Source organism: Lederbergia sp. NSJ-179 (assembly GCF_022867885.1).
Classification (GTDB): domain Bacteria; phylum Bacillota; class Bacilli; order Bacillales; family Bacillaceae_C; genus Lederbergia.
Window position 1 is genome coordinate 1 of the sequence record NZ_JALIFP010000032.1, and the last position, 47,117, is coordinate 47,117.

45 protein-coding genes and 1 riboswitch are annotated in these 47,117 nt (G+C 39.9%); of the genes, 35 read left to right on the forward strand and 10 right to left on the reverse strand.

Going from position 1 to position 47,117, the window contains the following annotated elements:
* The first annotated feature begins 136 nt into the window (after window positions 1-136).
* The 7 genes from MUB24_RS17875 to MUB24_RS17905 all read left to right on the forward strand — a co-directional run bounded on the left by MUB24_RS17875 (window position 137) and on the right by MUB24_RS17905 (window position 4,462).
* On the forward strand, window positions 137-1,300 hold the full coding sequence (locus MUB24_RS17875) for a pyridoxal phosphate-dependent aminotransferase (RefSeq protein WP_244706463.1): 1,164 nt from the start codon (window positions 137-139) through the stop codon (window positions 1,298-1,300).
* A 232-nt stretch (window positions 1,301-1,532) separates the two neighbouring features.
* On the forward strand, window positions 1,533-2,063 hold the full coding sequence (gene sigY, locus MUB24_RS17880; protein WP_244706465.1) for an RNA polymerase sigma factor SigY: 531 nt from the start codon (window positions 1,533-1,535) through the stop codon (window positions 2,061-2,063).
* Window positions 2,064-2,399 (forward strand): DUF5345 family protein, encoded by a 336-nt coding sequence (locus MUB24_RS17885; protein ID WP_244706467.1) that lies wholly within the window; start codon window positions 2,064-2,066, stop codon window positions 2,397-2,399.
* Window positions 2,389-2,595, forward strand: coding sequence for a transcriptional regulator (locus MUB24_RS17890; protein WP_158323499.1), 207 nt, complete (start codon window positions 2,389-2,391; stop codon window positions 2,593-2,595). Before MUB24_RS17885 ends, MUB24_RS17890 begins: the two co-directional genes overlap by 11 nt.
* 1 nt (window position 2,596) lies before the next feature.
* Window positions 2,597-2,785, forward strand: coding sequence for a PLD nuclease N-terminal domain-containing protein (locus MUB24_RS17895; protein ID WP_244706469.1), 189 nt, complete (start codon window positions 2,597-2,599; stop codon window positions 2,783-2,785).
* A gap of 16 nt (window positions 2,786-2,801) precedes the next feature.
* A complete protein-coding gene (locus MUB24_RS17900) occupies window positions 2,802-3,689 on the forward strand; it encodes an ABC transporter ATP-binding protein (RefSeq protein ID WP_244706540.1) in 888 nt (295 codons plus the stop codon).
* Window positions 3,686-4,462, forward strand: coding sequence for an ABC transporter permease (locus tag MUB24_RS17905; RefSeq protein ID WP_244706471.1), 777 nt, complete (start codon window positions 3,686-3,688; stop codon window positions 4,460-4,462). Before MUB24_RS17900 ends, MUB24_RS17905 begins: the two co-directional genes overlap by 4 nt.
* Window positions 4,463-4,538: 76 nt before the next feature.
* Here the strand turns inward: MUB24_RS17905 and MUB24_RS17910 are convergent, their stop codons facing one another.
* Window positions 4,539-5,708, reverse strand: a complete 1,170-nt coding sequence (locus MUB24_RS17910; RefSeq protein ID WP_244706473.1) for an MFS transporter — start codon at window positions 5,706-5,708, stop codon at window positions 4,539-4,541.
* 250 nt (window positions 5,709-5,958) lie between these two features.
* Window positions 5,959-6,061: riboswitch (purine riboswitch) on the forward strand.
* A gap of 130 nt (window positions 6,062-6,191) precedes the next feature.
* Here MUB24_RS17910 and MUB24_RS17915 point away from each other — a divergent pair.
* Window positions 6,192-7,493, forward strand: a complete 1,302-nt coding sequence (locus MUB24_RS17915) for an NCS2 family permease (RefSeq protein ID WP_244706475.1) — start codon at window positions 6,192-6,194, stop codon at window positions 7,491-7,493.
* Window positions 7,494-7,636: 143 nt separating this feature from the next.
* Complete coding sequence (ade, locus tag MUB24_RS17920; protein WP_244706477.1) at window positions 7,637-9,439, forward strand: adenine deaminase; 1,803 nt, start codon at window positions 7,637-7,639, stop codon at window positions 9,437-9,439.
* A gap of 262 nt (window positions 9,440-9,701) precedes the next feature.
* On the opposite strand, the gene MUB24_RS17925 is transcribed toward ade, so the two are convergent.
* Complete coding sequence (locus MUB24_RS17925; RefSeq protein ID WP_244706479.1) at window positions 9,702-10,553, reverse strand: alpha/beta fold hydrolase; 852 nt, start codon at window positions 10,551-10,553, stop codon at window positions 9,702-9,704.
* A gap of 157 nt (window positions 10,554-10,710) precedes the next feature.
* Between MUB24_RS17925 and MUB24_RS17930 the strand changes: the two genes are divergently transcribed.
* A complete protein-coding gene (locus MUB24_RS17930; protein ID WP_244706481.1) occupies window positions 10,711-11,346 on the forward strand; it encodes a restriction endonuclease in 636 nt (211 codons plus the stop codon).
* A 215-nt stretch (window positions 11,347-11,561) separates the two neighbouring features.
* Here MUB24_RS17930 and MUB24_RS17935 read toward each other — a convergent pair whose 3' ends face one another.
* The 5 genes from MUB24_RS17935 to MUB24_RS17955 all read right to left on the reverse strand — a co-directional run bounded on the left by MUB24_RS17935 (window position 11,562) and on the right by MUB24_RS17955 (window position 15,963).
* The gene (locus MUB24_RS17935; protein ID WP_244706482.1) at window positions 11,562-13,214 is read right to left on the reverse strand and encodes a b(o/a)3-type cytochrome-c oxidase subunit 1; all 1,653 of its coding nucleotides are present in this window, start codon (window positions 13,212-13,214) and stop codon (window positions 11,562-11,564) included.
* Window positions 13,211-13,684: a cytochrome c oxidase subunit II gene (locus MUB24_RS17940; RefSeq protein WP_244706483.1), complete on the reverse strand. Its 474-nt coding sequence runs from the start codon at window positions 13,682-13,684 to the stop codon at window positions 13,211-13,213. The genes MUB24_RS17935 and MUB24_RS17940 overlap by 4 nt, the downstream gene beginning before the upstream one ends.
* Before the next feature lie 23 nt (window positions 13,685-13,707).
* Entirely contained in the window at window positions 13,708-13,830 is a 123-nt protein-coding gene (locus tag MUB24_RS17945) for a cytochrome C oxidase subunit II (protein ID WP_244706484.1), read from the reverse strand.
* A gap of 393 nt (window positions 13,831-14,223) precedes the next feature.
* Window positions 14,224-14,922, reverse strand: coding sequence for a Crp/Fnr family transcriptional regulator (locus MUB24_RS17950; protein WP_244706486.1), 699 nt, complete (start codon window positions 14,920-14,922; stop codon window positions 14,224-14,226).
* A gap of 114 nt (window positions 14,923-15,036) precedes the next feature.
* Window positions 15,037-15,963 carry an aldo/keto reductase gene (locus tag MUB24_RS17955; RefSeq protein WP_244706488.1) on the reverse strand — a complete coding sequence of 309 codons (927 nt, stop codon included), beginning with the start codon at window positions 15,961-15,963 and terminating at the stop codon, window positions 15,037-15,039.
* Between the two features lie 614 nt (window positions 15,964-16,577).
* Between MUB24_RS17955 and MUB24_RS17960 the strand changes: the two genes are divergently transcribed.
* From MUB24_RS17960 to MUB24_RS18025, 14 genes are all read left to right on the forward strand, one after another.
* Window positions 16,578-17,486, forward strand: coding sequence for a glycine betaine ABC transporter substrate-binding protein (locus MUB24_RS17960; protein WP_244706490.1), 909 nt, complete (start codon window positions 16,578-16,580; stop codon window positions 17,484-17,486).
* Window positions 17,487-17,567: 81 nt separating this feature from the next.
* On the forward strand, window positions 17,568-18,710 hold the full coding sequence (locus MUB24_RS17965) for an ABC transporter ATP-binding protein (RefSeq protein WP_244706492.1): 1,143 nt from the start codon (window positions 17,568-17,570) through the stop codon (window positions 18,708-18,710).
* The gene (locus MUB24_RS17970) at window positions 18,711-19,346 is read left to right on the forward strand and encodes an ABC transporter permease (protein WP_244706494.1); all 636 of its coding nucleotides are present in this window, start codon (window positions 18,711-18,713) and stop codon (window positions 19,344-19,346) included.
* A gap of 519 nt (window positions 19,347-19,865) precedes the next feature.
* Window positions 19,866-20,576 carry an N-acetylmannosamine-6-phosphate 2-epimerase gene (locus MUB24_RS17975; protein WP_244706496.1) on the forward strand — a complete coding sequence of 237 codons (711 nt, stop codon included), beginning with the start codon at window positions 19,866-19,868 and terminating at the stop codon, window positions 20,574-20,576.
* A gap of 42 nt (window positions 20,577-20,618) precedes the next feature.
* Window positions 20,619-21,476 (forward strand): MurR/RpiR family transcriptional regulator, encoded by an 858-nt coding sequence (locus MUB24_RS17980; protein WP_244706498.1) that lies wholly within the window; start codon window positions 20,619-20,621, stop codon window positions 21,474-21,476.
* A 52-nt stretch (window positions 21,477-21,528) separates the two neighbouring features.
* The gene (locus MUB24_RS17985; protein ID WP_244706499.1) at window positions 21,529-23,082 is read left to right on the forward strand and encodes a DUF4127 family protein; all 1,554 of its coding nucleotides are present in this window, start codon (window positions 21,529-21,531) and stop codon (window positions 23,080-23,082) included.
* Between the two features lie 127 nt (window positions 23,083-23,209).
* Complete coding sequence (locus MUB24_RS17990; protein ID WP_244706501.1) at window positions 23,210-24,022, forward strand: MBL fold metallo-hydrolase; 813 nt, start codon at window positions 23,210-23,212, stop codon at window positions 24,020-24,022.
* A gap of 249 nt (window positions 24,023-24,271) precedes the next feature.
* Complete coding sequence (locus MUB24_RS17995) at window positions 24,272-25,849, forward strand: FAD-dependent oxidoreductase (RefSeq protein ID WP_244706503.1); 1,578 nt, start codon at window positions 24,272-24,274, stop codon at window positions 25,847-25,849.
* A gap of 121 nt (window positions 25,850-25,970) precedes the next feature.
* Window positions 25,971-26,897 (forward strand): AraC family transcriptional regulator, encoded by a 927-nt coding sequence (locus MUB24_RS18000; protein WP_244706542.1) that lies wholly within the window; start codon window positions 25,971-25,973, stop codon window positions 26,895-26,897.
* Window positions 26,898-27,080: 183 nt separating this feature from the next.
* Entirely contained in the window at window positions 27,081-28,454 is a 1,374-nt protein-coding gene (locus MUB24_RS18005) for an extracellular solute-binding protein (RefSeq protein ID WP_244706544.1), read from the forward strand.
* A 180-nt stretch (window positions 28,455-28,634) separates the two neighbouring features.
* A complete protein-coding gene (locus tag MUB24_RS18010) occupies window positions 28,635-29,690 on the forward strand; it encodes a Gfo/Idh/MocA family protein (protein ID WP_244706505.1) in 1,056 nt (351 codons plus the stop codon).
* Window positions 29,690-30,544: a Gfo/Idh/MocA family oxidoreductase gene (locus MUB24_RS18015; RefSeq protein ID WP_244706508.1), complete on the forward strand. Its 855-nt coding sequence runs from the start codon at window positions 29,690-29,692 to the stop codon at window positions 30,542-30,544. The genes MUB24_RS18010 and MUB24_RS18015 overlap by 1 nt, the downstream gene beginning before the upstream one ends.
* A 255-nt stretch (window positions 30,545-30,799) precedes the next feature.
* The gene (locus MUB24_RS18020) at window positions 30,800-32,149 is read left to right on the forward strand and encodes an ABC transporter substrate-binding protein (protein WP_244706510.1); all 1,350 of its coding nucleotides are present in this window, start codon (window positions 30,800-30,802) and stop codon (window positions 32,147-32,149) included.
* A 167-nt stretch (window positions 32,150-32,316) separates the two neighbouring features.
* Window positions 32,317-33,255 carry an ROK family protein gene (locus MUB24_RS18025; RefSeq protein ID WP_244706513.1) on the forward strand — a complete coding sequence of 313 codons (939 nt, stop codon included), beginning with the start codon at window positions 32,317-32,319 and terminating at the stop codon, window positions 33,253-33,255.
* A gap of 60 nt (window positions 33,256-33,315) precedes the next feature.
* On the opposite strand, the gene MUB24_RS18030 is transcribed toward MUB24_RS18025, so the two are convergent.
* The gene (locus MUB24_RS18030; RefSeq protein ID WP_244706515.1) at window positions 33,316-33,438 is read right to left on the reverse strand and encodes a small acid-soluble spore protein P; all 123 of its coding nucleotides are present in this window, start codon (window positions 33,436-33,438) and stop codon (window positions 33,316-33,318) included.
* 177 nt (window positions 33,439-33,615) lie between these two features.
* Here MUB24_RS18030 and MUB24_RS18035 point away from each other — a divergent pair, with 177 nt between their 5' ends.
* The 10 genes from MUB24_RS18035 to MUB24_RS18080 all read left to right on the forward strand — a co-directional run bounded on the left by MUB24_RS18035 (window position 33,616) and on the right by MUB24_RS18080 (window position 44,014).
* A complete protein-coding gene (locus tag MUB24_RS18035) occupies window positions 33,616-34,614 on the forward strand; it encodes an asparaginase (RefSeq protein WP_396426779.1) in 999 nt (332 codons plus the stop codon).
* Between the two features lie 23 nt (window positions 34,615-34,637).
* Window positions 34,638-35,336 (forward strand): copper homeostasis protein CutC, encoded by a 699-nt coding sequence (locus tag MUB24_RS18040; protein ID WP_244706519.1) that lies wholly within the window; start codon window positions 34,638-34,640, stop codon window positions 35,334-35,336.
* Window positions 35,337-35,847: 511 nt separating this feature from the next.
* Complete coding sequence (locus MUB24_RS18045; RefSeq protein ID WP_244706521.1) at window positions 35,848-37,011, forward strand: ROK family transcriptional regulator; 1,164 nt, start codon at window positions 35,848-35,850, stop codon at window positions 37,009-37,011.
* Window positions 37,012-37,320: 309 nt separating this feature from the next.
* A complete protein-coding gene (locus MUB24_RS18050) occupies window positions 37,321-38,517 on the forward strand; it encodes an IS200/IS605 family accessory protein TnpB-related protein (RefSeq protein WP_244706523.1) in 1,197 nt (398 codons plus the stop codon).
* Between the two features lie 924 nt (window positions 38,518-39,441).
* The gene (locus tag MUB24_RS18055; protein WP_396426778.1) at window positions 39,442-39,945 is read left to right on the forward strand and encodes an MgtC/SapB family protein; all 504 of its coding nucleotides are present in this window, start codon (window positions 39,442-39,444) and stop codon (window positions 39,943-39,945) included.
* A gap of 284 nt (window positions 39,946-40,229) precedes the next feature.
* Window positions 40,230-40,967 (forward strand): glycerophosphodiester phosphodiesterase, encoded by a 738-nt coding sequence (locus MUB24_RS18060; RefSeq protein WP_244706525.1) that lies wholly within the window; start codon window positions 40,230-40,232, stop codon window positions 40,965-40,967.
* A gap of 303 nt (window positions 40,968-41,270) precedes the next feature.
* Complete coding sequence (locus tag MUB24_RS18065) at window positions 41,271-42,026, forward strand: Cof-type HAD-IIB family hydrolase (RefSeq protein ID WP_244706527.1); 756 nt, start codon at window positions 41,271-41,273, stop codon at window positions 42,024-42,026.
* Between the two features lie 40 nt (window positions 42,027-42,066).
* Window positions 42,067-42,216, forward strand: coding sequence for a hypothetical protein (locus tag MUB24_RS18070; RefSeq protein WP_244706528.1), 150 nt, complete (start codon window positions 42,067-42,069; stop codon window positions 42,214-42,216).
* Between the two features lie 201 nt (window positions 42,217-42,417).
* Entirely contained in the window at window positions 42,418-43,194 is a 777-nt protein-coding gene (locus MUB24_RS18075; RefSeq protein WP_244706530.1) for an endonuclease/exonuclease/phosphatase family protein, read from the forward strand.
* Between the two features lie 37 nt (window positions 43,195-43,231).
* Complete coding sequence (locus MUB24_RS18080; protein WP_244706532.1) at window positions 43,232-44,014, forward strand: HAD family hydrolase; 783 nt, start codon at window positions 43,232-43,234, stop codon at window positions 44,012-44,014.
* Between the two features lie 28 nt (window positions 44,015-44,042).
* Here MUB24_RS18080 and MUB24_RS18085 read toward each other — a convergent pair whose 3' ends face one another.
* Window positions 44,043-44,459, reverse strand: coding sequence for a phosphatase PAP2 family protein (locus tag MUB24_RS18085; protein WP_244706534.1), 417 nt, complete (start codon window positions 44,457-44,459; stop codon window positions 44,043-44,045).
* Window positions 44,460-44,683: 224 nt separating this feature from the next.
* Complete coding sequence (locus MUB24_RS18090) at window positions 44,684-45,694, reverse strand: LLM class flavin-dependent oxidoreductase (RefSeq protein WP_244706536.1); 1,011 nt, start codon at window positions 45,692-45,694, stop codon at window positions 44,684-44,686.
* Window positions 45,695-46,010: 316 nt separating this feature from the next.
* Between MUB24_RS18090 and MUB24_RS18095 the strand changes: the two genes are divergently transcribed.
* The gene (locus tag MUB24_RS18095) at window positions 46,011-46,931 is read left to right on the forward strand and encodes an RpnC/YadD family protein (RefSeq protein WP_244706538.1); all 921 of its coding nucleotides are present in this window, start codon (window positions 46,011-46,013) and stop codon (window positions 46,929-46,931) included.
* The last annotated feature ends 186 nt before the right edge of the window (window positions 46,932-47,117 follow it).

Genomic DNA, 47,117 nt, shown 5'->3' on the forward strand with positions numbered 1-47,117 from the left:
TCTACGCCTGTGGAGACTGTGTAAGACATATTTGGGACACCCCCATTATGCAATGGTTCATGAAACAGGAAGCCCCTTCTTCAAACAACCCGACAGGGTGTTAAGGAGGGGTCATTCACGTAAAAGAGGTTAGGTCATGAAACTTTCACAGAAAATGCAAAATCTCCCTACACAGTTTTTTGCGACTCTCGTTCGAAAAGTAGGAAAGGCTGTAGCAGAAGGGAGAGATGTGATTAATTTAGGACAAGGGAACCCTGATCAGCCAACACCCAATCATATTGTCAAAGCCCTGCAAAAATCCGTAGAAGATCCAGTTACGCATAAATATTCTCCTTTTAGAGGCTTGGCGGAATTGAAGGAGGCTATGGCTGATTTTTATAAACGGGAATATCAAGTGGAAATTGACCCAGAGAAAGAGATAGCTATTCTGTTCGGAACTAAAATTGGTTTAGTTGAATTACCGATGGCGATCTTAAATCCGGGGGATATGATGTTATTACCTGATCCAGGCTATCCGGATTACTTATCAGGGGTGACACTGGCAGATGCTCACTATGAAACAATCCCTTTATTGGCGGAAGATGGCTTTCTTCCGAATTATGATAAACTGCCAACGCCAATAAAAGAAAAAGCGAAACTGTTATATCTGAATTATCCGAATAACCCTACTGGCGCTGTTGCAGACTTAGCGTTTTTTGAAAAGACCGTAGCTTTGGCAAAAGAATATGACATCGCCGTTTCTCATGATTTTGCTTATGGGGCGATTGGGTTTGATGGTCAAAAGCCGATTAGCTTCTTGCAAGCAGAAGGAGCCAAAGATGTTGGTATTGAAATGTATACCTTGTCGAAAACGTATAATATGGCAGGCTGGCGTGTCGGCTTTGCGGTTGGGAATTCCACTATGATCGAAGCGATCAATTTGATCCAAGATCATCTTTTCGTTAGCCTCTTTCCGGCAGTACAGCATGCAGCGATAGCGGCGCTTTCCGAATCACAAGACTGTGTTTCGGAATTAGTCGCTTTGTATGAAGGGCGCCGCAACGCGCTTATGGAAGAGTGTCATCGGATTGGCTGGGATGTAGCAGCCCCGCAAGGTTCCTTTTTTGCATGGCTGCCCGTAGCGGCCGGTTTCACAAGTGAGGCATTCGCTGATCTTTTACTAGAAAAGGCTGACGTAGCGGTCGCTCCAGGCAATGGCTTTGGTAAATTTGGAGAAGGATATGTACGTGTTGGATTATTAGTAGAGGAAGAACGGCTAAGAGAGGCTGTTCGGAGGATTGAAAAATTAAATTTATTCTAATGAAAAAACTCTTTGCAACCGCAAAGGGTTTTTTTATAAGACAAAAATTGTTTCGCTTGAAAAGGGACAACGGCTCATAAATTGCTTGCTAATAGACAGCATATAACGGCTAATGGACCTCATTCAGGGTCTGTTCTTTTAGATGTTTAAAATTTTTATATAAAAAATGAACGGTTTAATACTTTAGAGCGTCTAATCTTATAGAACTGATCGAAAGGGGGATGGGCTTGCATTGAACGAAAAGGAAGAAGGTCAACTGATTAAAGCGGCAGTGAAAGGCAATGATGAGGCCTTCACTCGGCTTTTTCAAGAGCATTATCGTTTTGTTTATCAATATTTAGTTAAAGTGAGTCTTGACCCCGATTTGGCAGAGGATTTGATGCAAGAAACGATGCTCAAAAGCTATGTCCATCTCTCAAGCTATAAAGGGGAATCCAAATTTTCAACATGGTTGATTTCGATTGCTTCCCGATTATTTATCGATCATCAGCGTAAAACGAAGAGGGAGAGAAAAAAACAGGAAAAATTGAGGGAAGAGATTATAAGGAAAGTAAAGTGGAATGTGACCGTCAATGGCTATGAATGGACAGAATATATGGCCCAATTTGCGTTATTAGATGCAGCGATACGGACACCAATTCTCTTACGACATTTTTACGGATACACTTATAAGGAAATTGCTCTTATGCTCGGTTTAAAGGAAGGTACTGTGAAAACACGTGTCCATCATGGCATGAAGAAAATTCGAAAGGAGTGGTCGTGAATGAAAGATTCTCAAGAACAAGAGTGGCTTACACAGTTTAAAAAGGATTTGGAAAAGCTAGAAAAAACCTTTGAAGCAAAGGTTCCGGAACAGACTCAATTGATGAATGTGCTGCAGGAATTCAAACGAAAGCGTAAGCGTGCTTTTAAAAGGGAGTTGACTAGTTTTCTAATCACGGCCTTACTTATCCTCATTTCTTATAGCCTGCTAGCATTAAAGATAACGTCTGTTTTTATCTGGGTGCAGGGTTTAGCGATTGGCGCCATACCGGTCATCTTGATAGCCGAAAGAAAGCGAAGTAAGAAACAGGTCGGGGTGACAGAACATGGACACTGAAAAGTTAATCACCCTCTTGCTTGTTTCGCCAATCTTACTTATCCAGAGCATTCTTTTATTTATCGATGCGAAGAAAAAAGGGGCCTATGCTTGGGTCTGGGGAATCTTGGGGTTGCTGCAATTCCCATTCCCTACGATATTTTATTATTTCTTTGTGGTACGTCCGTTTCGAAAAAAACAAATGGAGGAAGAGTAATATGAGTATTTCTTGGGAAATGATTGCCCCAATAATTGGATTGCAACTTATTTTGATGATCGTTGCGCTCATTAGCTGTGTGAAAGAAGAGGAAACGAATGGTCCGAAGTGGTTATGGGCGCTTATCATTATTTTCGTGAATCTCGTTGGACCTGTGCTTTATTTTATGATTGGAAGAAAGAGATACTAGGGGGAAAAAAACGATGCTGCTTACCGTAAATTCATTGACAAAGAAATATAGGCAACAACTTGCCGTAGCTGAATTATCTTTCACGCTCGAAAACAATCAATGTGTGGCTCTGTTGGGACCGAATGGTTCAGGAAAAACAACGACTTTGAATATGTTGGCCGGGCTTTTGACGCCTACATCAGGAACGATTTATTTTTCGGGGAAGCCTACTATGAATCGTTATGAAATGGGCTATTTGCCGCAATATCCAGCCTTTTATCCTTGGATGACAGCAAGAGAGTATCTACATTTTGTAGGAAAACTCTCCGGACTTTCAAAGGAAATGCGCAAACGAAATAGTGAGGAAATGCTCACCTTTGTTGGATTAGAAGAAGCAAAAAACAAACGGATTGGCGGGTTTTCTGGTGGGATGAAGCAACGTCTTGGTTTGGCGCAGGCCATGTTGCATGAACCAAAGCTATTGATTTTGGATGAACCTGTTTCAGCTCTAGATCCACAAGGCCGCAGAGCTGTATTAACGATTATGCAGGAGCTAAAAAAGAGAATGGCGATTTTATTTTCAACCCATGTGTTGCATGACGCAGAACAAGTCTGTGATGAGATTGTCATGTTGAAAGACGGGCGAATGAAGTGGTCTGGATCTCTAGAGGATTTAAAGGCAACACAGCAAACAGAAACCTTTGTTTTGGAAGTGGAAGAGGAGATAACGAAATGGCTCTCTTCAAAAGGCTATCTTCGTGCTGTCCATTTTTTATCACCTTATGCAGCGGAAATCACTTTCGAGTATAAAAGTGGACGCAACCAGCTTTTATTAGAATGTCTACGGGATCAGTTGACAATCATTCGCTTTGAACAGAAAAAATCCTCATTAGAAGAGGCGTATATGGAGGTGGTCAATCAATGAGTGTCTTTCTAACTTTAGTACAAAAGGAATGGATAGAAGCTTGGCGTGATAAAAAATGGGTGTGGCTTCCGATTGTGATTAGTATTTTGGCCATTTCTCAACCACTCAGCCAATATTATATGCCGCAAATTTTAGATATGGCCGGTAATCTCCCAGAAGGAACGGTGATTGAAATCCCTGTTCCAACTGGGGGAGAGGTGTTAGCTGGAACGCTTGGACAGTTAGGGATCATGGGAACAGCAATTTTTGTCCTTAGTGTAATGGGTAGTATCGCTTATGAAAGAAATAGTGGTGCCTTGTCTTTAGTAATGGCCCGTCCTGTTCAAGCCCTTCAGTATATTGCCAGCAAATGGGTAGCGAATGCGGTCATTCTTTTATTTTCCTTCGCTTTAGGTTACGGTCTTTGTTATTATTATACAAATATATTATTTGATCGTGTGGAGCTAAAAACGTTTGTAGGAAGTCTAGCGGTTTATAGTATATGGATTTTATTCATTTTGTCTGTGACACTGCTTGGGGGGACCCTTTTTAAAAAGGCAGGGGGAATTGCGGGAGGAAGTCTTGTTGTGATTGCTGCCTTATCGTTAGGTAGCTCGCTATTTCCAAAATATATGGAATGGAGTCCTGCTAATGCTCAAAGTCAGGCGAGTCATTATTTATTAACAGGCACATGGGAGGATTCACTCACGATAATGTTAATCGCTAGCGTCTTCCTGCTGGCAGGACTATTTTCATTAACTGTTTATTCATTCAAACGTTATGAAAGCTATTAAGTGCAGCCACAAAACGCCCAACCTGTTTCAAGGTGGGCGTTCCACAAAATTCGGGGCGTGCCAGGCACCCTAGAGTTTACAATCGCAAAGCTTTTTTTGAAGTGGCAACCTTATAGGCTTGATACAAAATCAAGGCGACCACAGATAAGATCATCCCCGATATATACGGTAGTCCAGTCGCTGTTTTAAAGAGCCAGCCACCTAATGGCGGTCCGACTATGCGACCAACGGAATCAAAGGAGGATAATAATCCGGTTGTATTTCCATGGCCTGTTGTCGATGTTTTCGTCAAGAGGGCAGATACACTTGGACGAATGACACCATTGCCAATTCCGAAAATGGTTAAATAAATAGCGGCTGTTGTAAAGCTGTCCACAAGTAAAATTAAACCAAACCCAATGGCAGATATCATAATGCCGAGTTGGATGACAGCTCCTTCTCCATATTTCTTTGTTAGTCTTCCTACTAACCCACCTTGGACAATCGCTCCAGCGAGTCCCATAATCATAAAGAGATAGCCAAGCTGAACGGTTCCTAATCCAGCCTTTTTAGCGGCAAAATAGGCAAAAGTGGCTTCAAGACCTGCCATGGATAAGGAAACGAATAATTGTAAAATAAACAAAATCGAAATTGGACCATTCATTGCATGAAACATCGATTCTCTTTTTCCTGTCTCTTCTCCTCGTTTCTCAGCCGGAAGGGATTCCCTGAGGATAAACAGAACAAGAAAGAACGTGATGATAGAAGAAATACCGGAAAGTAAAAACGGTGTACTTAAGTTTGATTCTGAAAAAATTCCGCCAATAGCCGGACCAAGAATAAATCCTAGCCCAACAGACGCTCCAACCACGCCCATTCCTTTTCCCCGATCTTCAGGGGAAGTAATATCGGCGACATAAGCTGTGACAGTCGGCATATTGGCCGAAGAGAGTAATCCGCCAATGATTCTTGCCGCAAATAACATCCATAATTGGGAAGCGAACGCCATTAAAAAGAAAGAAAGGGCTAGTCCTAAAATACCAATCATCATCACCGGCTTGCGGCCGATACGATCGGAAATTCTTCCCCATATGGGCGAAAATAATAATTGCATTAAAGAATAAACAGCCATTAAAAAACCTAATTGTGTAGGGGTTGCCCCTAATTCTTCCGCATAAAAGGGTAAGACCGGAATAATGATACCAAATCCTACCATAACAAAAAACATAACAGCAAAAAGGACAGGTAAAGCCTTTTTGGTTTCCATCTGGTCCTCACCCCAGGTTTCTGTTGATTTCGCCTCCTTGGTTAAGAGGAGACGGGAGAGTATGATAAAAAGTTTACCACTTCACTAGAAAATATCCTATTAATTAGTAAAAGTGAATAGGCAAATTTGTGTATATCTGATGAACTCGGGTAATTGGCGAACAATAGAGAGAAGAAAAATAACAATATTCGTGTTTTATATTGACGTTTATAGGGCTTTTATGCTATAAATAGAGCTGTACTTATTGCAGTTTTATAAAAAGTTCATTGAATGTATATGCTTGGGAATATGGCTCAAGCGTTTCTACCAGGTAACCGTTAAATTACCCGACTACAGAATGACAACAGAAAAAAGCCATAAAGATATTGACCCGTTCATTAGAATGGACATAGGCCATTTTCTCTAATCATTTTACGTCGAAATCTGGGTAGAAATACTATTCAGGTTTTTTTGCGTTCATATGAAACGATAGGAGGAAAAAGGGTGGACCGATATTTTAATTTTAAAGAATTAAATACGAGTTACCGTCAAGAATCTGTTGCTGGTTTAACGACATTCTTAGCGATGGCCTATATTTTATTTGTCAATCCATCTGTGTTAGGTGATGCTGGGATGGATCAAGGCGCCGTTTATGTAGCAACGGCTTTAGCATCAGCGATTGCCTGTTTAATCATGGGGCTATGGGCCAAATACCCTGTAGCACTTGCTCCTGGAATGGGAATTAATGCATTCTTTGCGTATACCGTTGTATTAGGAATGGGCATCCCATGGCAAACGGCTTTAGCGGGAACCTTCATCTCTGGACTTATCTTTTTTATTCTTACTTTAACGAAAATTCGAGAGACGATTATTAACGCCATTCCAGAGCAGCTAAAATTAGCGGTATCAGCTGGAATTGGTTTATTTATCACTTTTATTGGTTTTCAAAATGCTGGCATAGTGGTTGATGCGGATCCAGGAACAACGGTCGTAGCTTTAGGAGATATTACGGCTCCAGGTACATTATTAACCATTTTTGGCATTGTGATTACAGCCTTTTTCATGATACGCGGCTTTAAAGGGGCGATCTTTTATGGAATGATTGTCACAGCGATCGCAGGGATTATTTTTAAACAAATTCCGCTTCCCTCTGACATAGTGTCAACGATTCCATCTTTGACACCGACTTTCGGTGTGATGTTTAGTCATTTAGGGGATTTATTTACTTCCCATATGCTTGTTGTTATTTTTACTTTTTTATTTGTTGATTTCTTTGATACGGCAGGTACTTTAATGGGGGTTGCTAGACAGGCCGGCTTATTACAAGATGGGAAACTACCGCGGGCCGGAAAAGCATTATCAGCAGATTCCATTGGCACAATGGTCGGAGCTGTTTTAGGTACATCGACAACCACTTCCTTTGTGGAATCCACTTCAGGGGTAGCAGCTGGTGGCCGAACTGGATTTACGGCTGTAGTGACCGCAGGTTTCTTTGTCTTAGCTTTGTTCTTCTCTCCATTGCTAAGTGTTGTCACATCAGAGGTGACAGCACCTGCCTTAATTATTGTCGGAATCCTAATGGCTTCCTCGTTAGCAGAAATTCGTTGGAAGGATTTTGAGTTTGCCATTCCTGCTTTTATGACGGTTGTCACAATGCCTTTAACCTACAGTATTTCTACTGGGATTGCGTTAGGCTTTATCTTTTATCCCCTAACAATGGTATTTAAAGGTAAATTTAAAGAGGTCCATCCCATTATGTATGTTTTATTTGTCGTGTTTGTTGTTTATCTAGGATGGGCGGCTTAATAAGGTTTGGATAGATCATTAGCGGGAATGCACATGAAAGAATGAGCATTCTTCGCTTTTTCTTTTTTTAAAAAATGATTGTGCAGAAATGGAGACAATGTTGATTTTAAACAATGTTGATTTTCGAAAGGGGATTCGTCCAAATGCGGAAAAAAATATATGAAGTGAGTCAATATTTATCAAAAGTGGCAAGAGGAGAAGAGAAGGCAGAGCTTGTCCTAACAAATGGGACTGTGGTGAATGTTTTTACAGGAGAGTTCCTCGAAAATACCGATGTTGCTGTTGTTGAGGGAAGAATTGCTTATGTCGGAAATGCTCAACATACAATCGGAGAAAAAACGAAGGTTATGGAGGCAAACGGAAGATATGTAGTACCAGGGTTTATTGATGGTCATATGCATGTGGAAAGTACGATGCTTTCTGTAACAGAGTTTGCAAAGGCTGGACTTGCGAAAGGAACGACATCGATCTTTATGGATCCCCATGAAATCGCCAATGTCTTTGGCGCAGAAGGTGTACGATTAATGCATGAAGAGGGACAGCAGCTTCCTTTAAAAGTATTCACGACCTTCCCTTCCTGTGTTCCCGCTACGACTGACTTTGAAGATGCAGGGGCTTCTTTAAGTGTTGAGGATATTAAAGCAGGAATGCAATGGGAAAATGTTGCCGGATTAGGAGAAGTGATGAATTTTCCAGGTGTTGTTTATGGGGATCCGCTGATGAGTGGTGAGATTGCCGAGACGGTCAAAGCGAATAAAACGGTAACAGGACACTTCCCAGCAGATGATCCGAAGATGTTACAAGCCTATATTGCATCAGGCGTTGACTCTTGCCATGAAACGGTGACAAAAGAGCATGGACTAGAAAAACTTCGTCTTGGCATGCATTTGATGATCCGGGAAGGTTCTGCTTGGCAAGATGTCAAAGAAGTGATCAAAGTCATCACCGAAGATCATGTTCGCACAGATAATATCAGTTTAGTGACAGATGATGTATATCCACAAACACTTGTGGATAAAGGGCATCTCAATCATGTTGTGCGTCGGGCGATCGAAGAAGGCGTTGACCCAGTTACAGCGATTCAAATGGGAACCATTAATGTCGCTCGCTATTATAAAATGGATCAAGATATAGGATCAATCACACCTGGGAAAATGGCGGATATTTTATTGATTGAAAATCTTGAACAGGTAGAACCGACTACTGTGATTGCGGATGGAGAGGTCATTTATGAGAATGGTCAGTTGGTCAAAGAATTTCCGACCTTCGTTTATCCAGAACATATTCGACATTCGATTCACTTGAAATCCGCTTTAACAGCCGCTGATTTTCAGTTAAAAAGTAAAGGAAGTAAAACGGAAACAACGGTCAATGCGATTAAAGTGATTGAGAATAGTGCGCGGACGGAAAAAATAACCACTACGTTAAATGTGGAAAATGGCATCATTCAACCTGATCAGGAGAAGGATATTCTTCAACTAGCCTGTATTGAACGCCATCATCAAACAGGGCAAATCTCTCTTGGCTTTGCCCATGGATTTCAATTAAAAAAAGGAGCCGTAGCCTCAACAGTGGCGCACGATAGCCATAATTTACTCGTTATGGGAACAAATCCAGAGGACATGGCATTCGCTGCAAATGAGTTGGCCAAAATCGGTGGCGGCATGATTGTCGTCGAAAACCAAAAAGTGTTGGCGCAAGTACGGATGCCGATTGCAGGCCTGATGTCTGATCAACCATTAGAAACCGTTGTGGAAGAAGTCAAGCAGCTTGAAGCGGCTTGGACAACATTGGGTTGCCCGATTCATGCACCGTTTATGACCTTTTCTTTAATTGCTTTACCGGTGATTCCAGAAGTGCGGATTTCCAATCGTGGGTTAGTGAATGTGGAGGCGTTTGAAATGATTGAGACGGAAATAATATCTGAAGGATCAGCTAAAATATAGCTTTACGAAAACATCCACCGCTTAATAGACTTAGGCGGTGGATGGCTATTTAGATTAAGATCCCGGATTGCCTGAGGCTTTCCCGAACCGTTAGGATGAAATCATCTTTTATCCCGAATTAACTGGCAGTAAGACCCCCACTTCGAGAATTCGAGGGAAAACAAGAATTGCAAGTGGGGGATCAACTGCCAGTAAATCCCCGATTCGTTCAACTAACATTCAGTGGGGGATGAAAAAAACCCCCACTGAACGAAGTTTCACTTTATTTTGCTCCAAGATCTTCCCATAAAAATTCAGCAATTAGCTCATCGACCTCACCCATTTCATGCAGACCAGAGTGCGTCGCAGCAGAATTCGTGATTACTTTTTCCGTAAGCTGCTCGCTGTTAAAAACATTTTGATTTCCTAGTGCGCTTGCCAATGAGACAAGACCATCTCCTGCTAATGGATGATTGACTACACCAGCAATCGAGAGAACAGCTATATCGCGTGGAAAGGAGCTTTTATTTTCAATTAGCCTGCGCAGGGCAGCAGAATTTGGACGTAAATCGGTAAGGGCATCTCCGTAATTTTCTTCAAAGTAATTTTCCCGATCAATGCCCATAAAAGGGCTGCCGATTGTGACAAATTTAACGGCCTTTGGAAAGAGCTGATCATCTGCAACAGTTTGCAAATAATTTGTCAAGGCAAGACCGCCCATCGAGTGACCGACAAGATTGACTTCTTGAATATGATAACGTTTCTTAAGCTGCTTCATTACCTTTTGTACCCATTTCGTTTGATCACTTAGATTCGCACGGTTATGTTCAAAAATCACTTGAATAAAAGGATTTTCGACATTTTCAGGGATGGAGCCTTTAAAAGAGACACTGCCTCTTTTGTTAACGAAACAGACTAGGGTTTTCGAACCCCATTGCTGTTCGTCCATCCGTTCTAGCATGGTGGAAAAGGATCGCGCACTGCCTTTATAGCCATGGAGAAAAAGGGTCGGTACAACGGCAGGTGAGGCGGCAACATGACCACTATCATCTATGAGTTTTGGACGGGAAATAAACAGTCCAATGATTAGAATAACGATAAAAAATAAACCAAGCCCGCTATATTTATTTTTCATCTCACACCCCCCAAAGTTATACTTATTTTACCATGTTTTGGCGTCTTTGTTGCATATTGGTTAAAATATTTTCATACATATTTTATTTTCTTTACAAGACCTCTAAGAATAAGGATGCCCAAAAAAGGTGATAACTGTTCTAAGGGAGGTGTGACAAATGGTCTACCTAGAAGTTGCGATTGCGGTGCTTCTACTGGCGGCTTATATTCATTTTCAACGGGCGAAGCGCCGAAATAATTACGAATTGGATTTAATTAACAACCAATTGCATTCAAGCGAAGAATTAAAATGGACACTGGCGATGGGCTTATACTTAAGGTTTTGTGAAGAGGAAGCTCCGGAAGATGAAGAAGAGGACTTATCTTCATATTCCGATCAATTTATAAAAGAAACTCCTTTAGTTTTCGAAGATTTTGTTGCAGATATTTTTGAAAAAGCAAGGGGAGGACAGACTGATGTCTTGCCTTCTAAGCAAGATTTTGGTGTTGACTTTACACATAAGACAGAGGATGGCTTATTTTTGGGACAAGTAAAGTGTTGGAAAGAAGATGTTGACTTTGAGCCGATTGCCCTTATTCATTCAAACATGGTGAAGAAGAAGGCAATAGGTGGATATGTCATCACCACTTCATCCTTTACAGATGCAGCAAAGGAATATGCGGAAGGTTTAGACATTGAATTAATCAATGGGAAGAAATTGGTGGAATTTTGGATCGAGGCTTTGCAAAGTCATGAGGAGGAAATTAAAAAAGTTCTTCCAAATCTGTATCCAACAGAACCAAAGGAAGGATAATAAAAGAAGAGTGTGAGGAGGAAGGAGCCGGAGTTAACTCTTAATTGCCAAAAGGCTTGAAGAGAGTGTCTTACTCTATAAAAAAAGAGTCCCAAATGAGACTCTTCCTGAGTTTCTTATTCATCCTCCAACGAATTTAATTCAACGGTTATAATGATGATGACCGTGGTGACAAGTAGTAACCCCAAGGTGGTTAAAAACATTTTCCTCATCTCCTACCAAGTAATCTGGCCTTTTGATCCTGGAGGTGCATGCTGGATCATATCGCTTAATGGTAAAGCGTAGGCCATCACAATTAGCAGCACGGCAATCCCGATCCAGATCCACCAGTTTTCTAAAAATTTCGGTGTATTGGAAGTATCACTTTCTGCTAGCGGGAACTCGACTTTTTCGGCTAGTTGCGTAGCCGTCGGTGCAAGAAATAACAGATTGCAGACAATATAAATAAGCAGCATGGCAGATAAGAATAGAATCGTTCCACCTACAGCCATCGTGACATGGTTGGAAAGAATCCCGTGAAACCATTCCATTGCCGTTGGATGTCCATTATAACCCGCATAGGCTGTTCTTCTTGGTGCCCCGAGAAGTCCGAGAATATGTTGGGCCGTTGACATCAGCAGCATTCCGACTGACCAAGTCAGGATTTGAATAAGTGCTAATTTTTGTACTGATTTTGTCAATTGCCGTCCGGTTAAGTAGGGAATCAGCCAAAATGTCAACCCCATAAAAGTCATGGCAACGGGCGCACCGACCGTAATATGAAAATGGCCCACAATCCAAAGCGTATTATGGACAAGCTCATTTAATTGAAAGCTTGCATTGATAATTCCGCCGGCGCCACCAGGAATAAAGAACAGCATCGCAATAAAAATAGAGGTGAAACGAATATCCTTCCATGGCAATTTAGTGAACCAACCCAATAAACCTAAGCCACCTTTTTTCCTTCCAGATACCTCAAAAGTAGCAAACACAGTGAAAGCGGTCATAAGTGACGGAATAATGACCATAAAGGTTAAGACCACTTGAAGGAATTTCCAGAAGCTTTCAATCCCTGGTTCAGTCAATTGGTGATGAAATCCAACCGGAAACGAAAAAAGTATAAAGAGAATGAACGCCAAACGAGCCAAGGAATCACTGAATACTTTGGTTCCTAATAGTTTTGGCACAATCAGATACCAAGCCATATAGGCAGGTAACAGCCAAAAATAAACAAGTGGATGACCAAAATACCAAAATAAGGAACGACTTAATTCCACATTTATCGAATCCACCCATCCAAATGCCCAAGGAATATATTGGAAGACAACAGTGGCGACAACTCCCAAACAAGCGATAATCCAAAGAATGATCGTGGTGATCGTCATAAAGGCAAAAAGCGGGCTTAATTGTCCTTTATGTTGTTTTTTCCAAACGATATAGTGTCCAACAAGCGCAAAACAACTAATCCAAGTTCCCACAACCCAAAGAGCGAGACCGATATAAAACCAGCCACTTGCTTTTAATGGGGCATAAAAGGTATAGAGCACTGAAGCTTTTCCTGAAATAATCATCACCGTTGCAAGGATGGTGCCGATGGTCGTTACGGCGAATCCTAGCCATAAAAATTGGCGTACTTTTGGTCCGAAAGTTCCTAATGCCTTGCTCATGCCGGAGATAAAAAAGGCAAAGATGAAAAAGGTTGTATAGATAAGGGCAAGTAACACGCCATGAGCAGTCAAAATTTGATAATAATCCAGCCATTTTGGCAGATCTAATGCATCACTCCGAACAAAAACTTGGAGCAACCCGCAAAAAGTCCCAATTAAAAACGCACTATAGGCCACGATGATATTCGCTATTGCTGGTTTTCGATCCTGAATCCCCATCATGGTTGATACACCTCAATCTCTGTTTGCATAAAATGGTGTCCGGTTCCGCAATATTCATTACAGATGACTAAGTAATTTCCTGGTTTATCGAAGGTATAGCTTTTATGTGTAATCCTTCCAGGAACCACCATCATATTGACTTTTGTTCCCTCAATCGTAAAGCTGTGGACAACATCTACACTTGTTAATGTAAAAATAATTTCTTTTCCCGCTGGAACCTTTACCTTCGCAGGATTGTAACCAAAAGTTTGAGCAACAATCGCCACCTCATAAGTATCCTTGTCAATTTGTTTGACGCCTGGATCATTAAATGGAGCGGTTTCATTGACCTTTTCCGGGTCAATAATATCCATGCCGCCTGCAGGGGTATGCCCGTGCGCAAAAGCCGTAATACCGACAATACTTAAAAAGACGATTAATGACAGAACCCCAAATAGAAGCCAAATCTTCTCATATCTGTGCAAATGCATCGCATTTCACCTACTTTTCCATGTTATCTTGATACATACAATCCATATACCGTGAACCACATAATACAAATCATAAGGCCAACCACAAACACACTAATCAGCGTTCCTTTTAAATAAGGCTCCGAACCACGGTTCTTTTTCTTCATTTGCCATCCCCTCCATCGTGTTCGTTATATTTTAAATGTAGGCTGATTGGGATTGCTTCTCTGTGACAAAAATCACAAATAGCAGTTTGAAAAACAGAATTCAAAAAATGGACAAAAAAGGACCCGCTAAAGAGCAAGTCCTGTAAAGATGTGTGAAAGCCCCATTCAGATACGGAAATCAATCAAATTCCGATTTTCCGTTATTTGGGTCGTTATGAAACGTTTATGACGCCCGATTCTAGTGAATATCCGTTATTTTGGTAGTCAAGAAGTGTTCGTGGCGTCCGTTTTTGGGAAATCCCCTCTATTTCGGTAGCCGTGAAGTGACCAAAACACTCATTTGTTCTATGCAGCGAAAGAGCCCTTTCTTATCAAGGAAAGGGCTCTTTCAGTCTAGTAGATGTTGCAAATTTCAATCGGGCAATTTTCGCAATGGATTTCTCGTTTTAAATAGGCTAGATCATGGATAACGATTCGTCCATTGATCATGGTCAATTTGCCTTCCTTTTTCAACTCACGTAGTAATCGATTGACAACTTCGCGGGTCATGCCACAAAAGTTCGCCAACTCTTGATTGGTTAACGGTAAGTTGATTAGAACACCATCTTCATGCTCTACACCATAGCTATTTGTTAGACGAATAAGAGTGGAATATAAAGCTCCTTTTTTCCCATGTAACACTAAGTCTCTAAATTTTGATTGGGATTGTTGATGTTGAATATTCATCATTTTAATCATTTCGATGCTTAAATCGGGTTGGAGCACCAGTTTTTCTTCAAGCGCTTTTTTAGGAATGATGCAAAAAACGCCGGCTTCCAATACCTTTGCATAAACCGTAAAAGAGGAGGGTTCGTCAAAAAGAGAAACTTCACAAATAAAATCCCCTGGTTTACAAATTCGAAAAGTGATTTCACGGCCTTCAGATGTCACTTTTCCAATTTGCACTTTCCCTGAACGGACAATAAAAAGAAAATCGGCTCGGTCTCCTTCTTGAAAGACATATTCGCCTTTCCCCATTGCCTTCTCATGCTGAACAATGGATTCAAGCATGCTCATCAATGAGGGAGAACAGAGTTGCACGGAATTTAGCATGGACTCACCACCTTTGAAATAGAAAACGGTTGATTACTTTCTATTATACACTTAGATGTTGTTCATTTCCCCAAAATAAAAACCCCCTTCCTAAGAAGAGGGATGATGGCTCATTTAAGGAACAATATTTCCGGCTGCTTTATAAAGATCATACCATTCTTTTCTTGTCAGTACGATTTCAGACCCCGCACAAGCATCCTTAATTCGTTGAGGGGTCGTGGTTCCAAGGACTACTTGGATATTGGCTGGATGACGTGTAATCCATGCGGACGCAATGGCAGTGTTCGTAACACGATATTTCTCAGCAAGTTCATCGATCACTTGATTCAATTTCGGATATTTTTCCAAGTCACCTAGAAAAGGACCTTCAAAAAAGCCACTTTGGTAAGGCGACCAAGCTTGAATCGTAATATCCTTCAAACGGCAATATTCCAGAATACTACTGTCACGATTCACCGATTGATCAATATTCATGTTTAAGGCGATCCCGGAATCAATTAATGCGGTGTGAGCAATACTTAGCTGCAATTGATTGACTACTAGTTTATGGGATACATATTTTTGCAGCATTTCAATTTGCATCGGATTATGATTGGATACCCCAAAATAACGAACCTTGCCACTATTATGCAATTCATCGAATGCTTCTGCCACCTCTTCAGGTTCCATTAAAGGGTCAGGGCGATGAAGAAGTAAAAGATCCAAATAATCGGTTTTCAATCTTTTTAAAATACCATCCACAGATTCAAGGATATGCTCTTTGGAGAAGTCAAAATAATTATCTTTGGAGTTAATCCCACATTTGCTTTGCAAAATTATTTTCTCCCGAATGCTCGGGCTCATTTGAATCGCATCTGCAAATAATGCTTCACACTCTCCTCCACCATAAATATCCGCATGGTCGAAAAAGTTAATTCCTTCGTCCATTGCCGTCCGAATAAGATGTTCAATCTCATGATGAGACAGATGATTGATGCGCATATTTCCCATCACGATATTGGAGACGTTTAAATTCGTGTTTTTAATTGGAAAGTATTTCATACCCTTCTCCTCCTTCACTTTTCCATATTACATACAATACCGATTGGATGGAATGTGGTCAATGTTTAAGTATTCGTTTTATGGGTAAATCTAAGAAATGACAGATTTTTCTGGTCAACTGCTCGTATTTGTCCGCATCATTGAGTATTTGTAAGAACTTATAAGAACGTCACCTTTGATGTCGGCTCAACCGGAATAATGGAGGGTATTCAAGTGTAAAGGAGGAATAGGCCAATTGTAGGCATGACAGTCCATCGGTATAATAATAACATCGTTGGATTTGCCCGGTTGACTCCCTGCAGCTGGGGATGGTTCTTAATTTCTATTCTCCTTTCACTTTTACTAGCCTCCAACTTCGTCAAGGGAAATTTTCTAAAGGATTGAGAGACATTAGATTTTTTCACTGAAAATAACTCCCTACTTTTTAAATGATTTCATTTTCATAAGTGACACTTACATGGCTTTTTATCATGATGAGGCTCTTGCTATAATGTGAATTATTTCACATTTAAAAATAATCTGAGAGCTTCCCCCATTTTAGAACCAAAAAGAGTAATCCATACGTATGGTTTTAGGATTAATCGCAAAAATTAAACATAACGGAGGTTTTATAGATGAAAAAAATTCTGTCCATTGCAGTAATTGGACTAGTCGCTTTTGCTCTTACGGCTTGTGGGAAGGGTGGAGGCGATAAGGCTGAAGCGGGAAAGATTATTGTAACGGGGAAAGAATTTACAGAGCAGATCATTATGACCCATATGTTGGCTGAATATCTTAAGGCCAATACAGATTTAGATGTGGAAGTAAAGGATTCACTCGGAGGGGTCTTTGTCATCCAAGAAGCGATGAAAAAGGGTGATGTAGACCTCTATGTAGAATATACAGGAACTGGTTATTTAAATGTCTTGGATAAAGAATACAAACCAGGCTTGAGTCCAGATCAAATCTATGATGAGACAAAAAAAGAGTATAAGGAAAAATTTAATATGGCCTGGTTAAAACCAATGGGATTTAATAATACGTATGCTTTAGCCGTACGAAGTGAGTTAGCGGAAGAATTAGGAATTAAGACGTATTCTGATTTAGCGAAACATTCCTCTAAACTATCTTTTGGATCAGACCCGGAATTCTTTGAAAGAGGGGACGGTTATGACGCGCTAGTAAAGGAGTACAATTATGATTTCGCAAAACAAGTAAATATCGACCCTGATTTAATGTATACGGCAGCCAAAGATGCAGAAATTGATGTTATTACGGCTTTTTCCACAGATGCCAGGATTAAACAATATAATTTAACGGTATTAGAAGATGATAAAAACTTTTTCCCACCTTATTATGCTGCGCCTGTCATTCGCCAAGCGGTTCTGGATGCTAATCCAGGTTTAGAAGACACATTAAACAAATTGACCGATGTTTTAGATGATGATCGCATGCAGGAATTGAATGCTCAAGTCAATATAGAGAATAAGGAACCGGAAGATGTGGCGGTTGAATTTTTAAAAGAAGAAGGGTTAATTGATTAACAATCTGAAGAGTTGTGTTCCATTCAGGTGCATAACTCTTTCGAGATTGGCGGAAATGTCAGTATCGAAGAGGGGAATCAGATGATAAAATTTGAAAATGTAAAAAAACAATATAAAGATGGTTTTGTCGCGATTAATAATATAAATTTAGAAGTTGAAAAGGGAGAGCTTGTTACATTAATTGGTCCAAGTGGTTGCGGGAAAACGACCACAATGAGAATGATTAATCGCTTAACAGAACCTTCTGGGGGGCGAATTTTGATCAACGGCGAGGATACAGCGAACGCTGATCCCGTTGAATTAAGAAGAAATATTGGCTATGTGATCCAGCAAATTGGTTTGTTTCCTCATATGACGATTGAGCAGAACATCTCCCTCGTTCCAAAGCTGAAAAAAGCGAATGTAGACCAAACGAAAAAACGGGTCGATGAACTATTAGATCTTGTTGGCTTAGATCCATCTACCTTTAAAAAACGCTATCCGTCAGAATTAAGTGGGGGGCAGCAACAAAGGATTGGAGTGATTCGTGCGTTAGCCGCAGAACCCGATATTATTTTAATGGATGAGCCGTTTAGTGCACTCGATCCGATCAGTCGAGAACAGCTTCAAGATGATATTGTGAACCTTCAGGAAGAAATTCAAAAGACGATCGTTTTTGTCACACACGATATGGACGAAGCAATTAAAATTGCCAATCGAATTGTCATTATGAAAGAAGGGGAAATTGTTCAAGTTGATACTCCAGAACGTATTCTTAGACGTCCAGCGAATGACTTTGTAAAAGGGTTTATTGGGGAGGATCGTCTGAACCAAGGCATGACGCTACCGACAGCAAGAGACATGATGTACACAGAAGTGGTGACATCGACACCAAAACGCGGATTAGCTTCTGCGCTTCATATAATGAGGGAAAAAAGAGTGGATAATTTATTCGTAACAGATAAATCCAAACACTTTTATGGAGTCGCGACCCTTGAATCTTTAAAACAAAATTACCGAAATGAAGATTTAGTTGTCTCAGACATTATGAAGATAAATGTCAAAACATTAGCTGCGGATGCTATTTTAACAGATGTAGCAGAAATTTTTACAGAGAGTAACACTGGGGCCATTCCAGTAGTGGAAGATGGGAAACTAATTGGGATTGTCACTCGGACAAGTATGATGCGCGGCCTAGCGGATATGAATGGGAATGGCACAAATGGCAAAGGAGGGGATGAATAGATGGGATTGTTGGAAACTTTTATTAACAGAAAAGATGCCATTTGGGTCGCCTTTCAAGAGCATTTATTTTTGGCAGGGATTTCGATGATTCTAGCCATCATTATCGCCGTCCCCTTGGGCATTATTTTGACAAGAAATAAAAAGGTGGCTGAGTTTGTAATTGGGATAGCAGCCGTGATTCAAACCATTCCAAGTTTAGCGTTACTTGGCTTTATGCTTCCTTTATTTGGAATTGGTATGGTTCCAGCAATCATTGCCTTAACATTATATGCGCTTCTGCCAATTTTAAGAAACACTTATACGGGGATTATTGGTGTGGATAAGTCACTGGTAGATGCAGGAAAAGGAATGGGCATGACATCAAGGCAGATTTTATTAATGGTAGAGCTCCCCTTGACATTGCCTATTCTTATGGCCGGAATTCGGACAGCAACTGTGCTAACCATCGGAGTCGCCGCCTTAGCGACATTTATCGGTGCAGGTGGTCTAGGAGACCTGATCATCAGGGGATTGAATGTAATGGATAAAAACCTAATTTTATCCGGAGCCATCCCAGCGGCCATTTTAGCCATTGTCTTTGATTTTCTATTGAAAAAGCTGGAAGACAAGGTCACCCCAAAAGGGTTGAAATCTTGAATGAAATTGTAAGGCAGGGTCTTGGCGAAGGAGATCCTGCCTTGTTTTTAATGATAGAAGAAAAGTAATTGACCCCCATGCTTTGTTGGGCTCATTTATGTTTTGGGCCGCAATTTCGGTCACGACCAATCACAGGTCCCAAAGTCCTAAAAGATAGCGTAACGGACCCATAGTGATTAAATGTAAAGTCTCCTTTGAAAATATATCATTTATAAATTAATCGATTAAAAAACCACTTTACAAAATTTAAAAAGATGATAAAATGGAGGTTAATTCCAATAGAGATTTAGTAAATTGGAGGAACGATCCGTCATTTATATTAGTATGGGAATAGAAGAGAGAATAATGTCCAAATTTCTTTACCACCTCAGGCTTTTTATATTAGTAAATTAGAAATAAAAGCTTTATTAGTAGTTAGATTGTATGATATTTTTCTTATAAGCTGTAGAGGGTTGCGCTTTACGGCTTCTTTCTTGATATTTTTAAGATCTATTGGTTATCCGGGGAGGTGAAACAATCATGAATAAGCAAGAATTTCTTCAAGAGATTAAGGGACAACTCATTGTTTCGTGTCAGGCTCTTCCCGGAGAGCCTTTACATGGCGCAGAATTTATGTCGAAAATGGCGATAGCGGCTAAAATGGGCGGAGCTGCAGCGATTAGAGCGAATTCGATAGCGGACATAAAAGCGATTAAGCAAGCAACGCAACTCCCTATGATTGGTCTAATTAAGCAAAACTATCCCAATTGCCCAGTGTATATAACTCCTACCTTAAAGGAAGTTCAAGCTCTCATTCATGCAGGAGTCGATGTCATTGCATTGGATGCAACCAAACAACAGCGTCCAAATCATGTAACCCTAAAAGAAATAATTGAATATATACGAAAACATAGTCATTGTTTGATAATGGGAGATATATCGACATGTGAGGAAGGCATTTATGCAAGTGAATGTGGAGTAGACCTTATTTCCACGACATTATCAAGCTATACCGAATATACGAAAGATCGATCTATTCCCGATTTTCCATTACTTGAATCACTTGTAGGGGTTGTGGAAATTCCGATTATTGCGGAGGGAAATATTAAAACACCTGGAGAAGCAGTAAAGGCTCTGGAATTAGGCGCCCATGCTGTCGTCGTAGGATCAGCTATCACAAGGCCCCAATTGATTACAAAAGATTTCGCTGACGCTCTAAAGGTCTCCAATAAAAGCTTGGATAAAAAGTAAAATTTTTTCATCTAAAAACTTTACGAGAGAGAGATTATCTTGATGACAACAAAACAAACCATTAATCCAGAAGTTATGATTGCAAGTATCTATGATTCGTTAACAAAGTCTGAACAAAAGGTTGCTGACGTTGTGAAAGCGCGTATGAATGAATCTGTTTACTGGTCCGTTTCCGATTTGGCGGAATATGCAAATGTAGGAGAGACAACCGTTATTCGCTTTTGTAGAAAACTAGGTTATAAAGGATACCAAGATTTTAAGCTTGCAGTAGCACAAAATAAAGTGGATTCTAATCGCCAAGAGGTTGGAGAGATCGATGAATCCGATAGTATGGAGGTCTTAGCGCAAAAGATTACAGCCGAAAATACTACTACGATCGAAAATACGTTGCAACTCATTCAATCGCAAAATATGGAGCAAGCTTGCCAGAAGATTATCCATGCCAATAAACTATTTCTCTTTGGGGTAGGGGCTTCGGGAATTATGGCTCAGCAAGCACAATATCGATTTATGAGATTGGGCTTTCATGCAGAGTCAGCAACAGACTCCCATATCATCGCAATGAATTGTGCACTCGCAACTAAGGGAGATGTTGTGATTGGTATTTCAAGGTCGGGGAGTACGAAGGATCTCATTGATGCACTTGAAATCGCCAGCCATAATGGGGCGTTTATTATTTGTATTACAAATCATTTAAAATCACCTATAACAAAATACGGTGATATTGTCTTACTGACCTCATCAAAAGAAAGTCCATTACATGGCGGAGCCTTTTCCTCATTAATTTCCCAAATGCATGTATTAGATATAATGACAAGATACATTGAGATTCGGGAAAAGGATCGTTCTATCAATGCTCTACAAAAAACAGCAAAAGCAGTAGCTAATAAGTTATATTAAGTCATCCGAACTCTGATTCCATAAAAAATATCTTGTTAAAACGGAGGGGAAAATGAATAAAATCATTTATGTTCCATTAGATGAACGTCCTTGCAATTACCGATACCCACAGGCATTAGCGAAAATGACTGATTTGGACATGCTCATACCAGATAAGTCTATGTTAGGGGATATGAAAAAGCCTGCTGATACGGCTGCGTTACAAAATTGGGTAGAAGAAAATGTAAAAGGCGCCAGTCATTTGATTGTTTCTATTGATATGTTCGTTTATGGCGGGATTGTGCCTTCTCGGATCCATTCATTAACATATGAGGCTTGCTTGGAAAGATTATCCACTTTAAAGTCGATCAAGGAACAAAACCCTTCCATTAAAATCTTTGCTTATGATTTAATCATGCGCGTACCAGCTTATAGCAGCAGTGAGGAAGAACCAGATTACTATGAAGAATATGGGGAAAAAATCTTTCGTATGGGCTGGCTGTATGATAAAAAAAACCAAAATATTTTAGATAAGGAAGAAAAACTGGAACTCACAAAAATTGAACGCGACATTCCAATCGATGTTCAAAAGGATTTTATAAACCGTAGAAAAAATAATTTTTCCATAACGAAGGAAGTGATAAACTTAGTGGCATCTGATATCATCGATTATTTAATTGTTCCTTTAGATGATAATGCCCAATTTGGCTTTTCGCCAAAAGAGCAACGCGCATTAATGTATGAGGTGGATCGCCGGAACCTCCTGGATAAGGTGAATATTTATCCAGGAGCTGATGAGATTGGTTGTACTTTATTTGCTAGGGTTTTTTGTGAAACCTATCAATATATACCAGAGATTTTTATTCGGTATTCTTCTACAAAAGGTCCATTTATGATTCCTAAATATGAGGATCGTCCACTTTCAGAAAGTATTAAATCACATATAACGGCTGCGGGTGGCGTCCATGTACATAATGAGGAAAAAAATCATTTTATTTTAATGGTTTATTCACCTGCGATTGCCCAGAGGGAAATGGCTCAATCTGGCTTTAAAGTTGAGCAAAGACATCGAACCTATTTTTCAGAAGTGAATATTCGGGAGTTTGTACAGGCGATGAACTGGTATTTGGGCAATCGGAAGAATATTGCATTGGCTGATGTTGCCGTAACAAATGGCGCCGATCATTCACTTATGCAACTTTTAGAGAAAAAGGAAATGTTTGAGCAGCTCATGTCTTATGCGGGTTGGAACACAAATGGGAACACGATGGGGACGGTAATTGCTCATGCTATTATCGCTTCTTACTATAAGCAGACCGAGGTTAGGCTTTCCCCTGGACATGAAAAGGCGAGTAGAGAATTTTTTTATTCGCGGCTTGTGGAGGATTGGGGCTATCAATCAATTGTTAGAACTCATCTTTCCCAGCATATCCTTCCATCACTCGGGTTAACACCTCGATTTTTAAAAGATAAAGTGGTTGAAATAACAGGTCAGGTAGAGGATTTATTAAATCAGTTTATCGCCACCCATTTATCAGCTATAAAAGAAGGAGAAATTTCTTTAGAAGATGTGCATTTGCCGTGGAAAAGAATGTTTGAGGTTGGGTTTACTCTTAAGTTGGAATAGATGAATTACCTATTAAGGCATTAGAATTGCAATCGTTAAACCTCTGAAAAATGAAGGGAGTTTTAGTATGTTGCTAGACCGTTTAAATCAATAAGAGAACTCATCTTTACGACAGGAGGGTTTGGAAATGAAGATTCACTTTCTTGGAACGGCTGCCGCAGAAGGATGGCCCGGAATGTTTTGTCGCTGTGAATTTTGCCAAAAGGCAAAGGAATTGGGTGGGAAAAATATCAGAACTCGCTCATCGGCTATTATTGATAATATTCTAAAAATTGATTTCCCTCCGGATACGTATCATCATGTCTTGCGCGACAAGATAGACTTAGCAGCGATTGAGTACTTGTTTATAACACACACTCATTCGGATCATTTTCTACCGACGGATATTCAAAATCGTAGTCCAGTCATGGCTCATGGAGTAGATCGTCCACTACATATTTATGGTCATGATTTAGTAATACAAGGCTGTAAAGCGTCCATCAATTATAGGCAGGAGCTTTATGAATTACACCATATTCAACCGTTTCGATGTGTGCAGGTGGATGAACGTACGAAGGTCACCCCACTAATTGCCGATCATGATAAACATGAGACTTGTCTTCTCTATTTTATCGAAAAAGATGATAAAGCCATTCTTTACGGACACGATACAGGTTGGTTTCCTTTTGAAACGTGGGAATGGTTAGAAGGAAAATCATTTGATCTTGCTATCTTAGATTGTACTGGAGGTCCTTTACCAGGAAGGCGCAATCACATGAACAATGAAGCTGTGATTGAGATGAACGATATTTTTCGTCAAAAGGCAATGTTGCGTGAGGGTGGGATAGTTATTGCGACCCACTTTTCCCATAATGGAGGGATGCTTCACGAGGAGTTGGAGAGGTTTTTCTCAAGATATGACATTTTAGTAGCCTACGATGGCATGGTATATCACGTTTAATATTATCGGGGAGAGAATTATAATTGAAAAAAGATAGTTCTAAAAACAGGAAATCTAGCGTTATGTGTAGGTGATGGATGGGGCATTGAATACTTCGATTGAGAAATATAATGGCTTGAGTCCAGGACAGATCGTTTCTATAGTAAAAGGAAAAAAACCACTCATCGTCTACGCCTAGAATTTGATATTAAAGAAAACTATCCCTGAAGATATGGAAAATCAATTTTACAGTTTGAAGGAGACACTTTAATGAATAAACAAGAATTATCAGCAAATATCGTCATCGTCGGTGGCAGTCTAGGTGGTTGTGCAGCAGCTTTGGCGGCATGTAAGTTGGGATTTAGGGTCATCATGACAGAGGAAACGAAATGGATTGGTGGGCAACTGACAAATCAGGCTGTTCCACCTGATGAACATCGCTGGATTGAACAGTTCGGGTGTACACGTAGTTATCGCAGTTTTCGGAAAAATGTGCGCCAGTATTATCGCCATCACTTTCCATTGAGTGAAGAGGCAAGAAAAGTGACATTTTTGAATCCGGGAAATGCGAGTGTTAGCCGCATTTCTCATGAGCCCAGGGTAGCACTCGCTGTTCTAAGGGGTATGTTGGCACCCTATCTTCATAGTGGGAAACTTACAATCATGGAAGAAACAAGGATAAAATCTGCGGAAACGGATGGAGATACTGTATCGGCGGTTGAGGTTGAAAACCTTTGCACACAAAGGAATTTTGTGCTCACTGCTGATTATTTTTTAGACGCTACCGATATGGGGGATGTTTTACCGCTGGCCAAGGTAGAATATGTGACAGGCGCCGAATCACAAAAGGATACTGGTGAACCCCATGCTTTAGTGGGAGAGGCGGATCCGATGGAGATGCAGGCAATCACTCACTGCTTTGCCATCGATTATGTAGAGGGTGAAGATTTCACGATTACCAAGCCAAAGGATTATGAATTTTGGCGACAATATCAAGCACCATTTTGGCCAAACAAACAGCTTGATTGGACAGGCGTAAGTCCAATTACTTTAGATCCAGTCACATATGGATTTTTTAAAGAAGAGGATAAGTTTTCTCTCTGGGAGTATCGAAGATTAGTTGATCAATCTAATTTTTTAGAAGGTCTATATGACAGTGATATTTCCCTTATTAATTGGCCACAAAATGATTATTGGCTGGGGTCGATTATCGATGTAAGTGAGGAAGAAAGGAAAAAGCATTTAGAAGGGGCCAAACAATTAAGTTTATCGTTATTATATTGGCTACAAACGGAGGCACCTCGCCCAAATGGCAAACAAGGTTATCCAGGCTTACGCTTGCGACCAGATGTAGTCGGAACAGAAGATGGATTGGCGATGTTTCCTTATATACGAGAATCACGAAGACTCAAGGCTGAATTTACCGTTCTTGAGCAGCATGTTAGCACAGCTGTAAGGGGGGAAGCAGGCGCGGAGGTTTTTAAGGATAGTGTCGGAATTGGCAGTTATCGTATCGATCTCCATCCGAGCACAGGACTTCGTTCTTTTATTGATATTTCCAGTCTTCCTTTTCAAATTCCATTGGGCAGTCTTATTCCTGTTAGAATCAACAATTTGTTACCCGCCTGTAAAAATTTAGGAGTTACCCATATTACCAATGGTTGTTACCGTTTGCACCCTGTTGAGTGGAATATTGGGGAAGTGAGTGGATATTTGGCTGCTTATTGTTTGCGAAATAAGCTAGAACCCCGTCAAGTACGAGATGACGAGAAGTTATTAAAGGACTTTCAGATGTTGCTTGTGAGCGAGGGAATTGAACTTGAATGGCCATCGATCGGTCCTGTTTAGGCGGCTAATGTGAAAATTACACAATGACTAACTAAGTCCTTTTGGGAATCAGAAAAAATTGACACTCCCACACATAGTGCCATTCTTAGGCGTGGGAGTCTCAAAGGGAGGTTGAGCATTGATGTCTGAAGAATTACTTAAAAATGATACTAATTTTCATTTTGATCACGATTATTTTATCAATCCGCAGCCATTTGAATCGATTATCTTATATCAAATTGGTGATTTAAGTTGCAAAGGGGGATATGTTGTTCATGAACATAAGCAACTTTGCTATGAAATTAGTTATATTGTTTCCGGGACTGGACTTTTTACAGTGAACAAGAAGAGTTATCCGGTTCAAGAGGGAGACATTATTTTAAATGTACCGAACCAACTTCATAGAATTAATGCGGATGAGATAGATCCATTCCGATTTTTTTATATGGGATTTGGCTTTTCGAAAGGGATGGATGAAAATGATCCGCTTTTTCTTATTAAAAAAATGTTTGATAAGGAACAACAATCTATAGTACGAGATCATCTTGGTATTGACCTTCCGTTTATTCATATTTTTAAAGAATTGATTAATTTAGACCAATATTCCACCCATATGATGGGTATGTATTTACGGCAAATTATCGTCATGGTTTTTCGGAATTTCCAGAAGAGTTTGTCCATTGATTATGATCCTCAAAGTAATACCAATAAAACGGAACAAATTGTCTACAGGGTGATCAATTATATCGATTCCTATCTCCTTCAAATTGGCGATCTCACAGAGATTTCAAGTCAGTTACACTATAATTATTCATATCTGTCCCGAATATTTGCAAAAGAAATGGGAATAACGATTCAAGAGTATTATAACCGTAAACGATTTGATAAGGCTGTTGAGTGGCTGAAAAGTGGAGACTGGAATGTGACACAGGTAGCCGAGAAACTTCAATACCAATCCATCCATTCGTTCAGCAAAGCTTTTCGAAAAAACTTCGGTGTATCCCCAACTGAATACCAAACTTTATTAGGAAGGGCAAAAAAGGAACAATACAACATCAAAAAGGGATAAACCTTTCATGTCAAAGCTTTGTTATGATAAAAATACGATGCAGATAGATATGGGGACAATGTTGTAGAAGAAGGAGGTGTATATATATTTATCTGAGTAGTTATTCAATTCAGTTTACTGATCATGCTTAAGCTCTTTTAAAGCGATGACTGGAATATGTTAAAGGAGATGAAGCGAGTGAATATGAAGATAAAGAAGTGGTATTTATTGGGGTTGATGCTTTTTCTTAGCATGACATTGATTTTCGGTTGTTCTTCAGATACGGCTGGGGAGAAAGACAATTCAAAAGAAGTACCGGGGAAAAAGGCCGAAGACACTGAAGGAGGAAGTGGAGAAGAGAATACACCACTTGATCCATGGGCCTATGATGGAGATCCTGTGACACTAAAAATGATGATTTGGATAGATGATGAGACTTTTAGAATAAGGTATAAAGATAAAATAGAGGAGATATTTCCGGAAATCACTTTAGAATTAATTAGCGGTGGCGACAGTGAGGAACAATTACAGGAACTCTTTGCTAAAGGAATCATGCCAGATATTCATATTGGAAAACCTAGGGCAGATCTTGTGAAACCGCTTGATTTTCTAGAGCCAATTGATGACTATATCGAGAGGTCGGGATTTGATTTAAGTATTTTTCAAGAAGGAATCGTTGAAAACTTACGTGCCAGTGACCCTACTGGTGAAGGGCATTTATATGGATTACCTGTAGAAAATAGTGTTCGAACACTGTTCTACAACAAAGATATCTTTGATTTATTCGGTGAGCCCTATCCTGAAGATGGGATGACCTGGGATGAAGTACTAGAATTGGCGAGTCGATTAACACAGGAGCGAAATGGTGTTCAATATCGGGGGTTAGCGCTTGATCCTGTTCACACGCCTTTTATGCAATTAAGTGTTCCAGGTACAGATCCTAAGACGGGAGAAATCCTATTTGTAAATGATCCTAATACGAAAAAATCTTTTGATTTGCTGGATAAATACCGAAATGTTCCGAATATAATTAACACAAGTGATACACCTGACGGCTTTCATGATGGTCCGCGTAATATTGCGATGAGTATTTTGAATGCCCCATGGTTTGAATTATTAGCACGGGAGGAAGGATTTAATTTTGATATGACCACTGTCCCGACATGGGAGGATCTTCCGGATATTGCACCGACTTGGGGGGCATTACCTTTAAATATTACGAAGCATAGTAAGCATAAGGATGCAGCATGGTCCGTCATTGCCTACTTAGCATCAGAGGAAGGGCAAATTCATTTATCACAAGCGGGCAGTCCCCCCGTTATCGAAAATCAAACTGCGTTTGAACAATTTACAGCAAATAGTATAAAGGATCGGGATCAACCCTTTCATGCAACGGCACCGTTCAAACAGTCATTGGCTCCATTACCACCTTATTCAAAATATGATGAGCAATTTGAGCCATTTATGAGTACAAAAGCAAAGGAATTTTTAACCTCTGATCAAGATGTTGTCACCTATATCCGTGAAATGGGGGAGGAATATGCAGCGGTTGTTGAAGAGATAAAGGCTCAAGAATAGAAGTAGCCAAAGGGCTTACCTTTTTGCAGAAAAATTTAATGCCAGCAGGAAAAAGATTTACTAAGCTTCTTGGATAGATGAAGATTGGCAACGCTTCCGGAAATTGTCAATCATGGAGAATTCAAGCGGGATTTACCTTGAATTATAGTATATTAGTCAGAGTATTGGAGGTTTTCAGAAATGAAGAAAGTGAAAGTGGCTGTGATTGGCTGTGGGACAATAGCACCAAGCCATATAAATGCTTACACTGCAAACGAACGGACGGAAATCAAATACCTTGTAGATATTCGGCCCGAGCGTGCTGAAAAATTGGCAGAGAAATTTAATGTGCCAATTACAGCGGATAATTTTAGGAAGATACTAAATGATGAAGAAGTAGAAGCTGTATCGATTTGTACGCCAAATGATACTCATGCAGAAATCGCGGTTGCGTGCTTGGATGCAGGAAAGCATGTGTTATGTGAAAAGCCTGCCGCTATAAATATGGACCAAGTAAATGAAATGAAGGCGGCTGCTGACCGCAATAATCGGATTTTGAATATTGGTGTTGTCAACCGTTATAACACGGCGGTTAATAGGATTAAAGATATGATTGATAATGGGGAACTCGGTAAAGTGTATCATGTTTATTGTTCTTTCCGTGCCCATCGGTCTATCCCGGGGCTTGGAGGACCATTTACAACGAAGTCTAAGTCAGGTGGAGGAGTCTTAATTGACTGGGGTGTACATTATCTTGATTTGATTTTTTATAGTTTAGGCCAACCGAAAATACTCACCGTATCTGGAACAGCCCACAGTGAATTGGCAAAGAATATGAAGGACTATACCTATATCAATATGTGGGCGGGACCGCCTGATTATAATGGAACCTATGATGTAGATGATTTTGTAACAGGTTTGATACGGACATCAGGACCAACGATCAGCTTAAATGGGGCATGGGCACAAAACATCGGAGAAGAAGCGACGTTTGTTGAATTTCTTGGAGATAAGGCAGGCATCAAATGGCAATACGGCGGGGACTTTAAAATTTATTCCGCTAAAGATGGCGTCTTGTATGAAACGATTCCCTCTTATTCTAAAACAGACATGTTCTATGATGAAATTGATGGATTTATTCAATCTGCGATGAATCATGTAAAAAGTCGATCAAATATAGACAATGTGCTTGTAACCTCACAGGTGATGGAAGCTTTGTATACATCTTCAGAAAAGGAGAGAGAGGTTGTTTTATAATGAAAAAGATTGGTTTTATCGACTTTTATCTTGACGAATGGCATGCGAACAATTACCCAACTTGGATTAAGGAAAATGTGAAAGAAACGGGTCGGGATGTAGAAGTTGCTTATGCATGGGCAGAGACAGATCTTGAAGGTGGTTTGGATACAGCAAGCTGGTGTGAAAAGCAGCAGGTACAAGCACTTTCTTCGATTGAAGAGGTCGTGGAGAAGTCGGATTACCTGATTGTTTTTTCCCCGGATCATCCAGAACACCATGAACGGTTGGGGAAGATCCCGCTAATGTCCGGGAAGCCCGTTTATATGGATAAAACATTTTCGCCTAATTTAGAAACAGGGAAACGGATGTTTGAACTTGCTGAACAATATAGTACGCCTTTATATTCTAGTTCAGCCTTACGGTTCTCCAAGGAGTTTTCCGATTTTAAAAGGATCAATAAGCAATTGGAATACGTGGCGACTACAGGGCCCGGCACTTATAAAAACTATGCCGTCCATCAATTTGAAATGATTGTAGCGTTGATGGGAGTCGGGGGAAATCGTGTGAAAAGCTTGTCAACGAAACATACCAATCTGCTTCATATTGAATACGAAAACGGTAGAAAACAGGCTTCGTTCTCACAAATGCAGCATGCCGATTTTCAAGCTCATTTACAATTTGATAATGGAGAGGGTATATGGATTTCCCAATGTTCTGATATGTTTCCTAGATTAATCGATTCAGTCCTTACTTTCTTTGAGTCAGAAGCTTCTCCTGTTTCGAAAGCGGAGACATTGGAAGTGATGGCTCTGCTGGATGCTGGTAAAAAGGCATTGGAGATGAGAGATACTTGGATCAATGTTAAAAGTTGAAGTGGGGATTTGACTTTAACTTTTTATCATGTGACGATTTGAAACACTTTAAATCAAATGCAAGAAGTCGGCTTTGAAATGTGACAACATTATTTCTGAATGCGAGAAGTCAGCTTTGAATTATAAGAACAAATCTCGAAATACGAGGACATTGCTCCGAATTGTGAAACATCATCTCGTTTGATGAGAATCCTGCTTCGAAGCATCACGGGGGACTCTGCGTTAAAATTTGGATATTAAAAGGGGGTTATGAAAATGTCTGTAATTAGAAAAGATGCAAGCGTATTCCTTATGTTCATTTTCTTTATGCTACTTTTTGCCGCCTGCTCCAATCAATCAGGGACAGATTCTAAAGGAAAACAAAATGAAAATGGTGCAGATAAAACGGACTTATCTGAGGAGAACAAAACTCCGGTTACAATCAAAATTGCCTATGCTTTTGGAGAAGAATCCTTTCACGGGAGATTTGATCATATTGATAAAAAATTAGAAAATATTGAAATTGAGTATGTCCCCTATGAAAATACATTGGAGTCGCTTCAAGAAATTTATGCTAATAATGTAAAGCCGGATATCATTATCCAATATAACGATATGACCCCAGTCAAAGAATTAGATGTGATCGAGCCTATCGATGATTTAGCTGTGAAACATGGTTTAGATCTAGATACGTTGCGTCCCTCCCTTGTGGCCTATATTCGTTCGCTTGATGAGGAAGGGAGAATGATTGGCTTGCCAGATGGCTCCTCACATGTTGCTCTTTATTACAATAAAGAGATATTTGATTTATTTGGGGTAAAATATCCAGATCCAAATAAAAGTATGACTTGGGAAGAGGTGTTTGCATTAGCGAAACAAATGACAGGTGAAAGAAATGGTATAAACTATGTTGGCTTTGAGTTTGCTTGGGGCAATACAGCAGCCGGTGCTCAAATGCCGTTAAGAGAGTTTGCAATCAATATGACCGATCCTGAAACAGGAGAATTTTTATTTGATGAACGACCAGAATTCAAGCAATATTTTAATATGATGGATACCTTCTACAATATCCCTGATATTTATGATCCGGAAACAGAAGGCTCTTGTCTCTTTTGTGAAAAAAGAGCGGCCATGTCGCTTGCTTCCAATTTGTTCCTGAATGAGGCAATGGGGAATCTGGAAGATCAAGAAAGCTTGGATATGTTACCAACGCCTGTCTGGGCGGATGCGCCAGACACAACACCCTATTTAGGTTCGTCCCCGATGATTATTGCAAACTATAGCGAGCATAAAGATGAGGCTTTTCAAGTGTTAATGGAGTATATTTCACCCGAAAATCAATTAGAGATGGTACAAAATGGCTCTTCAGCCAGTGTACTAAGTGATCCAGCTATTCTTGAACAATTCGCAGCTAATAATCAATACTATGAAAATAAAAATCGAGATGCATGGTTTACAGGAGAACCGGCCCTATATGAAGAGATGCAAAGTCGGTGGGATATTTTTGTCGATATTGGCAGCGCTTTAAAGAAGCTGGCAGAGACAGATATTGACGTGAATACGCTTATGCGCGAATTGGAAGAAGAATCCAATGGGAAGATAAAGGAGGCGATGGAGCAAAAGTAATTTTTATCTTATATAAACTTGATAGGCTACTTAGCTGGTGTTACACCTTTGACTAATTGCCTTTCTTTGTGGAAAGGCAATTTCAATAGTGGAATATACATTAAAATAGTTCAAGTTTGTTTTGTTCAAAATCAATAAGGAAATGAGCAGATAGGGAAGTGTAATAAATGGTTTATGGCATCGGCTTAGATATAGGTGGTACGAAAGTGGCAGCGGGGATTGTCAGTAGCGATGGTGAGGTTCTTTTTAAAAAAACAGTTCCAACCCCGGAGATGGGAAAAGAGGAAATCCTCACTTTAGTAAAGACAATTATTTTGGAATTAATAGAGTGGGCTGATTCTCACAAAGTCAGGCTTGAAGGCATCGGCATCGGGACGGCTGGGCAGGTGGATTTTAATAAAAGGAAAGTGATCTCAGGTACACCGAATATCCAGAATTGGAATGGCGTTAACCTGCAGGAGGAAATTACCGTTTACACCGATTTACCTGTTTTCGTCGATAATGATGTGAATGTATTAGCGTTGGCTGAACATAGATTTGGCGCTGCGCAAGGTTATCAAGAAGTGATCTGTTTGGCTTTAGGAACAGGGATTGGTGGCGGCATTCTTACAAAAGGAGAGTTGATCAGGGGTGCTTGGGGTGGTGGCGCTGAACTTGGCCATATGTCGATTGATATCCATGGAGAGGCTTGTAATTGCGGACTTCGTGGCTGCTTAGAGACCTACGCCTCCGGAACTTGGATTGCCAAAAGAATGCAGAAAGCTCGCGAGGAAAAGGGGCTTCCTACAAATGTGACGAGCAGAGATGTTTTTTTACTCTATCAAAATGGTGATCTGCTGGCTACTCAAGTGATTGAGACAATGATTCATGGTCTTAGCTATGGCATTGTGAACCTTATTCACTTATTTAATCCACAAGTAGTCGTTTTGGGCGGTGGGGTCATGAGTAAGGGGCAATGGATTATTGACTTGGTGAACAAGAAAATAAGCACAATGGGAATGCGATCATTGGTGGATAGCGTGGAATTAAAACTTTCCGAACTTGAGAATGATTCAGGTTTAATTGGTGCCGCCATGCAAGCATGGTTGTATAACAAAAAAGCCTAATGTAAAGGAATTATTTCCTTGAAAAGCCATGACGAATGATCATGGCTTTTCAAGGATTTTTTACATCCCCTTTCCTGCATGATTTTGACGGGAGTGGTTTTTATTTTTCACTTTTTTTGAGCCGCTTAAAGGTTCAGGCTGTCCTGAACGGTTGGTATTGTCTTTATGTTGATTTTTCGCCATTATGCTTACCTCCAATCGACTTTCATTGAGATTCTAAAATTATATTTTCCTCATTAAGCTTAAATTATGAAAAATAAGCCCCTTCCTCTAGCTAAAAAATAAAAATCAGTAAGAGTGATGAATAGCTTAGAAACATGTATAATTTAGTCAATAAATCGTTGCGTAAGAAAGGATGTCATCATGATGAGCTCATTAATAGAGGAAACAAGAGCAGGATTAGTTGAAAATATTCATGACGGGTTGATCTGTGGGGTAAATGATCAATTTCAGACGCTATATCAAGTGGGGGATGTGGAGCAATATGTTTATTATCGTTCAGCCGCTAAACCGATTCAGGCTATTCCAGCTTTTATGACAGGTGTGAAGGAAAAATATCAGCTAACAGATGAAGAAGCTACTTTATTTACAGCTTCTCAGCGTGGAGAGCCTTATCATATCGCGGCTTTGGAGTCCTTACTAAAGAAAATACCAGTAGCAGAAACGGATTTGCATTGTGCAGCATCGCTTGCTTTAAATTCAGAGCCTAGAGATGAAATGATTCGAAATCGACAACAAAAGAGAAGATTATACCATAATTGTGCAGGAAAACATCTAGGGTTTCTTGCAGTATGCCGGGAGTTAGGGTATCCGCTTGAAGGTTATTGGAAAATTGATCACCCACTACAACAGAAAATCACAGCCATTCTTTCGAACTTGGCTGAAATTTCTATCGACAAAATTAAAGTAGGAATTGATGGCTGCGGTGTTCCGGTCTTTGCTATCCCGCTTAAGAATATGGCGATTACATATTTGAAGCTTGCCTGTCCGGATTTAATTGAGGATAAAGAAATACGAAAAGCTGTTATCCAAATAACAAAATTAATGAACGAAAATCCCAATATTGTCGCCTCTGAGCATTTTGTCTGCTCTGTTTTATTAAGAGATTCGAATATCGTCGCAAAAGGCGGGGCGCAAGGTGTCTACTGTTTCGGTTTAAAAAAGGAAAGAATCGCTTTTGCATTAAAGGTATTAAGCGGTTCGGAAGAAGTGTGGCCGAACATTTTAGTCTCCATCTTGGAGCAAATTGACTACAGCAATAAAAATACGATCGCGTCCTTGAAGGAGCTGCGGCCAAATATTGTAAAGAATGATGCAGGAATAGAAGTAGGAAAAGTAGAAACAGTGTTTTCACTGTAAAATAAATGCAGGGGGCAATATACGTGCAAATTGAAGTGATTGTGCAAAATTTTGCAGATGCGATAAAGGCTGAGGAATTGGGGGCAGACCGACTGGAACTTGTTTCCGGAATAGAAGAAGGGGGCCTAACCCCAAGTTATGGTGTGGTAAAAAGTGTGCTTGACCATGTTTCCATACCGGTTCAAGTCATGGTCCGCCCTCATGGTTATAGCCATATTTATTCGGATAATGAAATAAAAGTGATGCTGGAAGATATTAAGTATTTGTGTGAAGCAGGGGTGAAAGGAATCGTAATTGGAGCGATTCAGTCTGATCATACGCTTAATCTTTCGTTTGTCGAATCTATCATTCACGCACATCCAGACTTGGATATCACTTTTCATCGGGCTTTTGACGAAGTTCGGTCATTGACAGAAGCGTATGAAGCATTAGTTCCATATAAAGAACATGTAAAACGCATCTTAACATCTGGTGGAAAGCCTTCATGTTCGGAAGGAATCAAAGCATTACAATCATTAGTACAGCTTTCAAAGAGACAAAATGGTCCAGATATTCTTTTAGGTGCAGGACTGCATCCCGGTAATATCGAGGAAATCCACGTACAAGTTGGTGCTTCCCAATATCATTTTGGCAAGGGCGTGCGTGTAAATAATTCCTTTGCGAACACCTTTGATGTAGAAAAAATGCGGGTGCTTCAAAAAGTATTACAATCATCCCGTTAAGCGGATTTTAAAATTGTTTGTACTTGAGGAATAAAAACCAACTGGATGTTCCTGCAATCGGAGTGCAAGTACGAAAGTGTCCCTAACGAGGTTGGCTGAGCCCGAAACGGGATAAAATCCCTAAACAGGTAACAACGACAAGGTTGGCTGAGCCCGAAACGGGATAAAATCCCTAAACAGGTAACAACGACAAGGTTGGTTGAGCCCGAAACGGGATAAAATCCCTAAATAGGTAACAACGACAAGGTTGGCTGAGCCCGAAGCGGGATAAAATCCCTAAACAGGTAACAACGACCAAGTTGACTGTGCTCCGAAATTGGTTAATTTCCCGAACAGTCCCCAATCCAGAGAATAACGTCAATAAATTTTACATACCTCTTGCGTTGCATTGCATTAAATTTATAGTCTATTATTAAATCAATCCATTTGATTAATGATTCTCTTCTGACTAAAATTAAATATAATATTTTGCGCAAGATCAATAATGTTTTTGAAGGAAAGGGTAAATTATATGAAGCTGGGAAAAGTGTCTAATAGCCAAATGATTAAGGAGATTAATCAGCAGAAGGTGTTACGCCTCATCTATACAGAAGGTCCCATCGCACGAGTTGATTTAGCGGGGAAGACGGGTCTGACTCAACAAACGATTACGAATATTGTCAATCGCTTGCTTAGTGAGAATTTAATTTTAGAAACAACTCCTACATCTAATGGGGGACGAAGACGCCCGATTCCACTTGTGATTAATAGTCGTAATATGTATGCGATCGGCATAGAGCTTGCGATTAAATATGTGCGTGGCACCTTGATGGACTTTCAAAACAACAGTGTGAAAGAAGTAACCGAATTTGTTCCTCGATATGAAAATGAAGAACATCCCATGGAATACATTTTTAAGGTGATTGATCAATTGCTTGAACATGTGCCTGATCAAGAAGGGTTAAAAGGGATCGGCTTTAGTATTCAGGGATTAGTCAATTCAAACAAAGGGACGGTCATTTATTCCCCAGGTTTGCGCTGGCGGGATTTTCCATTAAAGAAAAAGTTGATGGATCGATATGGACTTCCTATTTATTTAGAAAATGATGCGAACTTATTAGCGATTGTTGAAAGTTTAAATGGAAAGCTTGCCTCTTCCGAACAAAGCATTGTTTTTAAATTTGATTATGGGATTGGGAGTGCCATGGTGATCAATAGACAGCTACTGCATGGGGCCAATTATGTGGCCGGAGAACTGGGGCATTATAAAGCTTTTACTGGTAGCGATGCGATCGCCTGTCACTGTGGAGCAAAAGGGTGTTTAACAACTTTTGCGTCGATAAGTGGCTTGAAACGAAATGCCGGGTTTACACTGGAGGAATTTAGTAAGAAGGTTCGAGCCAATGACCTAGAAACCATGGAATTGTTTGAAAAAATACAAGGGGCAATTGCAAAGGCGATTGCGAATGTCATTACGCTATTTAATCCAGAGCATATTTTATTTACAGGTAGATTTATGGATAAAATAGGTGATCTGTTGATCCCGCTCATTAAAAAAGAGGTATTAGCATTGATCCCAGATTCCTGTAGAAATGTAAAAATAATTGTTTTAGATGAAACCCCCGATGAATCAAGATCTGCTGCTGGTCTAGTGATGAATCATTTCTTCAATGTTCCTTTTAATGAATTCTACTAATCTTATTTATTAAGGGACATAGGTTACGATGAATTACTCCCCCACTTCATTTTCTAAGAAAAATTTAAGGTGGGGTTAATCCACTGTTACAGACTTTATATTCAAAAGGTATTATATGAATATATTTGAATATAAATATTTCAAGATCCCACCTTTAGTGCTATACTTGTATTATAGATCGTCCGTATCGAAGGTGATTTTTGTGTTTAAACGGTCAGAATTTACGAAACGTACATACAACATACATATTCTGTCGACAAGAGGACAGCCAACACACTTATTCAAACAGCCAAAGGCAGACTGAAAGCATTGAAAGAGTTGAAGGCGGTTGAGGAAGCGAATCTGCACACAAAGATTTCCGTCATGGAGAAACGGATTGCGAAGGTAACAGAGCAGGTGGAAGAACGCAAAGAGAACGTTCGTATCAACAAAGCAACTGAAAAGCAATTAGATCGTTACCGACGATTAAAACAGGAATTGTGGCAACGCAAGCAAAAGCTCAATAGGATGAAGCAACAACTTGTGACATACGAAAAACGTGATGAACTCGAAGTATTCCCTCTTTGTTGGGGAAGCAAGCGACTATTCAACGCTCAATATTGGCTAGAAGAAAATGGTTTTCGTTCGCACGAAGGCTGGCGCAATACCTTCCGTAACAAGCGGGATAGTCAAATCAATTTTGTTGGCTCAAAAGAAGAGAGCTATGGAAATCAAAACTTTCAATTAAGGTATGACGAAAATACTGGTTTCTTCCATGCCCAAATTCGCAAGGATTTAGGGTTGATGATAAACGACAAGGACAAGTATATCTACTTAGAAAATCTGACGTTCAACCATCATCGAGACATATTGATCCATATTCTTCAAGCACACAAAGTGAAGGATACAGCGAACGAAACCCCCTTAACATTTCGAATCCTAAAACGTGGTCGCAAGTGGTATCTTCAAGTGATTTTCACTTGGGTAACAGATGATATCATTGCCAAAACAACTGCAGGATACGGTGCCTTTGGTTTTGACTACAACGATGGTTTCATCAGCTCGTCTGAAACAGATGCCTATGGCAATCTCATTCAACTTCGCCATTACCCACTTCGTTATCATGGCACAGGAAACCATGCGAAATCAGAAATTCAACAAGTCATTTCAACCATCGTCGCACTAGCGAAAGAGCAAGGAAAGCCAATCGTCATGGAAGACTTAAACTTCAAGAAAACGAAAGCGAAGATCGCTAAAAAGGCCAATACAGCGTACAATAAGATGATTCATGCGTTCGATTACTCACGTTATAAGCAAGTGATGGAGAATGCGTGTCATCGTCAAGAAGTGCCATTCATCCTCGTCAATCCTGCTTACACAAGCCAGATCGGGATGGAGAAATACGGACTCAGAATGAAATTGAACCGCCACCAAGCGGCAAGTTATATCATTGCCAGAAAAGGTCAAGGTTATATAGATCGATTGAAGAAAAAGCCAAAGAAAGCCAAGAAAGAGAAAGTTAGTTAAAGAACAAAAGCGCAAGCACCCGTTTAGCGACGTACAAACTTTTATAATAAGGATGAAAAGGTTCAAAGGCTAAATAAGCGCCTTCCTGGCACAATGCCTTTGTTACCAACATCCTGTTGGCCTGAGATAAAGGAAACACAGTGAGCCACGAAAAGCGGAAGGCGAACTGATGTTGACTTACGCAAGCAGGCACCGAAAGTTTGCTAGTCGCTGGGCGCTGGAGCTGGACGACAAACCTTATCCACAAGCTAGGATTTTATAATACACTAAGCAACAAAAAACTCCTTATGAGAGAGTCTAGCCACCAAAGGATGACTATTCCCTTACTCATAGGGAGCGATAGAGTAACAAACCTCTTAATCTGCCGAACATTCATGATACAGGCAGGAGATGCGAGCAATCTTTAATCTCTGGGCGATATGGAAGTTGGCAGATAAGAGGATGCCTAACCGTTAGGGCAGGAGTGTATATATTCTAGTTAACGGTTTTCTAACGAATCGACTTTCTCTATCTTTAGTAGAAATCGTGATGGATCACCCAAAGGAATGAATAAGGTAGTAGTTGACAAGTGTTGTTAACATTTATATAATACATTGGAAGCGTATCCACTTTATTTATAGTGTATTAAAACCGTTAAAAACTTTTGTTCATATTTTGGGTAGAGAAGAAGAGAACCCTTAGAAAAGTTTAATGTTTTCCAATTTTTTGTTTGGACTTCATTATTCTTTTTGAGGGTTCTTTCTCTTTCAAGATAAGGAGAGTACTGGAGGTCGTTTACGTTGCCGCGCTTAGTGACCAGTAAACTTCTTGCTTTTCCTACAAGCACATAACAGCCCATCTTTAGTTTTTAACTAAGGGCTTATCTTTTTCATACATTTATGAATGACAGCTTAGAAAAAGAGGAACTAAAAAGGAGGTTTTACAGTGGAATTCTTCCACTTTTTATATGACAATTATATCTATGGTCATGGAGAGATGTTTATACGAGTTGTGATTAGTGCGATTCTTGGTTTTTTAATCGGATTAGATCGATCATTTAAAAGCAAGCCTGCCGGGATTAAAACCTATACATATGTCTGTGTGGCTTGTACACTGATCACCATAATTTCCATTCAAAGTGCCGAAATGTTGAGTCAACATAATAGTGGGAAAATGATGGATCCCATGAGGTTGGCAGCGCAAATTGTTTCAGGTTTAGGATTTTTAGGAGCAGGGATGATATTAAAGGATGGATTAAAGGTGAAGGGACTTACATCTGCTGCTATGATTTTATTTGCAGGAGGAGTGGGAATCGGAATTGGTGCGGGATTTTATGCGATTGTTATCTGTGCTGTTGTTGTGTCATTTTTGGTCACCAATATGGGGCTTTTACTAGAAAAAAATAAATTGGAAAGCCATAGAGAAACAGAAATTGATATTGAATCATAGTGAAAGAGGATGTTCAAAAAGTCCGGTAAAAAGACATAAGCGAATTTCTTCGTTGGCTTGTTTCTCCGCTCCTCGGAAAAGAAAACCACTTTTCCTTCGTGCGATGCGGATTCAGGGAAGCTTTCCTTGTGCTCATGTATTTAAAAGCAGACATTCCGCTGCTCGAAACTGCGCCGCCTCGAACTTCTTGGTCCTTTTTATCCTCCTTTTTGAACACGCACTGAAAGAGAATCAAGTCATATATGATGAAAAAATAAGTAATGTTATATAAAGGAGTTTTAATCATGACAAAAATATTTGCACATCGTGGGAGTTCTGGAACACATCCTGAAAATACAATCGCTGCTTTTCAAGAGGCCATCCGGCTTGGAGTAGATGGAATTGAACTGGATATTCAATTAACGAAGGATCATGAATTAGTCGTTATACATGACTATACACTGGACCGTACTACAAGTGGGAGTGGAAAAGTAGAGGATTATACAGTAGAGGAACTTAAAGCATTTGATGCCGGTTCAAAATTTTCATCTGAGTTTGCCGGTGAAACCATTCCTACTTTCCGTGAAGTATTAGCCTTGCTACAAGGTACAAATATTGAATTGAATATTGAAATTAAAAAGCGCGTTGAAGAAGATACAGGAATTGAGAAAAAAATGATTCGTGAACTCGAGGAATTTCATTACTTGCAGGAATCAATCATCTCCTCGTTTAATCATGATTCTCTTAAAAGAGTGATGGCCTTAAACCAAAATCTTGAATGTGCCATTCTATATACAAAAAAAATGGAGCAACCATGGCAGTATGCTACACATATAGGAGCCAAAGCTCTTCACACCTATCTCCCTGAAACAGACCATGAAATGATTATAGAGGCGCAACAAAATGGTTTTCCTGTAAGGGTGTTTACAATCAATAAAGATGAGGATTTGGAAAGCTTTTTCCAGGCAAAGGTAGCGGGTATTTTTACAGATTTTCCTGAAAAGGCGATGAATCTCTTGAAAAAAGTAGAGAACATAGATTGAATTTTTATGCCTGCATGGCTCATACAGTTCCCCATGCCTTCCCCTTTAGCCTCTTAAGAAAATGGCGAAGGGGAGGGAGGAAAGCATTTCTAAAAAAGGCAATAAAAGTCTTGAAATTAGCATCTATTTGTTTTATGATTTAATCAATCAATTTGATTTAATATAAAGAGAAGGAATAGATAAAAGACTGCGAGAAAAGGCTTATCCTTAATGGTAGATGATGGGAAGATGGAATCAACAAAAGGGCCGCTCACCCGGTTGTATAAAAAATGAAGCAATGCAAAGCAGGGGGAAAACAATGAAATGCCAAACTACAAATTGTTAGCGCTTGATTTGGATGGAACGGTACTGACGGATGATAAGAAAATAACCGCTGAGACAAGGAGATGGATTCGTAAAGCAGTAGATGAAGGGGTGACGGTCATTTTTTCTACTGGCCGGGGGATTCAGACGGCTGGTGCAATCTGGGATGATTTAGCCATCGACGCACCAATGGTTTTAGTCAATGGAGCAGAAATATGGAAAGGCCCTGGTGAGGTTTGGGAGCGTTATTTTATTAGTAGAGAAGATATTCGTTGGCTCTATGAACAAGCCATGAAGGCAGATGCAGAATTTTGGGGATACAGTGTCGAAAGTCTGACGCATAAACGGGATTGGACAGATGAAATGTTTGATCGAGATTGGCTGAAATTTGGCATGCACCATCCGGATCTTAATGAGATTCAAAAATTAAGAGAGTTATTGCAAAAGAGAAAGAGTATTGAGACGACACGTTCTGCACCTATCAATATTGAAATATCTCTAAAGGGAATTTCAAAGGAAACGGGCGTACGTAGAGTCTGTGAGCTCCTTGGTATTACAATGGATCAAGTGATGGCTGTTGGCGACAACATGAATGATTGGCGTTTGCTTCAAGCAGCAGGACTTGGTGTGGCCATGGGGAATGCTGATGATGAATTAAAACAAATAGCGGATGTTGTAACCGATTCAAATGAAGAAGATGGTGTAGCAAAAGCCATTCAACGTTATTTATTAGGTACATATATTCCGATAAAATAATATCAATTTGAATTTTTTAGCATGAAGTGGGGATGAGAAGTTGCTCAAGTCAAACAAACCAGATCACACACTAAAGCAAATGGGTGTACGAGAGAATTCAGAGTTTCAAAGTGAAAAGGGGACAGAACGAATGGGGCCTTTACTAAGCCGTCTTGGTGAAACGGTCCGAAATCGCCGTTTAATGGTCTAAAGTCGATGTTTAATGGTTCAAAGTCAGGATTCAACGGTCCGAAGTCGGCATTTAATGGTTCAAAGTGAGCGTTCAATGGCACGAAGTCTCTGTTCAACGGCTCAAAGTCTTTCTTGCATGGCAAAGCTGTCTTGAACTTGATAATTTTTTCATAAAAGCAGACTCTATAAAGTTTTTATTTTAGGAAAGGATGTATTTTCAATGAAAATCGTACAATATAATATTTTGGATGGTTGTAGAACAACAGAACGCTATACATTGCTTTTTAACTGGTTAAAACAGCAAGAATATGATATTGCTGGTTTCAATGAAATGAATGATTGGACAGAAGAGGAATTCCAGAGGGAAATGGAGAAACTAGGAATGCCTTACACGCTACTTTATCGAATGGAATCCAGCCCCTATTCAATTGGAATTGCTTCAAAATTTCCAATTAAAAAAGTCTATGCTACAAATGCACCTCCTTTTCATCATGGGCTTTTACATGTCAAAATTCAACAGATTCACTTTCTCGTCACACATCTTTCACCATTTGAATCCACAATTAGAGAGAAGGAAACAGCCGAAATTGCCGATTATATTCAGTCCATCCACGAGCCCCTTATGTTGATGGGAGATTTAAATACATTATCACCTCTTGATCAGGATGATTATCTAAAAAACAATGCAAAAGAAAAAATGATTCAGCGGAAGTTTTCAAACCGACAACATATTCTAAATGGAGAGATTAATTATCAACCGATGCAGACTTTACTGGATGCGGGACTACATGACATAGGGATTGGTGAATCCTTGGATCATTCTCTACCAACGAAAATCAAGGGTGAACCGCAAGATCCTATTTATGTCAGGATTGACTATATGTTGGTCAATCAGGCGATGTTGCAACTAAATCCGAAATCAACGATTATCCGTGATGACCGTGTTAATAGAATTTCTGATCATTACCCTGTGCAGGGGCAATTCGATCATTACTAGTAAGGTAAATAGGTAAAGTTTGAAGGAGTGGCAAAAGATGAAAAAATACATCACGTTCGATCTGGATGAAACACTGATGCAAAATCCATTTAGAGACTGGGTGTTCCCGGAAATTGAAAGCTTGGTCGCCCCTCATTTGCAAGTAACCGATAGAATATTGCCGGAAATTATAAAGGAACAAAGAGAACGAGTAAGGGAAAAAAGAGATGTAGCTGCTTATGATTGGGATGATATTTTAGAGGTCGTTTTGGCTGAACACGGTATTCCCATAAAAATTAATATTGCGGATTTAGTTCGCAAGCATTCAGTAGATCCAAAAGTCTTCTTACTGGAAAGAAACGCCTTAACTATTTTGGGAGAATTAAAGAAACGCAAGTTTAAGCTGGGGGGTGTCACAAATGGCTTTTATAAATATCAATACCCAGTTTTGGAGGCGATTGATTTAGCTGAACAAATGGATACGATCCTCACACCTTGCGAGACGGGGTTTGCCAAGCCGGACATTAGGTTGGTTGATCCGTTGCTTAAAGAAGGGGAACTCATTGCTCATGTAGGCGATCGTTTGGATCATGATGTGTATTTTGCCAACCAGTTAGGTGCATTATCTATATTAATCGACCACCAGATGCCTGAAGTTCTGAAGAAAATCGCTCCTAAAAAAAGAGCAAAGCAGAAAGGCTACTTAACGAAAATTTTTCAGAGAAAGATTTACGATGACCTTACTCCTGAAGAAAATTATATCCCGAAAATAATAATCCATTCCATCCATGAATTACTTGAGGTGGAGCTAAAAAGGGAAAATTTAGCGGTTAATCCCTAATTTATAAAAAAGGCTAGCGGGCTCACCTTTACGGGCGATCCGCTAGCCGTTTCTTTTGAATAAAAGAGAAAAGGGGAAGGAAGCATACGAGTAATAGATACCCCACGGCCAATCCAGCCAGTACATCTGAAGGATAATGGACACCTAAATAAAGTCTGCTTATGACAATCAAGAACACCATTATTCCAGTAAAAAGGGACCAAAAAATTTTCCACTTATGATCGCCCTTCGAAATGATGATCAGCAAATAGCACAGAAAACCTAATGTCGCAATAGAGTTCATGGAATGACCACTTGGAAAACTATAATCTCCTATATCGATTAATGGATGCAGCGAAGGCCGATCTCGTTTGATCCATTCCTTTAGGACAAAATTAACCCCTCGTGAACTCCAGAAGACAATCCAAAGACAGCCAATTTCAAAATAAAACTTTTTTAGAGCCAAATAAATGGAAACCCCTATACATAAGGGAAAAAGTACCTTAATCGAACCTATTTCAGTGACAAACGCAAAAAAAGTATTAAAAAAGGGTGTACGGTGGTCCTCGAAGAACAAGAGGATTTTTAAATCGAACTGAGTGAGATAGGGCGTATGATACGCCCATACTAGCCCGATGAAAAGTAAGAGGCTGAACGCGATGAAAATCCTTCTCATTCGCAAAGTCCCTATTAGGCCATCATCTCAGCTATGATTTCATAAGAGCGCAATCGATCTTCTTGATGATAAATTTGTGAGTTTATAATCACTTCATCTGCTTTGGTCTCTTCAATAAAAGCCTCTAGTTTTCTGCGAACCGTTTCCGGACTGCCGATAATCGTAGAGCGGGAATCAAGCGTTTTTTCAATATGAGCTTGTTCCATTGGTGACCAAATTTCTTCCATATTCTTAACAGGTGGTTTCAATTTGGTTGGCTGATTGCGCGCTAAGCTTAAAAATTGTTGTTGCTGAGAGGTTGAGAGCCATTGCGCTTTTTCATCCGTCTCTGCTGCAATCACATTTACCCCAAGCATTGCATAGGGCTGATCTAATGCCTTTGATGGCTGGAAGTTTTCTCGATAAATCTGTAAGGCCGGTAATGTATAGTCTGGTGAAAAATGGCTGGCAAAGGAGAAAGGAAGTCCTTTCTGAGCTGCAAGTCTTGCACTAAAGTCACTTGAACCAAGCAACCATATAGGAATATTCAAACCTTCGCCAGGAATGGCACGTACCCGTGCGTTTGGGCTTCCTTCAAAATACTCCTCCAGCTCCTCTAATTGCATGGGGAATTCTTCCGCCCCTCTTTGTAAGGTCCTTCTTAAAGCATAGGCTGTGGCTTGATCACTTCCAGGCGCACGCCCAAGTCCTAAATCTATGCGGCCGGGATAGAGGGATTCTAGTGTACCAAATTGTTCGGCAATCACAAGTGTGGCATGGTTTGGCAGCATAATCCCTCCTGCCCCAACACGAATTCGATTGGTTGCCCCAGCAATATGTCCAATTAATACAGCCGTCGCTGAGCTGGCAATGCCGGGCATATTATGATGCTCTGCTAACCAATAGCGATTAAACCCCAATTTTTCCGTAAGCTGTGCTAACTCCACACTGTTTTTGAAGGATTGTGTGGCATGACTGCCCTCTGTGATCGGGGCTAGATCTAAAACGGATAAAGGAATATCATGAAAATATTTTATAGTGCCCATGTTTACCCTCCTAAACGTACATTAAATAAAGAATACGGTGAAAAAATACCTATGTCCAATGATTACACTTATATCAAAATATTAATTGTTCCCACGTCCTTCTTAAAGATGAGTTTGGAATGAACATTGTCGAATAACTAAATAAACAGGAATGGACAAGATTTATAGGGTTTATTGGTCCCAATCGGCTTTGGAGAACTATGCCCGGATTTTGATCAGGGTGAAAATGCTTTCCTCCCTTTGTCGTTATTTGCTATAATAAAGACAGAAACACACCTCAGTCCATCCTCAAAAAAATCTGCAAAGGAGTGCTCATATGCCCCTGGCACAACTGGTCAAGGAAAGCCCCCCTGATTATACCCGGCATGACCAATTATTTAAGGAATTAATTCATACTTTTTTTGAAGAATTTTTAGAGGCGTTTTTTCCGGAGGTCCATTCGTTTGTTGATTTTCACGAACTGACGCCAATATCAGAAGAAGTCTTCACAGATTTATTGGAAGGGGAAACCCGCAGACTGGATATTGTCATTGAAACAAAGCTAAAAGGTACGGAATCATTGATCATCATCCACATTGAACCCCAGAGTACGAGGCAAACCTATTTTCACAAGCGCATGTATCAATACTTTAGTCTTTTATACAACAAGTATAGGAAGCCGATTATCCCCATTGCCGTTTTTAGCTATGAGGAAAACTGGGAAAAGAATCAATATACGATGGCTTTTCCATTCTTTCATGTACTAACCTTCAACTATTTGACACTTCATCTGAAGAAAAAGAATTGGCGGGATTATATAGAGCCAAACAATCCCGCCGCCGCAGCGCTGTTGAGTAAAATGGGGTATACCGAGGAAGAAAAGGTTCAGGTAAAAAAGGAATTCCTAAGGATGCTTGTAAAAATGGAATTGGATTCAGCCAGACAACGATTGGTCTATGGATTTTTCGAACGTTATTTAATACTTAATAAACAGGAGGAGGAACAATTGATGAACGAAATCAATTATATGGATGAAGCCGAAAGAATCAAAATCATGGAAATCCCCATTTCTTATGAAGAAAGAGGGATTGAGAAAGGGAAAAAGATAGGGAAAGAGATAGGAGAAAAAGTTGGTGAAGAGAAAGGCATCAAAAAAGTAGCGCTAGGGATGCTTAAAAAAGGGTTATCGATCGAATTGATTGCAGAGGTAACGGATTTGGAGAAAGAGGAAATAGAAGAGTTGAAAAAGAAGCTATAATTATTATATGGATCCCTAGACAAATGGCTGTCTTGGGATCTTTTACCGTAAGCGATTTAATATATACCCTGACTTTTGCAGTTAAAATAAACAAAAACAGCCTAGAACCCGCATGAATGCTGACTCTTAGGCTGTTTTTGTTTGTCAGAAAGTTGTAGTGTAATTCACCCTTTTTTAACTGCCCCT

Coding starts and splice junctions, on each gene's coding strand:
- MUB24_RS17970 (WP_244706494.1), top strand. CDS start 18,711: ATGGGATTGTTGGAAACTTTTATTAACAGAAAAGATGCCATTTGGGTC.
- MUB24_RS18075 (WP_244706530.1), top strand. CDS start 42,418: ATGAAAATCGTACAATATAATATTTTGGATGGTTGTAGAACAACAGAA.
- MUB24_RS18090 (WP_244706536.1), bottom strand. CDS start 45,694: ATGGGCACTATAAAATATTTTCATGATATTCCTTTATCCGTTTTAGAT.
- MUB24_RS17965 (WP_244706492.1), top strand. CDS start 17,568: ATGATAAAATTTGAAAATGTAAAAAAACAATATAAAGATGGTTTTGTC.
- ade (WP_244706477.1), top strand. CDS start 7,637: ATGCGGAAAAAAATATATGAAGTGAGTCAATATTTATCAAAAGTGGCA.
- MUB24_RS17930 (WP_244706481.1), top strand. CDS start 10,711: ATGGTCTACCTAGAAGTTGCGATTGCGGTGCTTCTACTGGCGGCTTAT.
- MUB24_RS18010 (WP_244706505.1), top strand. CDS start 28,635: ATGAAGAAAGTGAAAGTGGCTGTGATTGGCTGTGGGACAATAGCACCA.
- MUB24_RS18060 (WP_244706525.1), top strand. CDS start 40,230: ATGACAAAAATATTTGCACATCGTGGGAGTTCTGGAACACATCCTGAA.
- MUB24_RS17885 (WP_244706467.1), top strand. CDS start 2,064: ATGAAAGATTCTCAAGAACAAGAGTGGCTTACACAGTTTAAAAAGGAT.
- MUB24_RS17895 (WP_244706469.1), top strand. CDS start 2,597: ATGAGTATTTCTTGGGAAATGATTGCCCCAATAATTGGATTGCAACTT.
- MUB24_RS17955 (WP_244706488.1), bottom strand. CDS start 15,963: ATGAAATACTTTCCAATTAAAAACACGAATTTAAACGTCTCCAATATC.
- MUB24_RS17925 (WP_244706479.1), bottom strand. CDS start 10,553: ATGAAAAATAAATATAGCGGGCTTGGTTTATTTTTTATCGTTATTCTA.
- MUB24_RS18000 (WP_244706542.1), top strand. CDS start 25,971: ATGTCTGAAGAATTACTTAAAAATGATACTAATTTTCATTTTGATCAC.
- MUB24_RS18045 (WP_244706521.1), top strand. CDS start 35,848: ATGAAGCTGGGAAAAGTGTCTAATAGCCAAATGATTAAGGAGATTAAT.
- MUB24_RS18025 (WP_244706513.1), top strand. CDS start 32,317: ATGGTTTATGGCATCGGCTTAGATATAGGTGGTACGAAAGTGGCAGCG.
- MUB24_RS18005 (WP_244706544.1), top strand. CDS start 27,081: ATGAAGATAAAGAAGTGGTATTTATTGGGGTTGATGCTTTTTCTTAGC.
- MUB24_RS17990 (WP_244706501.1), top strand. CDS start 23,210: ATGAAGATTCACTTTCTTGGAACGGCTGCCGCAGAAGGATGGCCCGGA.
- MUB24_RS18065 (WP_244706527.1), top strand. CDS start 41,271: ATGCCAAACTACAAATTGTTAGCGCTTGATTTGGATGGAACGGTACTG.
- MUB24_RS18015 (WP_244706508.1), top strand. CDS start 29,690: ATGAAAAAGATTGGTTTTATCGACTTTTATCTTGACGAATGGCATGCG.
- MUB24_RS17940 (WP_244706483.1), bottom strand. CDS start 13,684: ATGCATTTGCACAGATATGAGAAGATTTGGCTTCTATTTGGGGTTCTG.
- MUB24_RS17980 (WP_244706498.1), top strand. CDS start 20,619: ATGACAACAAAACAAACCATTAATCCAGAAGTTATGATTGCAAGTATC.
- MUB24_RS17945 (WP_244706484.1), bottom strand. CDS start 13,830: ATGAAGAAAAAGAACCGTGGTTCGGAGCCTTATTTAAAAGGAACGCTG.
- MUB24_RS18080 (WP_244706532.1), top strand. CDS start 43,232: ATGAAAAAATACATCACGTTCGATCTGGATGAAACACTGATGCAAAAT.
- MUB24_RS17960 (WP_244706490.1), top strand. CDS start 16,578: ATGAAAAAAATTCTGTCCATTGCAGTAATTGGACTAGTCGCTTTTGCT.
- MUB24_RS17950 (WP_244706486.1), bottom strand. CDS start 14,922: ATGCTAAATTCCGTGCAACTCTGTTCTCCCTCATTGATGAGCATGCTT.
- MUB24_RS17975 (WP_244706496.1), top strand. CDS start 19,866: ATGAATAAGCAAGAATTTCTTCAAGAGATTAAGGGACAACTCATTGTT.
- MUB24_RS18020 (WP_244706510.1), top strand. CDS start 30,800: ATGTCTGTAATTAGAAAAGATGCAAGCGTATTCCTTATGTTCATTTTC.
- MUB24_RS17910 (WP_244706473.1), bottom strand. CDS start 5,708: ATGGAAACCAAAAAGGCTTTACCTGTCCTTTTTGCTGTTATGTTTTTT.
- MUB24_RS18095 (WP_244706538.1), top strand. CDS start 46,011: ATGCCCCTGGCACAACTGGTCAAGGAAAGCCCCCCTGATTATACCCGG.
- MUB24_RS18030 (WP_244706515.1), bottom strand. CDS start 33,438: ATGGCGAAAAATCAACATAAAGACAATACCAACCGTTCAGGACAGCCT.
- MUB24_RS17905 (WP_244706471.1), top strand. CDS start 3,686: ATGAGTGTCTTTCTAACTTTAGTACAAAAGGAATGGATAGAAGCTTGG.
- MUB24_RS17995 (WP_244706503.1), top strand. CDS start 24,272: ATGAATAAACAAGAATTATCAGCAAATATCGTCATCGTCGGTGGCAGT.
- MUB24_RS17935 (WP_244706482.1), bottom strand. CDS start 13,214: ATGATGGGGATTCAGGATCGAAAACCAGCAATAGCGAATATCATCGTG.
- MUB24_RS17985 (WP_244706499.1), top strand. CDS start 21,529: ATGAATAAAATCATTTATGTTCCATTAGATGAACGTCCTTGCAATTAC.
- MUB24_RS17890 (WP_158323499.1), top strand. CDS start 2,389: ATGGACACTGAAAAGTTAATCACCCTCTTGCTTGTTTCGCCAATCTTA.
- MUB24_RS17875 (WP_244706463.1), top strand. CDS start 137: ATGAAACTTTCACAGAAAATGCAAAATCTCCCTACACAGTTTTTTGCG.